This is a genomic window from Acetobacter sacchari, assembly GCF_017377715.1.
GTDB classification, from domain to species: Bacteria; Pseudomonadota; Alphaproteobacteria; order Acetobacterales; family Acetobacteraceae; genus Acetobacter; species Acetobacter sacchari.
This window is the reverse complement of record NZ_JAFVMF010000002.1, coordinates 57,672-115,342: the sequence shown is the minus strand read 5'-3', so window position 1 is coordinate 115,342 and position 57,671 is coordinate 57,672. Positions and strand designations below refer to the sequence as shown.

Below are 57,671 nucleotides of genomic sequence, written 5' to 3'. Positions count from 1 at the left end.
CGTGTTCATCGTCGTCGGCCTGGCCTTCAAGCTGTCGGCCGTGCCGTTCCATATGTGGACGCCTGACGTCTATCAGGGTTCGCCGACACCTGTGACGGCGTTCATGGCGGGCGCTCCGAAGTTCGCCGCGTTCGCATTGATCCTGCGGGTGATGATGGGGCCGTTCGGCGCGATGTCGCCGCGCTGGCAGCTTCTGATCGAAGTGATTTCGGCGTTGTCGATGCTGTTTGGCGCGCTGGCGGCGATCCCGCAGCGCGACATCAAGCGTCTGATGGCGTATTCGTCGATCGGTCATATGGGATACGCGATGATGGGCCTCGCGGCGGCGACCCCGGTGGGAACGCGCGGGACGCTGGTCTATCTGACGACGTATCTGGTGATGAATGTCGGCGTGTTCGGCGTCATCTCGGCCATGCGCCGTCGTGGACGTGAGGTGACGACGATCGCTGACCTCGCAGGACTCGGCCGTACCAACCCGGCGATGGCCATGGTGATGGCGATCTGCATGTTCAGCATGATCGGCGTGCCGCCGCTTGCCGGGTTCTTCGGTAAGTTCATGGTGTTCGGCGCAGCTTGGAACGCGGGCCTCTACGGGCTGGTCGCTGTCGGCGCGCTGTCTGCGGTGATCGGCGCCTTCTATTACCTGCGCGTGGTGAAGGTGGTGTATTTCGACGCTTCGGTCGCGCCGTTCGACAAACCTGCGCCGTCCATCGCGTTCGTGTCCGCCGCCATGGGGCTGGCGACGGTGCTTTTTCTTCTGGCGCTCGGACCGGTGAGTGAAGCGGCCGGAGCGGCGGCGAAAGCTCTTGTCGGCTGAGTTCGTCCGGGAGGACGTCTCCGGCTGGCGGCTCGAGCTGCATGACGAGCTGCCCTCGACGTCCGACGTCTGCATAGAGCGCGCGGATCTCGGAGAGGCGGAGGGGCTCGCGCTACTGGCGCGCCGCCAGACCAAAGGGCGTGGCACGCGGGGGCGCACGTGGGCCGATCCCGGCGACAGCCTTGCGCTCTCTGTGTTGATGAGGCCTGAAAGGAACGTGTCCTCGGTCAGCGCGCCATGGTCGTTCATCAGCGCGCTGGCGTACTACGACGCACTGGCCGACGGCGTGCTGACGCCGCGTCTGCGCGTCAAATGGCCGAACGACATCCTGCTGGATGGACACAAGCTGGCGGGCATTCTGGTCGAAGCCAGCGGCGGCGAAGGCGGATGGGTCGTGATCGGTTTCGGCGCCAATATCCGGCGCGCGCCGGAGGTGGAGGGCCGCACGCTGGCGTGCCTCGCGCAATACGATCCCGAGGCGGAAGCGGCGGTCGTGGGACGGCGTGTGCTGGCTGCGCTGACGCGCTGGCGCGCAGTGTGGGAGCGCGAGGGTTTCGCCCCGATCAGGCAGGCCTGGCTGGAGCGGGGGCCGCATCGGGGCGCGCCCCTTGTGGTCAGCGGGGGAAAAACCTATGTTGAAGGCGAATTCGAGGGGATCGGCGAAGGCGGGGAACTTCTTCTGCGCTGCGGTCCGGAGTTGAAGCGCATAGTCACCGGCGAAATTTTGTACGGCGATATAGCGTTAATAAAAATGGAAGCGCAAAATGCTTCTGGTCGTTGACGCTGGCAACACCAACGTCGTCTTCGCTGTGCATGACGGCGCAACGTGGCGCGGGAGCTGGCGCGTCTCGATGCAGCCGCAACGCACGTCGGACGAATACGCTGTTTGGTTGATGACCTTGCTGCAGGCTGCCGGGCTGTCAGTAAATGACGTCAGTCAGGCGGTGATCGGCACCGTTGTGCCAGCGGCGCTCTATCACCTGCGCCTGTTGTGCAGACAGTATTTTCAGACCGAGCCGCTGATCGCGTCTTCCCGTCTGGATTGGGGATTTCGTATTGCGCTCGATAATCCGGGAGAAGTCGGCGTCGACCGGCTCCTCAACGGATTGGCGGCGCACAGGATTTACGGCGGTCCATTGATCGTCATCGATTTCGGCACGGCGACGACATTCGACGTGGTGGATGTGGACGGGGCGTATTGCGGCGGTGTGATTGCGCCCGGAATTAATCTGTCGGTTGAAGCGCTGCACAAGGCGGCGGCCCGCCTGCCGCGCATCGGCGTCGGGCGCCCGGCGGGCGGGCTTGTCATCGGGCGGGATACGAACTCGGCTATGCGGTCGGGCGTTTTCTGGGGGTATATCGGGCTGGTCGAGGGGATCGTCGAGAGGATCAGGCAGGAATTCGGGGCGCCGATGAAGGTGCTCGCGACCGGCGGTCTGGCTCCGCTCTTCTCGGAGGGAACGAGTGTGTTTGAACACATCGATCCTGAACTCACCATCAACGGTCTTCGGTTTCTGGCCGGGAGGAATCCCGCGCCACATCTTACAAACGACAAAGATTTGATTACGGAAGGATAATATCTAAAAATGAACGAAAACAAGGACGGTCTGGCCTTTCTGCCTCTCGGCGGAACGGGTGAGATCGGCATGAATCTCAACCTGTACAGGTTGGGCGACAAGTGGCTTGCGGTTGACTGCGGCATTGGCTTCTCCGGCAACGACACGCCGGAAGCGGAAATTCTCACGCCCGACCCGACCTACATTATGGAGCGCCGGGACAAGCTCGTCGGTCTGGTGATCACCCACGCACATGAGGACCACCTCGGCGCGGTCGCTCATCTGTGGACGCGCCTCGGGTGCCCGATCTATGCGACGCCGTTCGCGACCGCCGTGCTGCGCCGCAAACTCGGCGAGGCGCGCCTGCTCCAGCAGGTGAAAATCCACACGATCAAATGCGCAGGCCGCTTCAACGTAGGTCCGTTCGACATCGAGTTCGTGCCGGTCGCTCACTCGGTGCCGGAAGCGCAGGCTCTGGCGCTGCGCACGCCGCATGGCCTGATCGTTCACACCGGCGATTGGAAGATTGATCCGACGCCGCTGGTCGGGCCGCCGACGGATCTGAAGCGCCTGAAGGAAATTGGCGACGAAGGCGTTCTCGCGCTGGTCTGCGACAGCACCAATGTGATGACGGACGGCGCATCGCGCTCGGAAGCCGAAGTGCGTGAAGGCATGACGGCGCTGATCCAGTCGCTCAAGGGCCGCGTCGCGGTGACGTGCTTCGCCTCCAACGTCGCGCGTGTCGAGACCATCGCCATGGCGGCGCAGGCTGCGGGCCGCAACGTCGTGCTGGTGGGGCGGTCACTGCGCAATCTCGACGTTGCTGCGCGTGAGTGCGGCTATCTCTCGGGCGTGCTGCCGTTCTTCTCGGAGCAGGAGGTCAACGACCTCGCGGACGACAACGTGGTGATGATCATTACGGGCAGTCAGGGCGAACCGCGCTCGGCGCTGTCTCGAATCGCTTCGGACGTGCATCCGAACGTCTCGCTCGGCGAGGGTGATACGGTCGTCTATTCCAGTCGCATGATTCCGGGCAACGAACGCGCCATCATGCAGGTACAGGACAATCTTACCCGCCGTGGCGTGACGGTCCTGACCGATCGCGACGCGATGGTGCATTGCTCGGGCCATGCGACGGGTGATGATGTGCGGACGATGTACGATCTGATCCGTCCGCAATACGCCGTGCCGACGCATGGCGAATGGCGTCACCTGACCGCTCATGCGGCGCTTGCACAAGAAAAGGGCATTTCGGCGATCCTGCTTGAGGACGGCGATATCCTTAATCTGTCGCCCGGCAAGGTCGAGGTCGTGGATACGGCGCCGACCGGTCGTCTGGCGGTCGACGGCAATCGCCTGCTGGCGATGGATGGCGATGTGCTTTCCGCTCGTCGCAAGATGCTCTTCAACGGCATCGTTCTGGGCAGCTTTGCGGTTGACGACGAGGGTTATGTGATCGGTGAACCGAAGGTCAGCGCGCCCGGTTTGCTCGATGCAGACGAACCGGAGAGCGTGCGCGTCAAGGAAGAATTTGCAAGCGCCATCGACGAAATTCCGGACGAACTGCGGATGGACGACAACTCCTTCCGTGAGGCCGCGAAGACCGCGTTGCGCCGCGCGCTTGGCCGCAAGATCCAGAAGCGTCCACTGGTCGACGTCCATGTGCTGAGGGTCTGAGGACTCTTGGCTCCGGCTACCCGTCCCGCATAGAAAAAGCGGCGGTCGGGTCGCCCCGGCCGCCGCTCATTCTTCAGCTTTAGTTATTTTTCTTATTCTTGTTAGGTATATATATCCGGGAATTTAGGTATGGGCAAGCGCTCGTGCGTTCACAAAAACGTTGCCGACGCTCCGTCATCCTGAGTTCCGTCGCCCGGATCGCTTGCATCCCCTGCATGAGTAGGAGATAGGCGTCGGTTAATCCGGTGATGAGCCGGTTTGATGCACTCCCGTGGGTCTGTTCCCGCCGGATTCTGGTTTCGCCCTTTCATCATTGAGAAAAGCCCCAATGCGCCTGTCACGCAGTTTTCTTCCCACACTTAAGGAAACGCCGTCCGACGCGCAGATCCCGTCGCATCGACTGATGCTGCGTGCCGGTCTGATCCGCCAGACGAGTTCTGGCATATACGCGTGGTTGCCGGCGGGTCTGCGCGTGCTGCGCAACATCAGTCAGATCGTGCGGGAAGAGCAGGACCGTATCGGTGCGCAGGAAGTGCTGATGCCGACGTTGCAATCCGCCGAATTGTGGAAGCGTTCCGGCCGTTACGACGCCTATGGCCCCGAAATGCTGCGGATTCAGGACCGGCACGAGCGCGATCTGCTTTACGGACCGACGAATGAGGAGATGATCACGGATCTGCTGGGGCAGTCGGTGAAGTCGTACCGCGAACTGCCGCAGATGCTCTATCACATCCAGTGGAAGTTCCGTGACGAGGTGCGTCCGCGCTTCGGCGTGATGCGCGGGCGCGAGTTCCTGATGAAGGACGCCTACAGCTTCGACGCGTCGTATGAAGCGGCCGTGGACACGTATCGCCGCATGATGCTGGCTTATCTGCGTACGTTCCAGCGGCTGGGCGTTCGCGCCGTGCCGATGGTGGCGGACACCGGGCCGATCGGCGGCGATCTCAGTCATGAATTCCTTATTCTTGCGCCCACAGGTGAAAGCGGCGTGTTCTACGACGGTGCGCTGGAGAGCAAGGACTGGCTGAGCGACCCGATCGACGTTGACGACAGCACGTCTCTGGCCGGCTTCTTCAACACCCTGACATCGTATTACGCCGCGACGGACGAGAAGCACGACGAGACCGCATGGGCCGCCGTGCCGGAAGAAAATCGTCGTGAAGGCCGTGGAATCGAAGTCGGCCATATTTTCTACTTCGGGACGAAATATACCAAGTCCATGGATATTTCGGTCACTGGCCCCGACGGTGCGTTGCTGTACCCGGAAATGGGTTCATACGGCATCGGCGTGTCGCGTCTGGTCGGCGCGATCATCGAGGCGAGCCACGACGACGGCGGCATAGTGTGGCCGGACAGCGTGGCGCCGTTCCGTGCGGCGATCCTGAACCTGAAGGTCGGGGACGCGGAATGCGACGCGTTGTGCGAACGCCTGTATGCCGCGGGTGACGAGCAGTTCCTGTATGACGACCGCACGGACCGTGCGGGCGCGAAGTTCGCCGACGCCGATCTGATGGGGCATCCGTGGCAGATGATCGTCGGCCCCCGCGGCGCCAAGACAGGCACGGTGGAGTTGAAGCGCCGCGCCACGGGCGAGCGTTTTGAACTGCCCGCCGAAGAGGCGCTGGCGAAAGTTCTCGGACGCTGATGTTCGGGCCCTTCGAGCGCGCGGTTGCGGGACGATATCTGCGCGCCCGCAAGGGCGAGCGCTTTGTGTCGGTGATCGCGATCTTCTCGCTCGTCGGCATCGGACTCGGCGTGGCGACGCTGATCATCGTGATGGCGGTGATGAACGGTTTCCGCGCCGATCTGATGGGGCGGATTCTTGGTCTGAACGGCGATCTCAGCCTGTATGGCGTGACGCGTTCGATCACGGATTACGACGACGTCGCAGCCGAAGTCCGCAGGGTTCCGGGCGTGACTGGAGCAACGCCGCTGCTCGAAGGACAGGTTTTGCTCAGCGCTGGTCCCTACAGTTCTGGCGGCGTCGTGCATGGCATGACGAAGCAGGGGCTGAGCGACCTCAAGGCGATCAGCTCGAATATCATCGCTGGCTCTCTCGACAAATTCGAAGGCGACGACGCGATCGCGGTGGGCGAAACTCTGGCCGAGCGAGCGGGGCTTGGGGTCGGATCGCAACTGACGCTGGTGTCGCCCAATGGCGCGGCGACGGCGTTCGGTACGGTGCCGCGTGTGCGGGCCTATCATGTCGTCGCGATCTTCGACGCGGGCGTGAACGATTATAACGCTGGCTACGTGTTCATGCCGATGTCGGCGGCGCAGATCTATTTTCAGAAACCAAAGGCAGTCACCCAGATTCAGGTGATGGTGCAGGACGCCGACAACGTGCGGCCGGTGACGCGTGCGATCCAGCAAACGCTGGCCGATCCGCGCATCCGCGTGATGGACTGGACGAACAGCAACAACGCGTTCTTCGGCGCCGTGCAGGTCGAGCAGAACGTGATGTTCCTGATCCTGACGCTGATTATTCTGGTCGCGGCGTTCAATGTGATTTCCTCCCTGATCATGATGGTCAAGGACAAGACGGTGGACATCGCGGTCCTGCGCACGATGGGCGCGACGCGCGGGGCGATCATGCGCATCTTTCTGATGTGCGGCGCCTCGGTCGGCGTGACGGGAACGGCGTTCGGAACGCTGCTCGGCGTCGTGTTCTGCGAAAATATAGAACGTATCAGGCAGGTTCTGCAGCGTATCACCGGAACCAACCTGTTTAATCCGGAAGTTTATTATCTGGAGCACCTGCCGGCGAAGCTGGTCTGGGGGCAGGTGATCGAAGTGATCGTGATGGCTCTCGCGCTGTCGTTGCTGGCGACGCTGTATCCATCATGGCGTGCGGCGAAAACCGACCCGGTGGAGGCGCTGCGTCATGGCTAAGTCTCCCGGTGATGTTGTGCTGCGCCTTCAGGGCGTGCAGCGATCCTATGTCAGTGGCGACGGTGAGCGTCTGAGCGTTCTCCGTGGCGTGGACTTCACTTTGCACGCGGGCGAGATCGTGGCGCTGGTCGCGCCGTCCGGCACGGGCAAGTCGACGTTGCTGCATGTCGCGGGCCTGCTCGATTCACCCGACGGGGGATCGGTCGAGATAGGAGGGCGGGACGCCACGCGCCTTTCGGATGGAGAGAGAACGGTCATCCGTTCGCACGAAGTGGGCTTCGTCTATCAGTTTCATCATTTGCTCGGCGAATTTACGGCGCGTGAGAACGTGATGTTGCCGCAGATGATCGCCAGGCGTGCGCGTGGCGCGGCGCGCCTGCGCGCCGACGCGTTGCTGGGCTCATTCGGGCTGGCGCATCGTCTGGATCACCTTCCGGGTAAATTGTCCGGCGGCGAGCAGCAGAGAGTGGCGATCGCCCGCTCTCTGGCCAATGAGCCCTCGTTGCTTCTGGCGGACGAACCGACGGGGAATCTCGATGTGCGCACGGCGGATGTGGTGTTCGAGGAGTTGCTGGGCGCCGTTCGACGGTCCGGGCTTGGCGCGCTGATCGCAACGCATAATGACGCTCTGGCCGCACGGATGGATCGCGTCGTGACGTTGCGTGACGGGGCTCTGGTCGCGCTTTAGAATCTTATCCGGTCAGACGGAATGGGCTGATCGGCTGAAGATGCTCGTCAAAACAACAAACCGGAGCCTTATCCGTGAACCTGTGTGACCGGATAAGGCTCCGGCCTGATCATTGAGCGGTTTTCCCGACGCGGGCAGGAAAAAGTCAGTTCTTGTGCATATGTCTGTGTGCATGGACACGGGTTTCCCGGCACATTCCGTTCGAACGAAAGCGTTTGGAGAGGTGACGTCGCGCGGTAAATAACGACCCTGAGGCGCGGCCGTTGATCGGATGTTCAGCGGCAATGCGTCCGGGGGCGGCCTTATGCGGGCGCATGTCTTCGTTGGAGCAATCAGCTATGCCTTTCATGCGAACCGATCTTTGGCGTTGTGCGGTTGTTCATGCGCCGATGGCCGATCTGGTTGCGGCGGGATCACTGGCTGGCCGGAAAATCACCTGGCTCAACGAAACGCGGTCATTCCGCTTTCTGGCGGATCCTTTTGGATACTGGCGTGACAGCGTGCTGCATGTTTTTGCCGAGGCGCTGGATTATCGTGACAAGCGCGGGCGTATAGACTGCCTGCGGTTTGACGCCGATTTCCGCCTTCTCGACCGCCAGATCGTGCTCAACGAACCGTGGCATCTGTCTTATCCAATCGTTTTCGAAGCCGACGGCGAGATTTGGATGCTGCCGGAAGCCTATCGCTCTGGCGCGTTGCGGCTGTATCGCGCGGCTCGGTTTCCGGACAAATGGGAGGTTGTCCCCGACTGGTCGTTTCCTGTGGCTGCGATCGACGCGTCCCCGGTCTGGCATGACGGACTCTGGTGGATGTTTTTCTCTCCGCCCGGCTCATCGGTTGAAAAACAGTCTTTGTTATGCGCTGCGTATGCCGAAAGATTTTCCGGTCCGTGGCGGCTTCATCCCGGAAATCCATTGCGTCGCGACCTGATGTCGGCGCGTCCCGGAGGCACGCCATTGGTCACGCCACAGGGCATCGTGCTGCCGACGCAGGACTGCACGCGAACATATGGCGGCGCCGTGTCACTGCTCGCTATCGACGAACTGACGCCTGAGCGTTTTTCAGCGTCGGTCGCAGGGCGTGTGACAATGCCGGACGCGTTCGCGCCGTGGGTGGACGGGCTGCACACGCTGTCGTCGGCGGGGCCGGTCACCCTGATCGACGCCAAAAGGGTCAGTCGTTCGCCCGCGCGCCTGCTTTTTGATGCACGTCGGTGGGCTGCTGGTCGCATTGGGCGAGTGAGTCGGTGAACCGGGCAGACCTTCCGACAGGGACCCTGTTTCGGACACTGCTCTGGAGACGTCCATAATTCCCTCGTTTGATCGACCATTTTTGGTGCGAGGAGAGGGTGGCGTGGAATTTTTTGTTGGATATCTGGGATTGATCGTGAGCGGGCCGCCGGAGACCGGCCTTGAGGCGAGTGGGGCGGGATATGCCCGGCGTCTGGTGGCCTTTGGCGCTTTGGGTGACGGTTCGCGAAGCGTTGCGACTTCCCTTTCGTATAGTTTCGGGGTCGCTGAAGCTGATTGGGGCGTTGTAACGGGCCTTGCGTTGTACCCTGACGCCCTTGCGTCATCGTCGCCTGTTGCTGTCTGGGAAACACGACCGCGGCATGTGCCGGCGGGAACGACATTTCTTGTTCCATCGGCGTCGCTGTCTCTGCTGATTCATGCGCGCGGCATATGCCCGGCGGGAGAAACGTTGGGACAGGCGTCTGACGGCGCGGCTGTCATCGCCGGGCAAACGGTGTCTATTCTCGATGGCGTTCTGGCTGCAGCGGCTGCGGAGGCGACGATGACCATGTCGCAACTGAGCAGTCTGCTTTCGCAACTTATGCGCGCGCTGCCGACGAGTGATCCTGGGGACGGCGCCTCACTGTGGAGTAACGCCAATCTTTTGGCCATTTCAGCAAAAAATTAAAATTGTTCTGTGATGTTTTTGTTGTGCGCTGAAATGAAGGCGTATGATGAAATTTCTAAATATAAAAGATAGTTTTATAAAATATTCTGAACACGCTCCCGTTTTTTCAACCGTGATTGATCCCGGGTGGTGTTCAGGGCGCTCATTGTATGAAAATGATTTCCTCCCCCGGAAATCATGTGAGAACGTCTGAATGTGACGTTCTTTCCATACGATGGCAGTAAAGTGTGGGGCATATTTGCATCATTTACTGAAAATTCATTACGGAAGGAATTTTCAGTAAATATTATCCTCTATTAAAAATACGCTGGACGCGCGCTACACGCCCATTGCGTGCCGCACGAACGCGCGTCGCAGGCGCGGCATTCTGTGCACTGCAGCGATCCCAAGATCGCGGCCCAGACGCAAGACCGGGTTGTTGTTGCTGAACAGGCGATCGAGTGCGTCTGTTGCAGCGAGCATCAGCATGTTTGCGGGCCGGCAACGCTTCTGGTACCGGGCCAGCAGCGCCGGGGAGCCCGGATCTTCGCCCTTTCGATGCGCTTCGATCAACAGTTCGGAAAGTGCGATCACGTCCCGGAAGCCAAGATTGAGGCCTTGTCCGGCGATCGGGTGAATGCCGTGCGCGGCGTCTCCCGCCAGTACAAGGCGCGTCGCCGTGTAGCGCTGCGCATATTGCGCTGCGAGCGGATACACCCAGCGCCGTCCGACCGGGGTCACGTCGCCCAGGCGGTCGCCAAGCCGACGTTTGAGTTCGCGGGTGAAGCTGGCTTCGGGGAGGGCGGAGAGACGACGGGCGGTCTCGTCCTTTTCACTCCAGACCACCGCAGAGAGATTCGGGTGTTCCGCCGTGCCGCTCATAGGCAGCTGCGCGAAGGGACCGCCGGGAAGAAAATGCTCGAGCGCGCTGTTATCGTGGGGAAGCTCATGGGCGATGGCGCAGACGATGCCGCTCTGGCCGTAGGGCAGGCGGGTGATCGGGATGCCAGCCTGTGACCGGGTGCGGCTGCCGCGCCCGTCGGCCGCGACGATCAGGCGGGCGTGGAGCACGCGTCCGTCTTTGGCGGCGACGGTCGCGCCTTCCGTCGTCCGCGTGATCGACACGTCGGCGGGGGCGAGAAGCGTGACGTTGGCGGATTCATTGAGCGTCGCGTTGAGTGCGACGCGCAGGGCGCGCGCTTCGGCCATCCAGCCAAAAGGCTGCGTCGCGTCCTCGCGCGAGAATTCGAGCGACAGCGGCGACGGAGGCTCGCCCGGGCGGCCATCGGTCACCAGAATCGATTCTATCGGGTTGGGCGTCTGCGGCAGGCGTTCCCAGACCCCGGCTTCCTCCAGAAGGCGTTTCGGCCCGGCGGCGATGGCGTAAGCCCGGCCGTCAAAATCGGGGTGCTCCATCGGCGGCAGGGGCGCGCGATCGACGATGCCAACGCTGATTCCTTCGCGCGCAAGGCGACATGCGAGGGTCGCCCCGACCGGTCCCGCGCCGATGACGCATACGTCCACATGCGCCGGACTTGTTGCGCAGGCGTAAACAGGAGAAGCTGTATCCGGGCTCGTCATGATCTTTCCTTTCCGGCGCGCGGCGTCAGGGCGTCGCGGAGGGGGGAATTATGGAGCCCGTGCTGGAAATCGGGCCTGCCATGCGCGCGGAACTCATGGCATGCTTCACGCCTTGATACTATCCCGTCGCCGGTCCCGGTTGCGGGGCGCGTCAGGTTCTTTGGTTTGAAGGTCTGGACGCACGGGGTGGAACATGAGGAGGAATCGGGGATGAAGCTCGTCACGGCTATTATCAAGCCATTCAAGCTCGACGACGTTCGCGACGCGCTTGCGCCACTGGGAATTCAGGGCCTTACCGTCTCCGAGGTAAAGGGTTTCGGCCGTCAGAAAGGCCAGACGGAGATTTACCGCGGCGCGGAATATCACGTCAGCTTTCTGCCGAAGATCAAGGTCGAGGTAGCGGTCTCTGATGCGCTGGTCGATCAGGTGGTGGAGGCGCTTCTGCAGTCCGCGCATACCGGCAAGATTGGCGACGGCAAGATTTTCGTAAGCGATCTGGCTCGGGTTATCCGTATTCGTACGCGCGAGAGCGGTGAGGACGCGCTGTAACAATCCACTTTCTGTCGTGCGGGCTACGAATGCGGTCCCCGATGGCCGGTTCGACGCCGTGCGATCTTCGCTCCTGCAAATTCGTATGAATTCATGACGACGGGGCGTTTCCGATCAAGACGATGATAAAGGTCCGCCGCGCAGTTCCGCAGGCGCCTCGGCGGCGCATTTTCGCAAAATTCGAAATCGGCAGGTCTCTGGAACCGGCGACTTGCGCATGCACGCAACTGGTGGGTCGGGTAGCGGCTGCGGCCCGCAGGCGGCGGCGATGACGTCCCGCGCGGCGCTTCCGATCTTGGGGCGCCCATGGCGCGCGCTGTTTCCCGTTCTAATGTTCGAAGCCACCGAGCGCTTCGGCTTTTATGGTTTGCAGGGCCTGCTGCTGCTATATCTGACGCGCTCGCTGAACATGCCGGAGAGCGACGCCAATCTGATCGCGGGAAGTTTCAGCGGGGTCGCGTACGCCAGTACGCTGCTGGGCGGCGCCCTCGGCGGGCGGCTGTTTGGCGCTCGTGCGGCGGCTCTGGTCGGCGCGGCCTTGCAGGGGTGCGCCCTGGCGGCCGCAAGCATGGCGACAGATAAGCGCTATTTTCTCTTCGTTCTTGCGGCCGTGGCGATGGCGAACGGGCTGACGCGGCCGAATGTGGCTACGCTTGTGCGCGCCCTTAAGTTGCCCGGAGAGCGCGCGGACGGCCTCTTCACGTTGTATGCCCTTGCGGTCAATCTTGGCGCCGCGTTGGCGTTTCTTGTCGCGCCCTGGCTCGCGCGTACGGAGGGATGGGCGGCAGCGTTCGGTCTGTGTGCGTCTTGCGTCATTGTCGGGATGGTCGTGCTGGGGATATTCGCGCCCCGAAGTGGCGCTGACCGCCAGCCTGACAGAGGTCAGCGCTGGAGAGGCGCCGTTGGGTTGGTCGTCGTCGCGGCCGCCGTCCTGTGCGTGTTTTGGCTGCTGAATGACCTGCGGCTTGGGCGGTACGCGTTTCAGGTCACTGCATGCGCGGTGCCAGTGTTTTGGGCGACGATATGGGCGCGCTGTGACGAGAGGGAGCGGAGGGGCGTCCTGATCGCGTTACTTCTGATCGCGCAGGCCATGTTCTACGCCCTGTTCGACGAGCAGACGACCTCGACTTTCATTCTGTTTGCGCTGCATGACGTCGGGAGCGATTTTCAGGTCGGGGGCGTTACGATCGCGCATTTGTCGGGCGCGCAGTTCGTTGCGGTCAACGCGGGGCTGACGATGGCGCTGGCGCCGTTGTTCGCGCGTCTGTATCAACGACTCGGCAAGATCGGTCGGGAGCCTCCGCTTCATACGAAATATCTGATCGGCTCTGCGTTCATCGTCCTGTCGTTCGGGCTGCTCTGGCTGTTGATCCGAAGTCAGGACGGGGCGCTGCTGTCTCCCTGGGGGCTGACCGCCGGTTATGCGTTGATCTCGGTCGCAGGCCTGCTGATGAACAGCCTCGGGCTTGCTGTCGTCTCTGAATATGTGCCTCTGCGTTTCAACGGGGTAGCGACGGCGCTGTTTTACATTGCGCTCGGAACGGCGATGTACACGGGCGGCGTGCTGTCCAATGCGTTCGCGTTGCACGATCTGGCCGCAGTTGCGTCGCAAGAGAGCGTAAGGGGCGTGTTCGCACGGTTGTTCCGCGATTTCACCCTTCTGGCGATCGCCGGGCTCTGCGTCCTTCTGGTCCTTCAGCCTGTGCTCAGGCGGATGCTGGGCAGTTACATACGCGGCTGAGTGTGGCTCTGTTCCGCCTTTGGCGCGGCGAGTTTTCCGACATGAAATTTTCATTTTCTCTAGAAAAAATATGAAAAGTTTTTACATTTAATAATATTTCTTCGCATAAATCGCAAAGAGACATTACGATATCAAAATATTATTTCGTGACCCGTAAATATTTCCATGTAGAAACAAATACCAGTCCATGCCACCGACGTCGGTTGGGTGATTCTGTTGTTTGTAAGCAACAGTTCGAATTCAGAATGACACGATATCGATATCTTCTCTTTTGTCGGGCGCGCTGTGTACCGTAAATCTCAACCATAACGACGCAGCGCCTAAGCCGCGCGATACTGGAGCCTCCGCCGAACATGACATCTCGACGCAGACTTTTCGCCGCCACTATTCTGGCCGTGCCGATGCTGGGAAGCACCGCGTCTGCCTTCGCCGACACGCGTCCAGCGTCGACGACCCATGCGAAAACCCACAGCAAGACGTCTGCGCACGGGGTCAAGGCGAAGGCCGCTTCGACGGCGGCAGCGAGCACGACCGCTCAGACGCGTGGCGTGACGCCGGCTGCGGCTCCGGCGAAGCGGGCGCATTTTACGAATGACGCCAACGAAGCCGTCATCGTAACCGGCACGCACAGCGCCAACCGTCACGCGCGCCAGAGCGTCAGCCCGGTGACGGTCCTGACGTCTGCGGTGCTGCAGCGCTCTGGTCAGATCAATCTCGGCGACGCCCTGACGCGTACGTATCCTCAGATCAATGTGCAGCCCATGGGCAGTGACGCTGCGGCGCTGGTGTCAGCCATCCATATGCGCGGCCTGAGTTCCAATCAGGTGCTGGTGCTGCTTGACGGGAAGCGTCGTCACACGACCGCTAACATCACGGCGGATTCAGGCCCGAACTTCGGTGCGACCGGCGTCGATCTCAGTATGCTGCCAGCCAACATGATCGATCATATCGAAGTGCTGGAAGACGGCGCGGCGGCGATGTATGGCTCGGACGCCATCGCGGGCGTGGTCAACATCATCACTAAGAAGACCGATCACGGCATCAACATGAGCGCCCAGACCGGCGCCAACGCCTATGCGGGGTCGGGCTGGCAGTATCAGCTCAACCTCGACGGCGGCATGAAGCTGGGCAAGGACGGCTATATCCATCTGTTCGGGCAGGTGTCGCACGCGGACCATTTCTACGTGAATGGCGTGCATGACCATCGATTGATCAATCAGCCGTCTTACGCGGGCGCGGCAAGCTATACTGGTCAGTCGATTCCGAGCGATTCCAACCATATCAGCAGCACGCCGGAAGAAACGCGCGAGAATTTCGGTCTGGACTGGGGCAAGCCGCTGAACGACGACGTCGAATTCTACGGCAACATCACCTACGCTCACCGCCACTCGGAAGCGTATGAGAACTATCGCGTGCCGAATGTAGGCGGCGGCGTCGCGGAGTCAGTCTATCCATACGGCTTCTCGCCTCTGGAGACGATCGAGGAGAACGACTACGCCGCGACGGTGGGCGCCAAGGGCGACAATTTCCTCGGCTTCGAGTGGGACGTTTCTTCGACGTACGGTGCCGATTACGACAAGGTCGGCAACAAGAACACGATCAATACCGGCGTTCTGGCTTCGACCTGTTCGACCGACGCGTCGAGTTCGTACTATTCCAGCGTTGGTTGCGGCACCAGCCCCACCACCGCGCGCGCCGAGAGCTACAACATGGCGCAGTGGACGAACAATCTCGATTTCCGGCGCCACTTCAATATCGGCCATGTCGTGCCCATGACGCTCGCTTTCGGCATGGAGCAGCGCATGGAATCTTACCAGATCTGGGCAGGTAACCCGTACTCCTACGTGCTTGGCGGCACGCAGGGTTATGCGGGCCTCGCGCCGCAGAACGCAGGTAAGTGGTATCGCGACATCTGGGCGTGGTACATGGACGGCGATTTCCACTTCACCAAGAAGTGGGAGATGGATTTCGCGGGCCGCTTCGAGCACTACACCGACGTCGGCGACACCGAGAACGGCAAAATTTCGACGCGCTATGATTTCACCAAGCGTATCGGCGTCCGCGCGACGATCAGCACCGGCTTCCGCGCCCCGACCCTGGCCGAAGAGCATTTCAGCGCCATGAACGTGTCGCCCACTGGCGCTTCGGGCCTGCTGGCTGCCAACTCCAGCGCTGCAAGAACGCTCGGCTCGCCTGGCCTGAAGCCTGAGCGTTCCACCAGTGAGAGCGGCGGCATCGTGCTGGAGCCGATCAATGGTCTGCATGTCGAAGCCGACGTCTATCAGATCAACATTCGTGACCGCATCGTGCAGGGCGGAACCGTCAACGGACAGACCGCCATCGACGCAATTCAGGACATGGGCTTCTCCCTGCCTGGAAACAGCTACAGCGCCAGCGGCGTCAGCGCGTATTACCTTGCGAACGGCGCCAGCACGCGTACGCAGGGTCTGGACATCAAGGCCGACTACACGTTCCATATGCAAAAGCACGGCAACCTGATGCTGAGCATGGCGCTCGACCTCAACCGCACGCGTCTGCATCACAACGGCATCGGCTCCACCGGTTCGCAGCTTCTGAACGCGCAGAACATCGGCTACATCACCACGGCTTATCCGCGCAGCAAGATCATCCTGAATGCGTTCTATACCGTTGGAAACTGGGATGTGAACGTTCGCCAGACCCGTTATGGTCAGACGACGAACATGCTGACCTATCAGGACTGGGCCTACCCGAAGACGCTCCAATACAGTGTCAATCAGTTCCAGAAGTTCGAAAACTCCCCTCACTGGCTGACGGATATCGAAGTTGGCTACCGCTTCAACAAGAACTGGCATCTGGCCGTCGGCGTGAACAATATCTTCAACGTCCGCCCGCGTCGCGTGTCGCAGATCGTCAACTACCTCGGTTCGCGCGCCTATGACACGGCGTCCATGCAGATCCCGATGACGGGTGGTTACTACTACGGCCGTGTGAACGCTTCCTTCTGAAGCGCTATTGCCCCTGCCACAGATTTGAAGCCGGTCAGCCGCAAGGTTGGCCGGTTTTTCTTTGTAGAAAGTAATGTTGGGGTTTTCCTGATTCTCCACGCCGTATGTTTCGGTGATGCGAACGGTATGTTGCTTGCCGGCAACAGTTTGGGTTCGGAATGACACGATATCGATATATTCTCTTTTGCTGGGTGCTCTCTTTACCGTAAGCCTGAGGCATCACGACGCAGCGCCAAGCTGCGCGACACTGGAGCCTCCGCCGAACATGACATCTCGACGCAGACTTTTCGCCGCCACTATCCTCGCAGTGCCGATGCTGGGAAGCACCGCGTCTGCCTTCGCCGACACGCGTCCCGCGTCGACGGCCCATGCGAAAACCCACAGCAAGACGTCTGCGCACGGGGTCAAGGCGAAGGCCGCGTCGACGGCAGCGGCGAGCACGACCGCTCAGACGCGTGGCGTGACGCCGGCTGCGGCTCCGGCGAAACGGGCGCATTTTACGAATGACGCCAACGAAGCCGTCATCGTGACTGGCACGCACAGCGCCAATCGCCATGCGCGTCAGAGCGTCAGCCCGGTGACAGTCCTGACTTCCGCTGTTCTTCAACGTTCGGGCATGATCAATCTCGGGGATGCGTTGGTGCGCACGTATCCTCAGATCAACGTGCCGACCATGGGCGCGGACGCTGCGGCGCTCGTGTCGGCGATCAACATGCGCGGCCTCAGCGCTAACGAAGTTCTGGTTCTGTTTGATGGCAAACGCCGTCACTCGACAGGCAACTTTACCGCGGATTCGGGGCCGAACTTCGGCGCGACCGGGGTCGATCTCAGCATGATTCCCGCCAACATGATCGACCACATCGAAGTGCTGGAAGACGGCGCGGCGGCGATGTACGGCTCTGACGCCATCGCGGGCGTCGTCAACATCATCACCAAGAAGACCGATCACGGCATCAACATGAGCGCCCAGACCGGCGCCAACGCCTATGCCGGGTCGGGCTGGCAGTATCAGCTCAACCTCGACGGCGGCATGAAGCTGGGCAAGGACGGCTACATCCATCTGTTCGGGCAGGTGTCGCACACGGACCATTTCTATGTGAACGGCGTGCATGACCACCGCCTGACTGGTAACCAGCCATCCTATGCAGACGCCGCCAGCTATACTGGCCAGTCGATTCCCAGCAATTCCAACCACATCATGAGCACGCCAGAAGAGACGCGCGAGAATTTTGGTCTGGACTGGGGCAAGCCGCTGAACGACGACGTCGAGTTTTACGGCAACATCACCTACGCTCACCGCCACTCGGAAGCGTATGAGAACTATCGCGTGCCGAACGTGGGCGGCGGCGTCGCGGAATCGATCTTTCCTTACGGCTTCTCGCCGCTGGAGACGATCGAAGAGAACGATTACTCGGCCACCGTCGGCGCCAAGGGCGACAATTTCCTCGGTTTCGAGTGGGACGTCTCTTCGACCTACGGTTCGGATTACGACAAGGTCGGCAACAAGAACACGGTCAACACGGGTATGTTGCAGTCGACCTGTTCTACCGACTCGAGCAGCGCTTACTACTCGAGCGCTGGCTGTGGGTACAGCCCCACCACCGCGCGGGCTGAGAGCTACGCGATGACGCAATGGACGAACAATCTGGACTTCCGCCGTCGCTTCAACATTGGTCATGTCGTGCCCATGACGCTCGCCTTCGGCATGGAGCAGCGCATGGACGCCTACCAGATATGGGCAGGCAATCCTGTTTCCTACGTGCTGGGCGGGACGCAGGGTTACGCCGGTCTCGCGCCGCAGAACTCGGGCAAGTGGTATCGCGACGTCTGGGCGTGGTACATGGACGGCGATTTCCACTTCACCAAGAAGTGGGAAATGGATTTCGCAGGCCGTTTCGAACACTACACCGACGTCGGCGACACCGAGACCGGCAAGATCTCGACGCGCTACGATTTCACCAAGCGCATCGGCGTCCGCGCGACGATCAGCACCGGCTTCCGCGCCCCGACCCTGGCCGAAGAGCACTTCAGCGCGATGAACGTCTCGCCCACTGGCGCTTCGGGCCTGCTGGCCGCAAGCTCTGCGTCAGCGAAAGCGCTTGGCTCGCCAGGCCTGAAGCCGGAGCGTTCGATCAGTGAGAGCGGCGGCATCGTCGTGGAGCCGATTACTGGCCTGCATGTCGAAGCCGACGTCTATCAGATCAACATGCGTGACCGCATCGTTCAGGGCGGAACCGTCAACGGACAGACCGCCATCGACGCGATCGAGTCCATGGGCTTCTCTCTGCCGGGCAACGCTTACAACGCCAACAGCGTCAGCGCGTATTATCTTGCGAACGGCGCCAGCACGCGCACGCAGGGTCTGGACATCAAGGCCGACTACACGTTCCATATGCAAAAGCACGGCAACCTGATGCTGAGCATGGCGCTCGACCTCAACCGCACGCGCTTGCACCACAACGGCATCGGCTCCACAGGTTCGCAGCTCCTGAACGCGCAGAACATCGGCTACATCACCACGGCTTATCCGCGCAGCAAGATCATTCTGAATGCGTTCTATACCGTTGGAAACTGGGATGTGAACGTTCGCCAGACCCGTTACGGTCAGACCACAAACCAGATGACTTACGAGGACTGGGCGCCGACCGCCCTGCAGTATTCCGTCGATCAGTTCCAGAAGTTCGAAAACTCTCCGCACTGGCTGACGGATATCGAAGTTGGCTACCGTTTCAACAAGAACTGGCATCTGGCCGTCGGCGTGAACAACATCTTCAACGTTCGTCCGCGTCGCGTGTCGCAGATCGTCAACTATCTCGGCGCCATGCCTTACGATCAGTTCTCGATGCAGATCCCGATGACGGGCGGCTACTACTATGGCCGCGTGAACGCTTCCTTCTGAAGCGCCATCGTTCCTGCCGCAGATTTGAAACCGGTCAGCCGTAAGGTGGGCCGGTTTTTTCTTGCTCGCACGATGGGCGATTTCGCAGTGTGGGAAGGCGTTCTACTTCGCGTCTTTAGATTGTCTCCTGGAATTTGTTATTGTTTTTTCGGGCATTCAGGGGTGGTAGTTTCTGGAGGTTGTGTGTTGCGGTTCATGCGTTGATTAGGGGGGCAGTTAATTCCGATGATGGCCGAGACGAGTTGCATTGGTGCCATGGATGTTGATTTCAGCTTGTCGTATCGTGTTGCAATGTCCCTGAATTGCTTCGGTCTGGCGAAGAACCGTTCGATGGTGTTTCTGTTTTTGTAAAACCGAGAAAATTGATTTTTTGTGGGCGACGCCGGTTCATTCTTGAGGGAGTAACCGGTGTGATCTCGAGCTTTTCTATGAGTGGATCAGCGTCATAAGCCTTATCGGCAATAAAGGTTGCCGGATTGACTTCATCGAGGGGAGATTCTGCTTCAGTGATGTCCGTCGTTTGTACTGGCGTCAGGAAAGCGCTACAGCCAATCTCGCAGCATCGACAATAATAGCGGGTATCTTCGTCGCCAGGGTGCCCCGGGACCGCCCGATGGTGATCTGCGCCCCTCTTTTGCGGGCGCCTGCACTGTGCTGGTGAGCGCGGACAATCGTGCTGTCGATCATCATGTAATCATTGTCGTGGTTGGCGATCAGATGCCGGAAAATCCGTTCGATCACACCGCCTTCTTACCAGCGGCGTAAGCGTCGGTGGACATTTTTCCTGTCACCAAAGCGGACCGGCAGATCGCGCAAGGGAATGCCTGCGCGGTAACGATACAGCACCGCATCGGCAAACAGATGGTGATGCGCAGCCGTCTCGCCAACATGACTTTCACGATCTGGAAGAAGATCCTTTATCCGCTCCCATTGACTGTCGCCCAGGCCGTACCAACGCATTCACAGTTCTCTCCATTCCAAAAACAGAGAGAAAACATCGCAGATTAAGTGGAATTACAAGCTTCATGGCGCGGCGTCCTAACTGACGACGCGCCCTGGACCGACCAGCTGCAGCGAGCTTTCGACAAAACCGGTCGCCTGCCGCAGGGCAAAGCCAAACAGAATTTCAGCGTCGGACGAGACTGGATCGCGACTTCACTGTCCTCTGCCGTCATCCGCGCCGGCCCGTCGGTAGGCCTTCCCAGATCATCGAAGGATCAAACCACACAGTCAGAGACCAGCGATTCTTCAGAGCCGTATTATAGGATCGCCAGTTCATCGTCCGGTAATGGGTAGGAGGTGGCTTGCTCATGCCGTCCAGCGATCAGAGCAAATTCACCCCCGAGAATCCCGTCTCCACAAATTCTGCAACAAAGGCGCATCAAATGACAGCTGCGATCAGCGCCTCATCGTGCCGGGGCTCCAGGACATAAGGCCCTGCAGCCAGAATACGCACAGATAGAATATCACCCTGCCCCGTACGCGATGCGAGTCGAATCAGGGCGTTGCCATTGGTCCATCGACGCGGAGAAGTCTCTACGACCTCCCAGCCCGAGAGATCGTCATTGAAGAGATGCTCGTCCAGAGAATACGAACTGGCGCCTGTCGATACGGAGATCTCACCGACCAGAACGCCAAGCTCACGACGGTCATCTACAAAGGGGCCGATGACGTCGGAGGGTTTGCTGGTTCGGGATACAAGACGAACAGATTTCGTGTCAGACGGGAGTTTGAACGATATCACTCCGTCCACTTCGCCGCTTTTGCGAACCATCTGACCTCTGTCGGTTACAAGATGCAGATCTGCGTCCCCTGTCAGCACTCGATCGTACCTGACCTTGTCGTGCTGGAATTTAACCGCGCGCTCCTCGATCCTTCGGAATATCGGCTCAACCACGTGACGACGAACTTCTAGCGGCGCCGCTCCATCATTCGCCCACGAGCGCGGTTTTCCGCCGAGACGGGCGACAGGGCCATGCTGGCGGAAGGTCTGGCGATTACCGGTGTCTAAATAGCTTTCCGTGGGCGCGCCGTCCGCGACAATGACAGAATGTTTTTCCGTCTCTACGTGATAATACTCATACTCTGTGATGGACCGATCATAAAAAACAGACCGGTCATTCACGAGCATGCGCGCGGGAACGAAGTTGCCGTCAAACAACAAGCCGTGTTCAGGCGTAATCAACATATCCTTGTAAGGTACTCCGTCTGCAATCGCATTTCGGAGAATACGTATCGGATAACCGGCCTGATCTACGGGACGTCCGACTTCGGCTATGACCTTCTTTGAACCCACCCAGACGACAGAGCGCAGGTCCTCGACGCCGCCCAACAGCGTTACGATCTCATCACCTATCTTAAGGTCCTCTACCGGGAGATCGCCCTTCGGCGTTCGGATCATTGATCCAGCTAAAAAACAGGTTTCATAAATCAGATTGCCAGATGAGTCGGATACGAGTGAGTAGCCGACGCTTTGCACGCCGTTGATATACAGCGTGATGGTCTTGCCGGACGTTGTGGTCAGAACCACATGATTTGCGTCGCTGTATGACACGGCTGTTATGTCGGACGCCTTGACGCCCGCAACGACGATCCCGTCGGATGCACCAGAGCCCTGTCCGTCAAACCCCTGAATTTGGGTCGTCGCTGCGCCGCCGTTTGCAAGCCCGTTTATGGTGAGGCCGACATTTGTGCTGCCCGCGAGGTTAATGACGCCACCAGCGCTGGCTGTAATGCTTGCCGTCGCCCCGTTAGCCAATGTTGTTGTTCCAGAAAGCGTTCCCGCTGAGGTCACGTTCAGCACACCGCCAGACTGGATCGTATTGCCGGAGGCGTACCCGGAAGTGACGTTCTCGGTGACCCCGCTTGCAACAGTCGTTCCTACAGACGCCCCTCCAACGATATTCAAAGTCGCGCCGGCCATCAGCGTGTTACTGACCGAGGCTCCCGAATAAACGTTTTCAGTCGCACCGGACATCACCGATACATTCGTAAGCGTACCACCGCTGACCTGAAGCGTGGAGGCGCCCTGAAAGACAGTGTTGCTCATGGAGGCGCCGTTGTAGATTACCCCAGCGCCACCCGCGCTCACAACTGTGCCTGAGTCTACACCTGCTCCCCTTAGGACGAGACTGCCGCCGCTGCCGATATGGCTACTGATCGAGGCGCCGCTGCTGACGGTAACATTCGCGCCCACGCCAGATGCGACCGAGCCCGACGCTACGCCGCCTGAGCGGACATCAACGCCTGCGCCACTCCCAACGAGCTGTGCGGAAATGGCTGTGCCGCCATAAACCTGCAACACCGGATTCGCGCCAGAGACATAAGCACTGATCGCTGTCCCGCCCGCCTCGACCCGCAATATGGGAATCCCTGTGTCGCCGACCACGCTTACTGCGGCGGCTGTACCGCCCGACCGGACATCAAGGAGCGCTCCTTGGCCACTAACAACCCCACTGGAAACTATCCCGCCGTTTGCGACATAAACATTCGCCCCGCTCTGAACCGAAATTGCGGAGACGACGGCTGCACCAGTTACGCTGAGCACACCCCCTGACAGCACAGTAACGCCAGAGCTGTTGCCTGAACTCAGGGTGACGTTCTGCCCTGATGAGACAGTCCCCCCGCTCGTTACGGAGAGGCGCGATATCGCATCCATGTGTGTGTTGGATCCTGCCAGATGATGGATTTTTCACTTAACCCAGTTCCAAAAGAAACGTCCACCTATGTTGTCACATTAACTCTGACGGTTAAGTGAGGGGGTGGTAGTTTTGTGGCGTCAGCGCGGGATCTGTGAGCTACAAACGTCATCGCTTTCGGCTGATAGAGTAAGTGTCGCTCCACCGTGGAATTGTCGTCTCATATGAGATGCTGCGCTGGTGCAGCCTGAAGTTCGGGCGGCGTTTGCGCGCAGGCTGTGCCGTGGTCGTTGTCATTGTCATGCAGATAGCCCTATCGCCTCGGGAGCCTCCACTCTTCGCCGGCATCTCCACCGCCTGACCGCGTTCGCCCAATGTAATGCCGAAAACACGCTCTCCGCATGAAACGCCTGAATTGTCGCCACCCTTCAAACTACCGCAGTTAACGTGACAGCGCTGCTTCAGGCGATGCAGAACCGGTGGGGCAATTGCTACATAGGCGCCGCAATTGCGCTGAATCCGTGTCTTGTGAAAACTATCCGTTACTTCGTTGATTATGCGATCTAATGTGATCTGCGCCAACTGAAGGAGCGCAATTTCAGAGAGTTGTGCGGATAGGTAAGATCTCTCATCTGCAACACAGTGCTTCGTAAGTATTGGTCTGGTTTGGCCGCGGTGATTTCGGCGCGCATGGCGAAGGTCTTTAAACCGACGGAATTTTTCAGACCTGAGCGGCGGCGAGCGCTGTCGAGTCGAAGACGACGTCAAAGACGTCGTTCTCTCGACCGCTGGATATGCCGAGCCAACTTGTCCAGCCCAGACGCGCCTCACCGATGCGCGCGTCGGGCACCTCATTGCTCTTAACCGAGAGAGTCACTGCGGCTTCAGCCTGATCGTCCAGATACGCGGCGACGACGCCGAGCGATTCCTGCAATCTCTTCTTGTCAGGCAAAAGAGACTCGAAGTCCGTATAGGACAGCGGGCCGATCACGATGTTAATGCGCGTGTTAACGTCCCAGGTCTGTTGCCCTATGGCCGCGTCGACGCCCAGTTGCGAGAACTGTCCATCTCGCCCGGGAGCGGGAAGGGCGCTCTGCTGATCCGGGTCGAGCGTGCGCCAGACGCCGGAGAACTGCTCTATCTGGACATTGGTCGCCAGCCATTCTCGCAGAAGCGACGCCAAACGTTCGCTGGATCGCGGCCATGACGCGAACGTTCCTGAAAAATACAGCAATTGCAAAGGCGAGATCGCAAGCCTCTGGCGATCGTGGTCGGATTCGTATCCCGTTAGCGCGAACAGCGCTCTGGCGAAAGCGGCTTTCTCCGGGCGGAGCCGGGGATCTTCGTGCTGTCGGTGTGGATGATATTTGGCGCCAGCTTCGGCGAACTGGGCCATGCCGCGCTGCGCCAGAACCTCCATGAACGCCGACAACGCAGGAGACCGTTTGCGATGTTCCTCGTCGACCAGCGCGGTGTAGGGGCGGGGCATCGTTCCGCCATGGCCGGTAAGACCGGAGAACGCGGTCGTGACGTCGTGTCGCCCATCCCCGCGCGCCTTGACGGAGAGAACGTCGCTGGCGGGCGTGGCGAGGCCGGGGGGAGTCTTGAACTGGACGGCGTCGGGGACGTCGCGAGAGGCGTGCGCCCGCCGGACGATTTCTACGGCGGCGTCAAAGGAAAAGCGTGTGGGCTCTTCGATAACCTGAGCAAGCAGCGAGTCGGCGAGGGTTCGGACGCTGATCGGCGTCTGGTCGTCGCGACGCTCGGCGTCTGGCGTGACGGTGGGTGTTGGAACCGTATCAGCCGAAGCGTGAGCGATGTCGGGCGTTCCGTCGTTCACAGCAGGGTCCTGTATCCGGCCCGCGCAGGGAAGCGGGCGATCGGGTCCGGACGCCCGGTGAGCCGCACGGTGGTGCGCACGAAGGTGTTGACGGTGACATGTAGCGCTAGAAACCGCTCAATCACGCTCGCCAGCAGGAACAGCCCGTCTTCGGCCCAGCGGGAGGCTTCGAAAGTCAGGGTGACGTCAAGCCCGCGGCAAAAGCTGCCGAGTTTGCCGCCGGGCGGGCGAGCGATCGCGTCTCGCGCGTCGACCGCGACGAGGCTGGAGATCGCGACGGCGGTCTGTTCGCTGCGACGCATGTCGTAAAGGCTGAGAATTTCGCGGAGGGAGGCCGCCGCCTGAGGGCCGCCGACCAGAGAGAGTCGCCCGAGCGTCAGATGCGAGATCAGGCGCCAGTTGTTGCGCAGGCGCAAATCCGCGCGCCAGCTCTGGGTCGGTGGGAGCAGGCAGTCGATGGCAGTAACACTGCCAAGCCCTTCTGTCGGTTGCAGCGATTGGCTGGAGCCCCCGAATGGCAGGCGCGAAGGGAGCGCGCCGTTGGTCAGCAGCGCGTCGATGGACAGAAGGCGGTCCGCATTTTCCGGCGCGTCGAGTTGCAAGTCTATCGGCGCCAGTCGTGTTTCCGTGCCCTGTGCGACGAATTCCGACGCGCGACGGATCAGCGTGTAGACGCCCGCGGAATCGCCTGTGTCGTGCGCGAGCTCCTGATAAAGCGGGCGCCAGGGACGCGTCGAACCGTCAGGTTCAATCTCGCGCACGCTTTGGACTTGCCAGATCTCGTAAGCCTCCGGGTGCGCGAGGTCGGCGTCAATGGGATAGTCGGTCTGGGTGTGTGTCAGACGCAGCGGTTCGCATTGGCCCGGGAAAAGATTGACGATCGGCGCGCAGCCCAGCTTGAGCGCGTCCGGGCGGAGGTTTCGCTGCAACTCTGGAAATGATCGGTCGAAATAAATGAAAAGATCGATCTTGTTCTTGTCGGAGACCACCGTGCGGGCGTCGAGGCCGTCGATGTCGATGAAGAGGAATTTTTCGGGCAGCGCGAAATATTCCGTCAGAAGACGGAAGCCTACGAACGAGCGTTCAGGCCACGGCAGCAGTGCCTCTTCGGGCGAAAAACCAGCGGGTTGCAATTGCGAGGGCGTGAGCAGCGTGGGTCGGACATCATTTGGTCCGTCCGCCAGCGCCATGCCAATGGTATGCTGGCACAGCAGTTCATAGAGCTGTATGGCTTGCGCAGGGGCGCCGTGGATGAAAAATCTTAGGCGAGACGGCGCAATTTCGTCGAATTGCGCTTGCGGGTCCGTCAGGGAGAGCGTCACCCGGAGGCAACTCGTCGCCAGATGGGAGGCAGGATGCGCAGGCGCGTCGATCGGCGTGCCCATCAAGCGTGCGTCATGCGCGCGTATTGGCCAGACCTCGATCGGCATGGTCGTGCGAAAGCGGCAGCGCACATCGTCGAGGGCGCCGGTCTGCAATTCGGAACCCGCCGCCACCGGAAGGGGCGTTTTCGCATCCGGCATGCAGAAGAACTGCGCCACCGACGACGACGGAACCGGCGCGAGATAATGCGGATACAAAATGTTCAGCAGGGCGTCCGTTAGTTCCGGATATTCATCGTCCAGACGCTGCTGCGTTCTGGCGGAGAGGAACGCTACGCCCTCCAGCAACCGCTCCACATGCGGATCGTCGACAGTGTCGCGCGTCAACCGCAGCCGCTGCGCGATCTTCGGATGGTCGTCGGCGAATTGCGCGGCGAGGTCGCGGATCGCTTCAAGTTCGCGTTGATAGGCGCTGGTGAGGTCGTTCGGCATCGATCAGACTTCGCGTTGCTGGGTCAACGTCACGTTCTCGCGTGAGGGGGAGATCGCCGTATCATAACGCACGTATTCAGGTTCCGGGTCCACAAGCAGGTAGGCTTCCACCATCAAGGGTATCACCGCGCTCAGCGGCGCATTATCCGGCAGCAGCGACACCCGGACGTTGATCAGCCGGGGCTCGAAGCGGCGTATGGTCGCCTCGATTTCGCGGCGTATGGCGTCGCGTTCCTCCTGATTGGACATGACGTTCGCCGTGACGTCGATCATCCCGTAACCCATTGGAGAGGCAGCAAGGCTGAAGCCCGTTTTCGGTAACAGCGTCCACGGGCGTCGCGCGTTGAGCAAAAGCTCCAGGTCCCGTTGCACAGAACGTTGAAGCGCAGCCATGCTCTCCCCCGTTCCTAGCGGGCGCTCGGTTTCTCGTTCCGGATGCTCATCCAGAAGGCGGTCTAGTACCGATAACGTGACGCGTGACGCTTTGGGACGCGGCGATCTCATGAGAATTCGAGTGTTCCCAACTCCATGACGTCGAGAGATTCTTCTCCGATCAAGAACATACGGCGGCCAATGCCGCGCACAGGTTCGCTCTCCGTCCAGTCGGTCGACCGACCAAGGCGAAGGGCGTCGTCATCGGACGCTGTGGTCAGAGGGTACGTTGCGGGAATATAGACATCGCCCTCCGGGCCGTTACGCACCATTGCGGTGCAGCGACGCCAGTAGAGGTCGCGCGGGCGGACGGGGTCGTGAAAATGCAGGCTGATCAGAGATTCGTTCGGAATCCAGAAATATTTCCCGGTTGAAGTCAGCAACTCGGTCGTTCCACCGATGATGTCGTCGGCGTCGCGGAAATCGTCGAACGCGGTCGTGTCGGCGCCGACGATGCGTTCACCCGTCGGATGTGGGCGAGCATTCTCGGCGGCTTTTACAGCGCCTTGTGCGCTGGCGTCGTCGCCGGATCGCAGCGCCGTCAGCGCGCGCAAGGACTCCTGCTGAACCACCGTCGGTTCCTGCAAAAACTCCGGCAAGGCGCCATCGGCGAAGACGGCGCGGCGCTGGGTTTCGGCGCGAAGCAGTTGACGAAATTCAGCGGCGATAAGAGCGGCTTTCGGTTCGATGGATTCGATGGCCGTCAACATGGTCTCCGCGCGTTGCAGATCACCGCTGAACAGGGCGAGTTCAGCAAGCAGGAGACGTGGCCCGGCTGCAGCCGGGCTGGCCTTGACGGCGGCGACGGCGGCGGTCAGAGCGCCAGACAGATCTCCGCGCTGAAACAGGGCGTCGACGGTTTCTGTGGTCATGCGGGTTTGTCCTTCTTGGTGGTGAGGGCGACGCCGCCTGGCGTCCCGCCGTCGGGCGCCAGACTGGTCACCAGACGAAACGTCGTTGAGACGTCGTCAAGTTGATAATGGGGTTGCAGGTGAATGACGCAGTGGTACTCGCCGGGGCGACTTGTCGCCTCCGAGACCTGAACGGCGCTTGCGAGAAGTGGAAAACGCGCGCGGCTTTCGCGGGAGGCCAATGTGCTCATATTGCAGTAATGGTTGAGCCATTTTTGCAATTCCCGCTCGATTTCAGGGGGAGACGTATGGCGCCCAACCATGTCGCGGCCAAGCATCTTGATGTGGTGCGCAAAACGACAGACGCATAATAGCGCATTGGTTTCCGCCGAAAGACGCCGGTTGGCGGCCGCTGGCGTGGGAAGGTCGGAACCCGGAGGCGTATATTGCAGGCTGGAGACCGAGGCGAACGCGACTTCGCCGTAGGGAAGTGTGTTGAGCGCCATAAAGCCTGACAACGCCAGCGCACGTTCCTGCTGGTCGGTGAATGAGAGTTCGGTGGAAGCGCGTGAAAGCTGCGTCGCCGCTCCGAATACGAATGGGTCGCGTGGGGCGTCGAGCACCACGCCGCCGCTGTTTGCTCCAGGCGTCACGCCGCGGATGTCGGCGGGCCAGCGAAACTCCGTCTGGGCGCGGACAACGTTACGGGCGAGCGCGTAACCGGCCGAGAACCAGCTACGCTCGCGTTCCGTTGGAGCGTATTCCACATGCTGTCCGCGAGTGGTTGCGCGCGTCCACGGCGCTCGGGCAAGGATGCGCGGCAGGGTGACACATATGAAGCGGGAATCTTCCGACTGCGTGACGGAGTTCCAGCGTCGATGTTCTTCGTTCGAGACTACGACCGCGATTTCTCGCGCGAGGGTCAACTCGGAGAACTGGTCGACGTCGAACAGGCGCGGAGATGCGGCGGCGACGACCGGCACGAATGCGGCGGCGGCGATTGCAGCGAGCCGCTTGAGCATCATGACGTCGTCGGTGGGCGCGTCGCCTGCAAGACCGCGAGGGCCTGCCCGGTGCGCCAGTTCGTAGTCGAACACGATCAGGCCGTAAGGTTGGCCGCCGGGATGGCCGAACTCGCTTTCGTAGATCAGTTTGAACAGGGAGGACTGGTCGAACTCCAGCGCCCTTTCCAGATCCCGGGAGATTTCGCGTCGTCTGGCCGAAAAGACGCGCGCGATGACACGAGCGTGCGGCTCTATGGAGGACACCAGCCACAGTAGTCCGCGCCAGGAACCTTCCAGACGTTGAAAGGCTGGGTGATGCAAAATGGCGTCCGTCTGACGGCGAAGCGCCGTGTCGATTGCGGCGACGTCGCGATCAATGCGGCCCCGGAGCAGCTCCTTGATTTGGTCGCGATCCATGTCCCGTAGCGTCGATACGGGAGGCAGGGCGTCGCCGAACCACAGCGCCAGCGCCTGCGAGTCGTCGCGAAGAAAGTCTTCGAACGCGGAAAAATCGAAATCCCGCCGCGTATGCGCCCCGCCGAGAAGCGCTTCCCGAAGAGAGGGGGCCACGGTCGGCTCTGTGGAGCAGGCCGTGGCCCCCGTGCGGGGAGACTCAGTGAGGGCGGGTGCGCTCATTCAGCTTGTGTCAGGTCCGCTCGGGAATGCGGGCGACAAGACGCATGCTGGTGGTCAGTTCCTCAAGCTGCAGCCAGGGGCGGAGATACGCCACGGCGTTGTAGGCGCCCGGACGTCCGGGAATCTCCTGAACCGCGACGCGGCCGTCACGCAACGGATACTTCGCCTTGCTTTCTGCCCCGACGACATCAGAAGCGTTGACGTAGCGCTGTATCCACTTATTCAGCCATTTTTCACAATCTTCGACTTCCATGAACGAGCCGATCTTGTCGCGCGCCATGACCTTCAGATAATGCGCGAAACGGCTGGTCGCCATGATGTAGGGCAAACGGGCCGAGATTGCCGCGTTCGCGGTCGCTGCGGGAAGATCATAGGTTTTTGGCTTCTGCGTGGTCTGGGCGCCGAAGAAAACCGCGTAGTCTTCGTTTTTGTAGTGACAGAGCGGCAGAAAGCCGAGGTTTGACAGCTCGTTCTCGCGGCGGTCGGTAATGCCGATTTCTGTCGGGCACTTGGCGTCCATGTCGCCATCGTCCGACTGAAAAATGTGCTGCGGCAGGTCGTCAACCAGGCCGCCGTTCTCCTTGCCTCGAATGGTCGTGCAGAATCCTGTCCGCGCGAATGCCTCGGTCAGGCGCGTGCCCATGACGTAGGCCGCGTTCATCCAGCAATATTCGTTGTGTGGCAACGCCAGAGGCTTGCCGTCGGCTGCGCGAGGCGCTTCCTCGTAATCGAACTCATCTATGGCTTTTACGCCGTCGCCATACGGAAGGCGGCTGAGAACACGCGGCATCACGAGTGAGACGAAACGGCTGTCTTCACTGTCACGGAAACCGCGCCATTTCAGATACTCGACCGTATCGAAAATTTTGGCGAGATCACGGGGCCTCGACAGTTCGGTCCAGTCGTCGAAGCCGAACATTCCAGCGCCAGCGGCAGAGATAAACGGCGCAAACGCCGCTGCAGCGACATGGCTGACTTCGCGCAGCGTCTCGACGTCTTCAGGTGCGTTGGACCATTCATAATCACCGATCAACGCGCCATAAGGCTCACCGCCTGGAGTGCCAAACTCGTTCTCGTAAATCTTGCGGAACAGCATGGACTGGTCGAATTCCACCACGCGGGTAAGATCGCGGTGCAATTCCCGCTTTGTGGCGTTCACCACGCGGATTTTCAGGTTGTTGCTGGTTTCGCTATTTTTGACCAGATAGTGCAGGCCACGCCAGCTGCCTTCAAGCTTGAGAAACCGCGGATCGTGAATGATCGCATTGAGCTGCGTCGACATCGCTTCGTCGAGCGCCTGCACGGCGCGTTCGATCGTGCGGGTCAGGTTGCGGTCGAAGGAAATGACGCCTTTTCCGGCCTCTTCGACCAATGTGCGGACGAGGTCCGCTGCACGGTCCGGCTCGGTCTGGCGGGTGGCGGCGACAACCTGCGAAAGAAGGCTGGATGACGCTTCTGTGGTGCTGGCGGGGGCGGATTGGGGCGAGGCGTTTGTCTCAGACATTGATCAATCCTCCGTCTTCTTTGCAAGTTCGGCGCTAAGGGCGTTGAGTTCGTTCTGGTCCTTAAGGATGCGCTCGAGCAGCAGTTCCAGCTCTTCCGAACGATCAGCCTTGCTCATAAGGTCGCGAAGCCTGTTGCGTGTTTCCAGAAGGGCTTTCAGCGCGGGAACCTGATCGACAACACGGCCGGGTTCGAAATCCTCGATGCTATTGAACGCCAGATCGACGGCCATTTCCTTGTCGCCGCCAGCGAGCGTATTGGCCACTTTCAGCTTCAGACCGGGCGCCATGCGTTGCATGATCTCGTCGAAATTGTCGCGATCAATCTGGGTGAAGCGCCGTTCGGCGAACGGACGGAGCGGTTTGGTCGGGTCTCCCGAGAAATCTCCGACCACGCCGACCACGAAGGGCAGTTCCCTGATGACCTCAGCGCCTTCTGTCTCCACTTGATAGGTGATGTGGACGCGAGGGCGACGGACGCGGGCCAATTTGTCGTGAATACTTCCGCTCACTCGACTGCTCCATTCATTTGCGGCGGCCTGATGTCTGGTCGCCGACGTTATTAAAACTCAGCCCTCAGGGGTCTGGATGCCCAGGCGCGTCATGATGTCGGCTCGTGACGCGCCGTCGGCGACAATTTCAAGCAACAACTCTGGCAGCGTCATCCGCGCGCGGCGGACGGCGTCTTCAAGAGTGTAACTAAATGGCGAGTTGGGCTCTCGCTCCCGGAACAAGGCGGCGATCCTCAGCGCCTCGTCAAGAAGATCCTCCCGCGTCAAGGGTTTGGGGTGTGCGGACGCGGTCGGGTTGTCCGACAAGGCGGCGATTTCCTCGTCGTCGGTCACTGGCGCTGCTTCCTCCTCTGCCTCCACGCTTTCAAGCTGAAGTTCGCCGGGGGGAACATAACGCGCCGCTATCTGGACCAGTTCATCGAGGATACGGGCGACGCGCGTCATTGATGGCGTCTCGGGGAGTGTATCGGTCGTCTGGTGAATTGTCTCCAACGACGACTGAAACTCGCTCCACGCGATTCTGGTGAAAGCGGCTTCCCGCCCCATGGTGGCGAGTTGAGGTCGCCCAGGACCTCTTGCGATCGCTTCGAGGGCCTCCAGAGTCGGCAAATTGCCGCTCTTTGCCTTGGCGCCCATAACCGAAATTTCACGGGCTCGCTCATATTGCCAGAATGTCAGCGGCTCGCCGTTGGAAAGCGTAAAAAGTTCGATTTTACGCAGTGGCTGGATCAGTGAGCCGTCTTTTTCGCTGCCGCTCAATCCGCTAACGGCAAAGGTGCGGACCTCCGGGTCGTCCGCCTCGAGGCTTGGATATAAGCCACTGTTCCAGAATGACGTGACCAGCGCGGTCATGATCCGCGCCCCGAGCGCCAGACCGACAAGGCCAAGCTGGCGCGTGAGCGCTTCGGTCATCCAGCAACCGACCTCAAGGTCCTTGCTCAGGCCGGTCAACGCTTCCTCCGCAAGTTCCGCGACAGTCGCCCAGGACGGTCCCGCGCCTATTCCGGCTGAAGGATCGTCATCCAGCGTGCGTTCCTGAGCGCGCGCCTCGGAGCGAGCGTCGCGGAGGCGGGAATAGAGCGACTGGGGAGCCAGATTTTCGCGTAAGTCCACGCCGCAGGGCGCGTCGTCGCCCAAAGGCGCCGCTACACGCTCCAGAAGCTGCTCCTGGGTGGAATCGAGCATGCCGACGTGTCGAACCTTTCGCGTGTGGCGCTCGCTTCCGAGCTTTGGTTTCGAACTGGGTCTGGTCAGTTCTTGGCGTCGGTCGTTCTGGCGAACGCTTAACTTGTCCGCCTGAGGACTATGAGCAACGGACACGGGCGCGGCAATAAGAAACGCGTGCATAAAAAGCTACAAATGAAACCTTTAGCAGGTGGACGCGCTTCCGGATTAGTTGGAAAGATCGGCGGCAGGATAAGCGGCGTCTTGCTTGCTAAGAGATACAGTTGTGGGGGTTGGCGTGACGGTAGCGATCGATTTGCAGAAGTTGATCGGCCGATTCGATGAACTCTGCCGCAGGACGCTGGAAGCGGCCGCGGGCGCAGCGATGTCCCGCAGCCACTTTAATGTCGAGATCGAGCACTGGTTGCTTCAGCTTCTGCGAAGTGAAGGATCGGATGTCGATTTCATAATCAGGCGCTCGGATATCGATCCGGGGCGCCTTGAGGCCGGTCTCAATCATGCGCTGGATCGGCTTTCCACGGGAAACGGTCGCGGACCTGCCTTGTCACCGGATCTGGTGGCGGTGGTGAAGGACGCCTGGCTTGTAGCTTCGATCGACATGGGCATGGGCGCGTTGCGGTCCGGTTATCTTCTCTGTGCGTGCCTCGCTGACGAAACCATCGCCCGTCGCCTGCATGTGGCCTGTCCGGATTTGCGGACGCTGTTGCCTGAAGTAATCAAGCGGGATTTTGCGCGTCTGACCGACGGCAGCGTCGAGCGGGCTTCCCACGCGCCCGGCGGCGACAATCTGGAAAGTGATCAGGGTGGCCGGGAAGGCCGCGCGTCGGCGACCCCGTCTCTGGACAAGTTCACGACCGACCTTGTGGCGCGCGCCCGAGCCGGGCGGATTGATCCGATTTTGGGGCGTGATGCGGAAATTCGGCAGGTCGTCGATATTCTGACCCGTCGTCGGCAGAACAATCCGATTCTCACTGGCGAGGCCGGGGTCGGCAAGACTGCGGTGGTCGAGGGGTTGGCGCTACGGATCGCGGAGGGCGACATTCCCGAGGCGCTGGCCGATGTGTCCGTCCGTACGCTTGATCTTGGACTTTTGCAGGCGGGCGCAGGCGTCAAGGGCGAGTTCGAGAACCGTCTGCGCGCCGTCATAGACGAGGTTCAGGGAAGCGCGACGCCGGTCATCCTGTTCATTGATGAGGCGCACACGTTGATCGGCGCCGGCGGTCAGGCGGGTCAGGGCGATGCGGCGAATTTGCTCAAACCGCCGTTGGCGCGTGGAGAGTTGCGGGTGATCGCGGCGACCACCTGGGCCGAGTACAAGAAATATATCGAAAAAGATGCTGCTCTGGTGCGGCGTTTTCAGGTCGTCAAGGTCGAGGAGCCCAGCGTTCCGGTTGCGACCGATATGCTGCGCGGTCTCGTGCCGGTGCTGGAGAAGCACCACAAGGTTCGTATTCTGGATGAGGCGACCGCCGCTGCAGTGTCGCTGTCCGCGCGTTATATCCCGGATCGCCAGCTGCCAGACAAGGCTGTCAGCCTGATTGACACCGCCTGCGCACGTGTGGCGATGAGCCAGAGCACGACCCCGGCCTTGATCGAGGGGCGCAGACGTCGCCTTGCTGCGATCGAGGCCGAGCGACGGATGCTGGAGCGTGAGGGCTTGTCGGGAAATCCGCACTCGGGTCGGCTTGAGGTTTTGGCTGGCGAAGAGGCGCAACTGAACGACGAGCTGGCCCAGACGGAGGCGCGTTGGGAAAGGGAGCGCGAGCTTGCTCTCAAGCTCGCCGAGGCGCGTGAGAAAGCCGAAAGCGGCGTTGATGGAGCGAGCGCCGAACAGATGCGCGAGGATGCTCTTCGTGCTGCGGAGGAGTTGCGGGCCATTCAGGGCGAACATCCGATGGTGTTCCCCATGGTCGACGCGCAGGCTGTTGCTGAAATTGTTGAGAACTGGACGGGGATTCCGGCTGGTCGGATGCGCTCGGACGAGGTCGAGGCGATCCTGCATCTTGAGGAGCGGCTGCAGGAACGTGTCGTCGGGCAGGATCACGCGTTGCATGCGGTCGCCGAGGCGATCCGCGTTTCGCGCGCCGGCCTCACTGATCCGCGCAAACCTGTCGGCGTGTTCCTGATGGTCGGCACGTCCGGCGTAGGTAAAACGGAGACGGCGACGGCTCTTGCTGATCTGCTGTATGGCGGGTCGCAAAGCCTGACGACGATCAACATGACTGAGTTCAAGGAAGAACATAAGGTCAGCCTGCTGATGGGCAGCCCGCCTGGCTATGTCGGGTATGGCGAGGGTGGCGTGTTGACGGAGGCCGTGCGGCGGCGCCCGCATTCGGTGTTGCTGCTCGATGAACTGGAAAAGGCGCATCCTGGCGTGCAGGACGTGTTTTTCCAGGTGTTCGACAAAGGCGCGATGAAGGACGGGGAGGGGCGGGACATCGATTTCCGCAACACCATCATCATCATGACGACGAACGCCGGAACCGGTTTGATAGACACGCTATTCTCGGATCCTGATACTGCGCCGGACGCCGCTGGGCTCGCGGAGGCGCTGCGCGAGGAAATGCTCAAGCACTTCAAGGCGGCGTTCCTCGGTCGAGTGACGATGGTTCCGTATCTGCCGCTCGGCCCCGATACGCTGACGAAAATCGTGACGTTGCAGCTTGGCAAGGTCGTGCGCCGGGTGGCGCAGGTCCATGGCGTGGCGCTTACGATTTCGGAGGCTGTGCGCGAAGAATTGTTGCGTCAGTCTGGGGTCTCGGCCAGTGGCGCGCGTGCGATCGAGCAGACAATCGCTGGGCGCATTCTGCCGACGCTGTCGCGTCTTCTGCTCGTCCGCGCGCGCGATGACGTTGCGTCTCGTGCGACGCTTGACTGGCGAGGCGGGGAGTATGTCGCGGAGCTTGACGTTTCCAGGTAGTCTTGATTTTTCAGTAAATTAATTTGACGCGTACGCGATTTTGGCTGGGTCGGCGAACTGAACGCCATGGGGGCGGTGAAAAATTCGAAGAATACAGTTGCGACGCCCCCTAGATTCTACCAGTTTCCTGTATTTTTTTGGTTGTAATTTTACATCGGTAACCTGAATTGGGGCGACGTGGTCTCAATTCTGTTGCTAAGTGTAAAGGACCGCAGGAGACGGCAACCGCGCGGCGAGGCGAGCATTTGCAAGGAGTGTAGAAAGTCATGGGTATTTATCTGAATTTCAACAGTGTTCAGGGCGATGTCACTGAGAAAGAGCACACCGGTTGGATTGAGGTTCTTGATGCGCAGTGGAGCACGTCGCGAAGCATCCGCAGTGCCGTAGGCGCCAGCACGAACCGTGAATCGTCCTCTGCCTACGTGAGCGAATTCACCATTACCAAGTATGTTGATAAGTCCAGCCACGAATTGACGACTTCCGCCATGACGGGTGCGGCGGTGACGAATGTAGAAGTCGACTTCACTCGTACGAACCAGGAAGGTGAGTTGACTTTCCGTAAAATTGTCATGACGGACGTGATTATTTCCAGTTTGGTGAATTCTGGTCACAATCAGGATCGTCCGACGGAGACTCTGTCGTTCAACTTTACGCAGATTGCCGTTACGGATACCACTGAAGACGATGCGGGTACGCCGGTAAACAACAAGACTGTCACGTTCGATCTTGGTCTGTCGAAAGTGACCTGAAGTCTGTAAAAGGGGGGCTGGGGGCTGTCTGCGCATATTGACGTTGCTGACATGTTCTCAGGTTTACTCCTTTGTTGTTATTTTAGTGAGGTATGAGCATGGGGGGGGCGTTCCCTAGTCTTCTGTTGATGAAGTCGCCTGTGGGCGACGACACTCAACCGTTTGAGGAAGGGACGCTCCACGCGGTTGGCCTTCGTGCTCACGAGCGTCTTTCTGCTCCTTACGTCATGTCGATCGAGGCTGTCTGCACAGAGCAGGGCCTCGACGCTGATACGTTTCTGGGGCAGTCGGTGTCGATCACCGTTCGTCGCAAGAATGGAATCGACCGATTTTTTCACGGCGTCGTCAGGCAGTTCGTGGCGCTCGGCATAGAGCAGCGCGGACGCTGGCATTACCGTATTGAGGCCGTACCCTCGCTCTGGTTTCTAAGCCAGAGCGTCGATTGCCGCATCTTTCAGAAAAAGACGGCGGTCCAGATTCTGCGTCAGGTTTTCAGCGATCATGGCGTCACCAAGGTCAAGTTTCAGGTGACTGGCGCGCAGACGCCTCGCGAATACACGACGCAATTCAATGAAGACGACCTGACTTTCTGTCATCGCATCATGCAGGAAAGCGGCCTCTTCTATTACTTCGAACATACGAAGGACCAGCACACCCTGATTGTGACGGATTCCAATCAGGGGTTCCAGAAGATGGAGCAGCCCGATCACCGCGTGATCGAGTTGGGCGACAACGTCGACATTTTCAACGACTGGCGCACCAGCGCCGCTACCGGCTTTGGCGTCGTAAAGACGCAGGATTACGACCCGACGCAGCCGACGACGCCGGTTTCCGGGCGTGGCGTGGCGCAGTTGGCGGGGCCGGACTCCGGCAAGCGCGACGTTTATCGCTGGCCATCAATGACCACCGAGCACAGCATTGCGGGTGATCGCGCGCGGTTCGCCACTGAGGCGTCCGACGTTCGTTCGACATTGTGCGGCGGCCGTGGTTACGATCCGAACCTCTGCCCCGGTTTCCGCTTTATGTTGCTGGGCGATCCGACGGATAACGGCGCGGATAACGAATATGTCGTGGAGGAAGTCTTCCACAGCGCCCAGGACGACACGTGGGTGGGTGGAACTGCTCCGGCGGATTACGTAGCGCAGTTTTCCGCGTTTCTGGTCAAGACGCCGTGGCGTGAGCCGCTGGTTTGTCATCGGCCGGTGATGACTGGCATCTATTCGGCGATCGTGCTGGGCGATGGTGGGGAGGAAATCCACGCGGATCGTCTTGGGCGCATCAAGGTGCGACCGCTGTTTGATCACCGTAAGGAGACGGTGGCGAGCATGGCGATCTGGGCGCGCGTACTCCACCCTTGGTCCGGCAATAAGTGGGGGTGGCAACATCTGCCGCGCGTGGGTACCGAGGTCGGTATTTCGTTCATGAGCGGCGACTGCGACAACCCCGTTGTCATGGGATGTTTCTATCACGAGCAAAATCCACCCGTTTTCGATATCCCATCCGAAAAGACGAAGATGGGTTTTCGCAGCCGCTCGACGCATGGGGGCGGGACACAGGATTACAACGAACTCTCGTTCGACGATCGTCTCGGGCAGGAAGTGTTCTTCATGCACGCGCAGAAGGACCACCTCATGGAGGTCGAGCGCAACCAGAGCGACAGCATAGGGGGCGAACGCGACACCGTCGTGCATGACGACGATTCGCTCACCAGTCGGACCGGCAACATAAGCGCCACGGCGGAGATGGGCAGCATTCTCATGCAGGCCGAAACCAGCATCAAGCTGCAATGCGGAGAGTCGATTATTACCATGACTCCGGCGGGCATCACTGTCGAAGCGCCCGAAATCACGATAAACGGAACGGCGACTGTGACGATTTCAGGTGGTATGGTGTTGATTCAGCCGTAATCGGGTGAGTGTTCTTAAATAGCCGCATGGTGCGGCGAACGTTCCTGACGCCCTGAAGCGCCAACCTCTGGGTCGGCGCGTTCTGGAAGAGGGAGTAGCCCGGCTGACGGCAAGCGACGTGTATCAGGCGATTCGTTCTTCACACGGAGCAATGGGAGGAGATCGCACATGAAAAGCCTGATTCTCGCGGTGCATCGCGTCCCGACCGGTGTGAGCCTTCAGGATTTCAACGTTCAGGGCGACAGGGTCACGCTCGGGCGCGGCGCCGGGTGCGACTGGGTGCTGGTGGATCCTCAACGCCTGTTGTCCAAACGTCATTGCGAGATCGTGCGTCAGCAAGCACGCTGGATGGTGACCGATCTCAGCAGCAACGGCATGACAGTCAATGGTCGGTTGTTACCGCCGGGCGTGCCGTGCGAACTCCGTGACGGAGACCGTATAGGTTTTGGCAGTTACGAAATCGACGCGAAGCTGGTCGAGGCAGCGAACCCCTCAGGTGACGAGGCGACGCTCGGGGGCAAGGCCGCGGGCGGACGGTACCCGCCGAAGCCGATGACTCAGAACCGCGAGACCACGTTCGAAAGTGTGTTTGAGCAGGAGACCGGGCCGGGCGCTTTCTTCGACCTGACAGGCTCAGGCATCCGATCAGACAAGCCGCGGACGCTGTCGATCGTTAATCCTTTCGATATCGCCTTGGGTGAGATTGAAACGCCGCCCGTGTCCCGGACGAAAGGCGATTCTTTCACTCCAAGCGATGCGGTGTCGGATCTGGAGGCTTCGTTTACGCCGCCTAGACCGACCTCGCTGCTGCTGCCTGATGATTGGGAAGTCCCGCTGAGCGAAGGGCCTCCGGCAATAGAGAGGCAATCGTCTGCTCCGCCGGAGCCCGAGGCGCGGTCGCCGCATCCGGCGCTCGATCCTACTTTGCCGTCCGGGCCACTTCCGACAGCCGCCCCCTCGGCGGCGTCGCCGTTCGAGACGCCGCTTCAGCATCACGCGCCTGCGTCGCATCCGCCGTCGCCCCATGCGCCGCAGCAGCTATCGGGGTATGCGCCTTCCCCACAATCTGGCGAGAATGAGAGTGTGGTCGCCGCTTTTTTTCGTGGAGCCGGAATTGACGGCGCATCGGTCGAACAACCTGCGCAGTTGATGGAAGAAATGGGACGGGCGTTTCGCGCGATGGTGACGGGTCTTCGGCGGGCGATGATCGCGCGGGCCGAGATCAAGGGCGAATTCCGCATCGACCGGACCATGATCCAGCCGCACGGTAATAACCCGCTGAAATTCGCAATCGACGATGACGACGCGATTGCGGCGTTGCTCGGGGTCGGTCGCCGCACCGGCGTCAGTCCGTCAGGCGCGATCGCCGACACGATGGACGACATTCGCAAGCACGAAATCGCCGTTACGCGAGCGATGGAGGCCGCCGCCGAGGAGTTGCTGCGCAGCAACGGACCCGAAGCCGTGCTCGGGCGTCTGGCCTACGAACCCGGCAAGCCGTTGTCGCTTCTTCGGCGGGCGAAAGCCTGGAACGCCTACGTGCAATCCCACGGGGAGGTCGCGCGTTCACTCGAGGAAAATATGGACGGGGTGTTCGGGCGGGCTTTCGGCAGGGCTTATGAGGCGGCCTTGCGCGACATTGGAGCCTCCGACCAGCGGGTTCTGCGAGACGCGAAGGATAAAAGATCGTGAGTTGGGCCAATCGCGTTGTGTGGCAGGAGGGCATGTTCCTCCGCGCGCAGCATTTTCAGCAGCAGGACCGCTGGAGCAGCCAGGCTCTTGGTCGGGGTCTGACGATGCTGCGGCCCTACTCCTGGGGGTTCACCGAACTCGTCATCGCGCGGGATCTGCTTTCATCAGGCCGTTTCGGCCTCGCCTCCGCTGCGGGGCTTTTTGAGGACGGCACCCAGTTCTTCGCGCCGGATGAGTCCGAATTGCCTCAGCCTCTCCTTGCGCCGGACTCGGCGCGTGACGTGCTGGTGCATCTTGCGGTTCCCATTGCGGGTCCCGGCCGGGCGGAGTTTGGGGACGCAGGTCGGCCCGTACGGTTTCAGGCCCGGGAAATGGATATCGACGACACCCATTCCGGAGCCACTGCGCAGGCGACGATCCAGATCGGGCGTCTGGCGCCGCGTCTGATGCTCGATACGGATGACCGGGCCGGTTTTCTCTGCCTGCCCGTCGCGCGCATCGTCGAGGTGACGGCCGATCGGCGTGTCATTCTGGATCCGAACTGGATTCCGCCGGTCATCTCCTGTCACGTGTCGTCAGTGCTCGCGAACCTGCTCGTCGAACTCGTGGGGGTGCTGCATCAGCGGCGCGAAGCGATCGCCGCGCGTCTGACGGCGATAGGCGCGAAAAGCAACAGCGAGGTCACTGACTTCATGTTGCTGCAACGCATCAACGGCTGGCAGTCGCTGCTATCCCATCTGGCGGATACCGGGCGCATTCATCCCGAAGAGCTGTATCGAAAATTCCTGGAAATGGCCGGGGAATTGGCGACGTTCACAGAGTCGTCCCGCCGTCCGGAGAGTTTCGAGACATATCGCCACGACGACCTGCAGCGTAGTTTCGCCCCGGTGACCGCCGCCATCCGTCGCTCGCTGTCGAGCGTGCTGGAGCAGACGGCGGTGCAAATTCCTTTGCGCGAGCATCGGCATGGCGTCAGGGTCGGGACGATCACCGACCGTACGATCCTTGTCGGCGGCTCCATCGTGCTCGTGGCTCGCGCCGACGTGCCAAGCGAGACACTCCGTCGGGATTTCCCGAAAACCGCGAAGATCGGCGCCGTCGAGCATATTCGCGAACTGGTCAACGTCGCGTTGCCGGGCATCGAACTGCGTCTGCTGCCGGTGGCGCCGCGGCAGATGCCGTATATTCCCGGCGCGCAGTATTTCGAACTTGAGCGTCATTCGCCTCACTGGGAGGCGATGAAGCACTCAGGCGGCTTCGCCATTCACGTTTCCAACGATTTCCCGAATCTGATGCTTGAACTCTGGGCCATCCGCGCATGAGTGAATACGCAAATCCCTTCGCCGAGCCCGAGGACGACGATCGCACGGTCATCATGCCTCGCTCCGCCATATCAGCCCTTGCGCAACGCGCGAACGCGCCGGCGCAGACGGCGGCGTCCATGCCGGAAGCCGATTTCGCGTCTCTCGCAGGCACCGGCGAATCGCCGGTCATCTCCTTCGCAGGTCCGCTGCTTTCGCTGATCGCGCGGCTGCGCAATACGCTGACCGTTCCTGATCCCGGCACCCTGCGGGAACGCACGGTCGGTGAAATCCGGAGCTACGAGGCCGCGTTGCGCGAGGAGCGGATCGATCCTGATATGATCCGGATCGCTCATTACGTGCTTTGCGCCAGCCTGGACGATGTCGTGCAATGCACGCCCTGGGGCAGCCGTGGGCCGTGGGCCGATCTGTCGCTTACCTCGGCATTCCACCGTGATGTTAAAGGCGGTGAGCGGTTCTTTCAGATACTTCGAAAGCTTCTCGGCAGCCCCAACGCGTTTCTGCCGTTGCTGGAGTTGATGTATCTTTGCATGTCGCTGGGCATGCAGGGTCAATACCGCCTTTCGCCACGTGGTCCCGCCGAGCTGGATCAGGCGCGGGAGGAGACCTACGCGACGATCATGCGCCTGAAGGGCTCGGCGCCCCGAGACTTGTCTCCGCACTGGATGGGGCTCGCTCGTCCGTTCCGCGCGCCGCGGTTCGAGACGCCGCTATGGCTGGCCGGGATTGTCGGCGTCGGGTTGCTCAGCGTTGTCTACGCCTTCGCGTCCTTTGGAATAGGCAGTTCTTCCGACGACCTGCTTTCGGCCGCCGCGCATCTGCCGCCAGCGACGATGGCGACGATCACCCGCGCCGGGCCGGAGACTCCGCCTCCGCCGACGCCTCAGCGTCCGGGTCTGCGCTCCCGCCTTATCGCGGCGCTGCAGGGTGACATCCAACAGGGGCATCTGTCGGTCGAGGGAACGGAGTCAGTTCCGATTGTTCGCCTGCAAAGTCAGGGAATGTTCGCATCCGGGCAGGCGACGGTTCTGCCGCAATATGTCGCTGTGCTGCGGCGCATCGGCGACGCGATTGGGCGCAACGAAGGTAAGACGCGGGTCGAAGGCTACACCGACACCCAACCGATCCATTCGCTTGTCTTCCCTTCCAACTATGATCTCGCTCTGGCGCGCGCGCGGGCTGCGGCGGAAATTCTCTCGCCGTATATCGGCGGAGATCGCGTTACGGCGATTGGCATGGGCGATCAGTCTCCGATAGGCGACAACAGCAACGAACAAGGACGACGGGCGAACCGTCGCGTCGAGATCACGGTGGACGGAACTTCCGGTCAATGAGTCAGGTTTTGTCGTTGCTGCGGATGCTGTTTCGCAACCGCTGGTCCACCGCCTTCGGCATAGCCGTGATGATCGGCACGATGCTGTGGTTCTATCTGCCTTTCGTGCCATTTTTCGCACCGACATTGCGTCGTGCGATAGCTGTCGCGGTCGCTTGCCTGATCGTTGCAGCGGTTACGTATGTGCTTCATCGCCGCCGCCGTACAGAGGAAAGCAAGGTCCGGGACGCGCTGATCGACAAGAAGGAAGGGCAGCAGGACGAGCAGGCGGCGAACGATGAAGTCCGGGCCCTGCGAAAGAAACTTCAGGAGGCGATCGTCGCACTGCGTCGGCGCGGCGTGCGCCGCCTCTACGAACTACCATGGTATATCCTGATCGGACCGCCGGGATCCGGCAAAACCACATCGCTGCGTCACTCGGGCCTGCATTTCCCGCTTGAAAAGGATGGGGACGAGGCGCTTCGCGGCGTTGGCGGCACGCGCCTGTGCGACTGGTGGTTCGCCGAGGAGGCGGTGCTGATCGACACCGCTGGCCGCTATACCACGCAGGATTCTGACCGCGCCGTCGATCGTGCGGGCTGGCTCGGCTTTCTTGACGCCTTGCGCAAGGCGCGTCCGCGTCAGCCGGTCAACGGGTTGCTGGTGATGATTTCGCTGGTCGAGATCATCGAGGCGACGCCTGAGACGCTTGAGGCCCATGCGCGCCAGATTCGGCTTCGAATCAACGAGGTGACCGAACGGCTAGGCATGAGGATTCCGGTCTATCTCATGTTTAACAAGGCGGATCGCCTCGCGGGCTTCGACGCGTTTTTCGATGATCTCGACAGCAAATCCCGCGAGCAGGTCTGGGGCATGACCTTCCGACTGGAGCAGGGGCAGGACGCGTTTCTCGAGGAGTTTCGATTGTTGCTCGGACGGCTGGAGGCGCGTTTGATTGAGCGTCTGCAGGCCGAGCGCGGCGCCGACAGGCGCGCGTTGATCAGCGGCTTTCCGCTGCAAGTCGCAAGCCTTCTCGAGCCGCTGGCGTCGTTTCTGCAGATCGGTTTTAGCGGCAGTCGCGTCGATCAGGCCCCTTTGGTGCGCGGCGTCTATTTCACGTCAGCGACGCAGGTCGGCGCTCCGCTCGACCGGCTTGCAGGCGCGCTCGTCAAGTCGTTTGGGATCGACCAGAAACGTGTGGGTGCGCCCGAAGGTAACCGGGGCAGAGCCTACTTCCTCACCCGGCTTATTCGCGAAGTGGTGCTCGGTGAGGCGCTGCTCGTCTCGCAGGCGCCGGATCGCTACAGGCTCAGGCGAATGGTGCGGTCGTCGGCTCTCGCGGCGCTCGTCTTCTGCACGGTCGTCGGTCTTGTGCTGATCTGGCGCGCAGAAATGGAGGCGCGCGCCATGGTGCAGCAGCGTCTTGAGATATTTGCGGCTTATCGCGACGCGGTGACGCCGCTCGCGGGTAAGGCGGTGGATAGCGACGCGGATCTGGTGCAGGTCTGCGACGTGCTGGACAAAATTTCAGCGGCGCAGCAGCCGCAACCGGATCGTCTGGCCCGATTTTTTCATCTGGCGCCGCGCGGTGCGATCGACGACGCGGGCCGGTCGGCGTACGAGAACGCCTTGCGGCGGCAGTTTTATCCGCGGCTGGTCTGGCGGGTAGAGCACGAGATGCGCCAGCACATGCACGACCCTGGCGTGCTTTACGAAGCGACGCGTGTCTATCTGCTGCTCGGTGGCCTTGGTCCGCGGGAGCCGGGTATCGTCGAGGATTGGTTCCGCCAGGCATGGGGCGGACTTTTCCCGGGTTCCCTCAATGTCGCGTTACGTGAGCGGCTCGACCATCATCTGGACGCGCTTCTGGCGCTGCCGCCGCCAGCGGAGGCGCATCTCGACGGGGATCTTATCCGTCAGGCGCGCATCGCCTTCGGTCACGTGACTCCTGCGGAAAGAATCTACGGGCGTCTCCGCGCTGGTGCGCTGCCTGCCGATATTCACGCGTGGTCGCCCGCAGGCGTGCTGGGCGCTGTGGCTGATACTGTTTTCTCCCGGCGTAGCGGCGCGCCTATGACGGACGGCGTGCCCGCTTTCTATACCGGTCAGGGCTTCGCGGTCGCGGTCAGAAAGGACCTGCCATCTGCGGCCCGTGCGGTAGCGGATGAATCCTGGGTGGTCGGTCGCGATCCTGACGTGACTGTCAACGGATCGGCTGTTGGGGGATTGGAGTCCGAAGTTGCGCAGCTTTGGGTCGACGACGCGCGCAAGCATTGGGATCGCGTCCTGAACGATCTTTCGCTGCGGCTGACGGGGGACCGTTCACAGGTGGAGAGTAGCCTGTATATGCTGTCTTCGCCGCAATCGCCCTTGCGCGATATGGTGGCGTCCATTGCCGATGCGCAGACCGTACCGATGCCCAAGCCGCCCCAGAGTAAGGAGCAGGGCGCTGGTGCGGCGGCGATCCAGCAGGTTCCGCTTGATCCGATGGATGTTGTCGCCGCGTCATGGAATGACAGCAACAAGCCGCTTTTTTCACTGATTCATCCTGAGGGCTCGGGAGCCCCGGCGATCGAAACGCTTCTCAGGCTTATCGGGCAGCTCAGCGATGAATTGTCGCGGGGGGTCGCTTCGCCCGGCGCCCTGCCGATGACGGCGGGCGCGTCTTTGGACCCTGCGCAGCGGCTGCGTACAGAGGCGTCGCGCCAGCCCGAACCGGTCGCGACATGGTTGCAGCAGATCGCCGAATCCGGCGGCTCGGCGCTTGGTCAGGCGGCGCGGCAATCGGCGTCCGGGGCATTTAACGGAGCCGAGGGGCCGGGAAAGGCTTGCACCGCGCTGGTTAAAAACCACTTTCCGTTCGACGTGGAAGCTACGACGGACGCGCCGCTGGATGGTTTCGTGCGGGTATTCGCGCCGGGCGGTCTGCTCGATCAGTATTTTCAGACGTCTGTCGCTCCGTACACGGACCAGAGCGGCCCCACTTGGCGGCTCCATCCGACAGGCGGCGTCACGCCGCCGTTCACGGCGCAGCAACTGGCCGCTTTCCAGCGTGCCGCCGCGATCCGCAAGGCGTTTTTCCCGGCGGGAGGCGCGCCGTTCGTATCGTTCCCGATAAGTCTGAAAAGTTCGCCCGAATTTTCGCTCTCACTCGGTGCTGCGACGGTACATCCTGACGCTACGGCGCATCTGACTTGGCCTGGGTCCGACGGTCTCTCGCCGGCGACCATCACGCGCACGCGAAAGGACGGCGCGCAGACTTTGGCGCAGGCGCAGGGCCCGTGGGCGCCGTTCCGTCTTTTGCAGCAGGGCTTTCAGCAACCAGCCGAAGGCGGTCAGCGAGTGTTCCTGTTCCCGGACGGCGAGGAAGTGCACGTTACAGTTCCGTCGGATGGGGCCTTCGTTTTCGATCTTCTGCGCGGATTCTCCTGCCCGGCGGTTCCGTAATGATTACGCCTTATGTCGGATATTACGGAAAGCTGCCTTCCAGAGGCGATTTTTTGCGGGGCGGTCTGCCGGACGACATGAACGACCGGCTGCATGACTGGATTACCCGGCAGATCGCCGGATCTCGTGAGAGGCTGGGGGAAGCGTTCGAAGAAGTCTGGCACGCCGCGCCGTTCTGGCACTTTACGATCACGTCGGGGCAGCTGAGTCCGAATTGCGCCGTGACTGGCGTATGGGCCCCTAGCGTCGACAAGGTCGGTCGTTGCTTCCCGTTCGTTCTGGCGATCGTTCATGATCCGCGAGACGTGCTGTATCGCGCGCTGACGCCGTTCAGCGACGTCGTAAGGGATGCGATCGCTTCAGGGAAAGACCCCGATGTCGTCGATCAGGAGATAACTCGGCTTTGCGGTTACCCTTGGCCGTCGGCTCCGCCTGAGAGAGATATCTGGTGGCTGGAGACGCAGTCGGGACCGCCGATCACGCTGCGTTGCGCGCTTCCGGTCGATCAGGCGTTCGACTGGTTGCTCACGACCCCCGACAGAGGGCGGTGATCGTGAGCGTCGAGCGTTGGTGGTCGTATTACTGCGCGCTGGAAGCAGGGGCGTTTCCAGACGCGGTCTCGCCCGGAGCCGCAGGAGCGGTCGCGTCGGCGGGGGCGTCCTGAAGGTGTTCGACAGTCCGTTGTGCGAAAAGATCGAAAACCGAGGGTTCGGTCGTCTGACTGGTGTCCGGGGCGTTCTTGGGCTTCGTTTTCGGCGGCGTGACGGAGACGGAAACGTCGAAGGATTTTTCGATCGAGAGATCCGTGGCGTGCCCGTTCCTTACGGTCTCATGCGCGATGACGGCAGTCGCCGGTCCCGGCGTCCAGTGGCGCTTCCCGTTACGAAGACGGGTCGAAATCTGCGAATGACGCACGCTTTGCACTTCGGCCTCGAGCACGTGATCGACAGGCGAGGCGTCCGTCACAACGGAGGCGGCGACGCCGCTGGACACCAGCGCCGCGCTCAGCGGACCGGCAATGGCCGCGGCGTCGGCGTCGCTGGCGCCGGTAACGGCGACGCGCCAGGTCTGCGGGGTTTTTTCTTGGTGAGCCGACTTGCTCGCGTCATCCGCGCATCCGGCGAGAGACAGGGCCAGAAGCAGCGCTCCGGACCAGCAGCCGTTATGGACCAGATGATTGGAACGACTGGACGTTGTCATGATTGTATTGGCCTCAAGGACGATGAATACTCGGGAGAGATGACACAAGGAAATATTGCGGTCAATTGGCCGGTAATGAGTGCTCAGTTTCAAGAATTTTTCGTTATATCTGAATATTGGACGTGTGAGCGGATGGGCGGGCTGTGAAGCCCGTGCCATGAATTGAGAATGTCGACCCGGATTCCTTCAGGACTGATTGCGGCCAAGGGTGGTCGTGGCGCTTATCAGAGTGTGGCGGCCAGTCTGGCGGCTGCGCATTCAGCCGAACTCGCCGATGCTATTGACGACGCGCTTTGCGTGCTCGGGGCGTGCTGCTCCGCACGAAGCGTCGCTCTAACCTCTCCGGGACGCCCGATACGAAAAACATGGCTGGCGCCGGAAACACCGGCGCCAGCCGAGCTTGGAGAGGCTCTACGTGCGTTCGCGGCGGAGCGCGCGAAGGACGCGGTCGCGGAGCGTGCGCTGGTTCTGGATCCGGAAGCAAAGGGGGAAGGAGAACGCAAGCTTGCGCGGCTGGGGCTTCTTTACGTGCATCTGGTTCCCGTCCGCGGTCGACACGATGTAGCGGGTCTTTTGTTGCTGTGCCGGTCGTCGCGGCCATGGCGAGATCGTTTCGGGCCTGGCGGTCCGCATGCGCCGACCGAAGCGCGGCAGATCGCCGAACTGATCGGACTTGCGCTGGAGCGCAACCGACTTTCGGAAGAGCGGGGTGAGGTGAAGCGCCGCCTGCGGCAGTCGCAACGTCTCGAAATTGCCGGCGCCACGGCGGCTGGTATGGCGCATAATCTGAACAATGTGCTTGCGGCGATGTTGGGACATACGGAAACGGCGCTGGAGGCGTCGCGGGGGAGCGCGGCCGTCTACAACGCTGTGCTGTCGATCAAGAACGCCGGCGAGCGGGCTGGCGAGCTGATTGAGAATCTTCTCGGTGTCGGTCGACGGGACTTCGTCGAGAAAGTGGTTCAGCTTGGGTCACTGTGCGAGGAGACGATTCTCCTCGTGCGGCCGTCGATTCCAACCCGCATCCGTCTCGAACTTCGCGAACGTAGTGACGGAGCGGAAACGATAGGTCGGGTCGAGGAGATCCAGCAGGTCCTGTTCAATCTCATCCGAAATGCGGCGCAGGCGATTGCGAACGAGGGCGAAGTCGTATTGACGCTGGAGACGCGCAGCGGCGACCCTTCGCTCGCCATGCAGATAGGGGCTTTGGCTCTGCGCGAATATGTCGTTCTGGAAGTTCGGGATTCAGGGATCGGGATAGACGCGGTCGCGCGCCTGGAAATTTTCCGACCATTCTATACGACGCGCCCCGCCGGCACCGGGCTCGGCCTCTCCACTGTGGCGGACATTGTCTCGGAGCATGGAGGAGCCCTGCGCGTGCTGGATGCGCCAGGCGGCGGTAGCGTGTTCGAGGTCTGGTTTCTGACGCATGACGAGGCTGCCCGGACCGTCTTCCTGCCAAGGGGAGAGGGGGAGCCGGTCCTCGTCGTCGCCGAACGTGCAGTCCGTGAAAGAATCGAGGATGTCGTTGCTGCGCTGGGTTACGAGCCTCTGGGCCTGTCGCACCCACGTGAGGCGCTGAGGGTCATCGAGGGGGATCCCGATAACTATCACGCCGTGTTCCTTTGCACCGACCTTATAGAGCTGGATGATTATTTTTTTCTTGCGGAACGCTTTCACTCCGTATGCCCGACACTGCCGCTGACTATACTGACGCCTGGCCGGACGCCGCCAACGTTGTTGGGCGGCGTGTCCGGGCGGCAGGTTTGGCTTGCCGGACTAGACAGCAGCACCTCAATTGCAGCGGCGTTGCGATTGATGTTCAGCTCGGGCGATGGATCGAGAGGGGCAGGGCGTGAGTGAGGTGTTTCATACGCGAGTGAACGGTTGTTTGCGTGATACTGAAAACCTATACTCAGGAGCTGGACGATTTTTGTCTCCGGCGGGCGTGGGCTTCGATTTATTTATTGCGTGGTTCGCACAGGTTTGACGGAGGCTTTTCGACTCATGATGTTTCGTCCCCTTTCGCGCCTCCCTCGCCGGGCGTCTTTTGCAGCGCTTCTGCTGGGTGCGGCTTTGGGAGGTTCCGCTTACGCCGAGCCCGTCTCCGCCACGCTGATCAACCTGCCTACTGTTGAAACTCTGCCGAAACTCAGCGGTTGCGCTGCAAAAATGCCACTGCTGCAGGCGAGTTTAAAAGCTGCCGGGGTGCCGACTCGCCTTCTTGAATCGCCCGACGCGAACGGGGTCCGCGCCGCGATGATGGCCGCATCCCTTGATGCGAGCCGCACGCCGCAACTGCTGGTGGTTTGTGGATACGGGGCCGTCCGCGGCGGCCGCCTGTTTCTGCTTCCGAGCGGCACGCCGATCGCTACCGAAGACCTGTCTCGCGGCGCGATGAGCGCCACGGCGTTTTCCAGAATCGTTCAGCCGAACGGCGGCGTCATTCTTGATCTACACCCGCTTTCGGCTGATCCGCCGCTAGGAAACGCCGTCGCCCAGTGGCGCTCCGATCCTGCGATCGGGGGGCGGAAGCTCGGGGGCGTTGACGAAGACGCCAACGGCGCCAGCGTCATAGATACCCTCATCACCACGGCGCTGCGCGGCGCCGACGCATTCTTCCCGGGCGTGTTCCTCCCGGCTGCGGCCTCCCCCCAGCCATACGCTGCGGGTAGTTCCGCGGCAGGTGGCGCTCTGGCCGGTGCGCCTGCCGCTGCGGCGGTTACTTCGCAGGGCGCGACAACGCCTTCGCAAGTTGCGCCATCGGGTGCTCCAGCCCCGGCTAAACCGGCGACGCCTGTCGTCGCGCCGCCTCCCGTAACGTCATCACCAGAGGCGGTCGCGGGCGCTACGAAGCCGGCGGTCATTACTCCGCCGCCAGCTCCAGCGCCTTCGCCAGTCCCTGTTGCAGCTGCTGAAGAAAAACCAGCGGCTGCAGCAGAAGGTTCTGCAGCAAGCGCGCCCTCGGTTGCAGCTGCTGCGCCGGTAGCCCCGCCGCCGAAACGCGTCGTGCCGCCGAAGACGGATCCGGCTGTGCGTAATGCGCAATTGGCGCTGCTCGCCAAGGGTTTCTATTCCGGTCAGGTGACCGGTTACGACAGCGCTGCGACGCACGCTGCGATCAAGCGGCTGCAAGCCGTGCTCGGGCACCCCGTGACAGGAAAGCTCTCGCCCGAAGAGTCCCAGCAACTGATGGGCGAGTGACATAATGACCCTGCGTCTCAAGGCTAACATCGCATTCGCCGCCATTGCGGCGGCAGGACTGGTCCTTTTGTGGTTTGTGCTCGGGTATAGCCTGAGCGGAGACCGCATCACGGAGGCCACGCGTGAAGCGCGTATATTGACGGCGCAGGCTGACGCGATCGCCCAATATACGGACAAGGAAGTCGCACCGCTTCTGAGTGGCGCAGATCGGGGCGGCGCGCTTTTTCTCCCGCCAGCGGCGTCGTTCTACGCTGTTGAAGCGAACGCGAAACTCCTCGAGAAGCTGGCGCCGGGCGTGCGTCTTCGCCGGGTCGTGCTTGACCCGACCAATGCGGACGACACTCCTGACGAGTGGGAGCGTGATGCGATCTCCGAATTGCGCGGCCCGCGCGACGGCCAGCAATTCACCGAGGTCACTCCGGACGGAAGCATTGCTCTCGTGACGCCTTTGAGGATGCGTCCCGGCGTATGTGCGACGTGTTATTCCTCGCTGGACGCCGCTCCGGCTGGCGTGCGCGACGCTTTTGGCGGAGCCAAGGGATTCAATCGGCAGGCTGGCGAAATCGTCGGCGCCACGATCGCCACCGTGTCGCTCCCGCCAACGTCATCTGCTTTCTATTGGACTTTCGGCGCTGTCGCCTGCATCATTCTCGCTCTGTGGGTCGCCGCGAACGTCGTTCTGGAGTTGCTTGTGCTTCGCCCGATCGCGCGGGTTTCGGCCATTGCTGAAAGCGTCTCTCTCGGTCGCGCGGGCGTCGTTGAGTTCGATGTTCCGAAGGCGGGCGAGTTGAGCATTCTGACTGCGTCGTTCAATCGCTTGCGGCGCAGCATGGAGAGCGCCATGGCTCTGCTCGAATCATGACTGCGGCCGCGACGACGACGCATATGCCGGAACGCATCGGGCGTTTCCGGCTACAGTCCATGCTGGGTCGCGGCGCCATGGGCGTCGTCTACAAGGGGCATGACGAGGAAATCGACCGTCCGGTCGCGATCAAGCTGATACGCGCCGATCTTCTCGATAGCGCGGAACGTGAAAGCTATTTCAAGCGCTTTCGTAATGAAGCGAAGATCGCCGGGCGATGCGTTCACGCGAACATCGTCGGTTTGTACGATTTCTCGCTTCACGAGAACAATCCTTATCTCGTCATGGAGTACGTCAACGGGGTTGGTCTGCAGCAGGCCATTCCACGCGGCTCGCAACGCCCTGTCGAAGAGGTGATGCCGATAGCGCTGCAGGTGCTCGACGCGCTGCAATACGCACACGAGCGCGGCATTGTTCATCGCGATATCAAGCCTGCGAACATTCTGCTGACGCCGCAGTCAAAGTTGAAAATCACCGATTTCGGAATTTCGCGCCTGACCAGCGCGGAGATGACGCTGACGCCGTTGTTGATCGGCACGCCGAGCTACATGTCGCCCGAGCAGTGCATGGGCTCCGCACTCGACGGCCGTTCGGATCTGTTTTCTTTAGGGTGTGTCGTCTACGAACTGCTCGCCGGGCAGAGGCCATTCACCGGTTCGAATTACACCGACACGATCCTGAGCATTATCAACAAGCCGCATGTGCCGCTGTCCTCCCTGCGAGACGATTTGCCGCAGGGCTTGAGCGAGGCGATAGACCGCGCGCTGGCCAAGCGTCCGGAAGACCGCTTCGCGGACGCTGACGCTTTCTCGCAGGCGTTGCATGATGCGAGCAACATCCGCTCTCCAAGCCCGCCGCCTCTAGCGCAGACACTGAAAAGCGTCGTTGCTGGGCATACGTCCGGCTTGGGGCATGATTCGGACGAAACTATCGTCGCGCCGCCTCTTGATCCGACATTGGGAACTTCTGGAGGGACTTCTGGCGCGTATAGCTCTGGCGACTACAGGCCGGCCGTCAGTGCGCCTGAGGAATACCAGCACTACACGCACCACGAGGCAGTCGAGCTTGCCGAAACACCAGCCTATGAAGCGGCTCCGGAATCCGGGCCGTCTGAGACGGTGTTCGAGAGCGAGGAAGGTGCATCCGACTGGTCTGCGGGGGGGGGGGATGCAGAGGCTCCGACGCAGGATTCGGAGACGCACACTCTTGTTGCGCAGGATGAGATAATCCATACGACCGGCGATATCGTGGACTACGCCTATGAGTCGGTTGTAGAGACGCCGACCGTTGTCGAGCCTGCCGTCGAGGAGGTCTCCGAATCTCCGACGCCAGTAGAGAGTTTTGATGAGGCCGGGTGGCAACGGTGCTGTGAGTGGACTGCCCGCTGCTTGACCTACGTGCTCGGTCCCATCGGACCCACTGTCGTCGCGCGCATGGCTGCGCGAAGCAACTCGCCGCTGACGCTGGTCAGTGAGTGCGCCGGATTTATCCGCCATCAAAATGAGCGGGACGAGTTTCTGCGTCTGATCGGGAAAGGACCGGCCGATGTGCGTCGGACGATCGGACAAGCGCCGACCGGCGGTCGGAGGGAGGCGTCATGACGATGCTTGTCCTGTCCATGACCAGCGCTCCTAAAGGGGTGCAGCTTGAAACCCGCTGTGTTTCCAGCGGATATTTCTCTATCGGTCGCGACGCGACGAACGATTGGGTGTTGGCTGACCCTCATCGTCAGCTTTCCCGGCGGCACTGCCTGTTCCAGCAGGACGAAGACGGCTGGTCGCTGTCGGATATGAGCCGCAACGGTGTCTCGTTCGATCAGGGGGGCGGCTCCTCCCCTGTCGGCGCTGCGCCGCTCAGGTTGGGTCGTGGAGATCGAATCAAGGCTGGCGGCTATGAGCTGGTCGTCGATCTGCAGGAGGACGAAAGCTCCTTCAGAATCATGCCATTGCCCGGTTTCGTCGCTGACGCCATCAAAGGGTTGCGGGCGAGCGCCACGGCCACTGCGGCCGCCATGCCGCCGCCGCGTGCGCCCAGGCGTGCCGGTGGCAAGGACGTGCAGGACGACACCGTGGAATTGCCGCGCATCACGGCTTCCCCGAGGCGGGGTCCAGCGCCTGAAGCTCCTGCCAGTCCGGACGCGTTGCTGGAGATACTTGGCCTTGACGGAACGAACGTCACCGACGTGCGGCGTTCGGTAATTCTGTACAGGCTGAGTGCGTCGATGGAGGCGTTTGTCAGGGGATTGCGGCGTCTGACCCGGTCCAGTCTGGATGGAATTGAGACGGATCGCCGTCGTCGCGCATTGTCGACATGGCGGAAATCGCCGCTGGCTGAAGACGCTGACGACGGGCAGGTTCTTCGCTGGATTGCGGGTTTGCGGAATGGACGGGCCGAAGCGCCGGAACTGGCGATAGCGGATGCGTTTGACGAAATGCAGTGCCATCTGGTGTGCGTTGACCGGGCCTATCGTCGCTGCGCGCGCGGTGTGATCGAGGTGCTCGATCCTGACTACCTGCCTGGTCAGGATACGGCCCAGGCCGCAGATATGCTGACGCCGTGGAGACGTCTGAGAGCTACGGCCTTGTTGCGCAAGCGTCATCGGCGGTTGCGTTCGAATTTCGACGCGCTGTTCGACGCCGAGTTCGCGCGCGCTTATCAGGAAGAGTGGGAGAGGATGACACCGCGGTGAGAAGGCGCGACCAGAGCTGCTTTTGCGGCGCGCGGGGGCTGCGCCCATGAATCCGATTGCTGAGTACAGCTACCACGCGACCGATCCGGGCGCGTTCAGGAGCGAGAATCAGGACGCGTTGATCAGTCGGCCCTCGCTTGGGGTTTACGCAGTCGCGGATGGCGCTGGCGGGCATCGGGACGGACGGTGGGCCGCCAACACCGTTATCGACGCGATTGCAGCCATTCCGGAAGGTTTGCCGCCGTCGCAGCGTCTTTCTGCAATTCGCCAGAGCATCGCGCACGCGCATGACACGTTGCGTCAGGCTGCCGGGGAATGCGAGGATCCTCGAGGCGCGGCGGCGACTACCGTCGCTGTGCTGTTGCTGGAAGGCGATTATTTCGTGGTGTTGTGGGTGGGGGATTCTCGCGTCTATCTCCTGCGTGACGGCGAACTGATCCAGCTCACGCACGATCATACGCTGGTCCAGCAGATGGTGGATTCGGGCGCCATCATGTCGCGCGAAGGACGTAATCACCCGCACGCTAACGTCATAACCCGCGCGGTCGGCAGTTCTGATCCGGAACTGGCCATCGACAAGCGTACTGGCACAGTGCTTCCCGGTGACCGCTTCCTGTTATGCAGCGACGGTCTTCTGAAAACCATGGACGACGACGAGATTTGTCACGCTCTGGGGCAGGATGGGGATGTCGCCGGGGCGATGGTGGCGACCGCGTTGCGCAGGCGAGCGCGGGACAATGTATCGGCCGTCGTGGTGGTGCGCCCGTGACCGTGGCGCCGCAGGTCTTCGAGGGGGCGGACGTCACCCCCGATAACGGGATAACTGCGGCGACCGTGATCCTGATCGACGACGACCATGAATTTCGCAAGGCCATAGGCGACTATCTGGAATCGAACGGCGTCAATATCGTCGCGATGGCGGGTGTCGCCGATATAGCTGCTCGGGAACTCGACCTTTCCCAGTGCGTGATCGTCCTCGATATGCAGCTTGGCGATGCCGATGGCCTCGACGTGATGCGTAGATTCCGCGACGTCACCGATGCGCCTATCATTCTTATGACAGGGCATCGCAAGGCCGAGATCGACAGAGTTGTCGGGTTGGAACTGGGGGCCGACGATTATCTGATCAAGCCCTTCAGCCCGCGTGAGTTGCTGGCTCGCATTCGGGTTGTTGGACGTCGGCATGACACATTGCGAATGGCGCGTGACGAGCATGCCGGGCGCAGCGCAGAGAAGCGCGTGGAGCCTGAGCCGCCGCGCGTCTATCGTTTCGGCGGATGGAGGCTGGATCGGCGTGGCCGCCAGATGACGGATCCGTCTGGCAACGTGGTCAGTCTGACCAAGGGAGATTTCAATCTTCTTGTCGCGTTCCTCGATGCGGCTGGAAAGACGTTGTCTCGTGAATATCTCCTGAACGCGACGCGGGTGCACGAAGACGTGTTCGACAGGAGCATAGACGTTCAGATTCTCCGGTTACGCCGTCGGTTCGACAATGGCGGCGGCGCCGCCGGGCACGACGGGCGCAGCATCATCCGAACAGAGCGGGGCGCCGGTTATGTTTTTACGATTCCGGTCGAGGCTGATTAAACTGTTTCTGCAAGCCGTATGATGATCGCAATGCTCTGTGACGTTCTCTCGCGGATGCAGTGATTCGTTCAGGCGATCCATTTCATGTAAAAAATCTTTGGCGGTGTGCTGCGGCAGAATCGCTGGTCATGGCGCGGCTTATTCAGTCGCTTTCGTTGCCCTCGCTGCAGTGCAACCTTGGCGTCGGCGGATTCCGGTCGGCGTCGCGCGACCTTTTCCCAAAGCGCGGCAAGCCGTTCGAATAAGGGCGATCTTTTATCGTGGGCTTGCGCGCGAAAGATTTTCAGGCGGCGGTAATTCGCGTGCGTCATGACGTTTTTGGGAGTATTGTTTCGAAACCGTTTTTATGTGACCAGGTGGTTCGACGCGTCTGGGCCAAATCGAACGGCGTTCGGCCGTGATTGTCTGGAAAGTCTGTATGCGGAACATTATTTTGAAAATCGTAACCGGAGTGACGGTGATGACGCTGATGACCGCCGTAGCGCGCGCCGAAGCTATGTCCGTTTTTCAAATACGGCCCCTGAAACCGCTCTCGACGCTGCTTCCCGCGGCGCTGCGAGCCACTCCACCTGCGCCGCGTGGCGACGAGCGGCAGCCGGACCTCGTAGAATTGACGACGCTCGATCCGGATTTTCACCTCGATATTCGATACGCGACGTCGCGCAATTTTCTGGGCGAACCGCTCTATTCGCAGGCGCGGGCTTTTCTCGAACGCCCGGCGGCGGAAGCGCTCGCTCGCGTGCTGAAAGCCCTCAAGGCGCAGGGGTATGGGCTGTTGATCTTCGACGGTTACAGACCATGGTATGTAACGAAACTGTTCTGGGACGCCACTCCTTCGGACAAGCACATGTTCGTCGCAGATCCGGCGCTGGGGTCGATGCACAATCGCGGCTGCGCCGTCGATCTTTCGCTGTATGATCTGAAAACCGGTCAGCCTGTTGAAATGCCCAGCGGATACGACGAGATGACGCGTCGCGCCTATGCTGATTACGCGGGCGGTACGGAGGCGCAAAACGCTGCGCGGGCGCTGTTGCGTGACGCCATGGCGCGAGAGGGCTTCACGCAACTTCCCGAGGAGTGGTGGCATTTCGACTACCGCGACTGGCGGCTCTATCCAGTGCAGAATATCCGTTTCGAGGATATCCCAGCTAAATAAATAACTTTTCCTCGGTTAAGGGGGCGATGGCGTCTCGTATGTCATCGTTTCCGCGTCTGACCCATCTTCGTAGTAATTGCGTCGTGTGCCTGTCGAGACAAAACCGGTATCAAGATAAAGGCGCTTGGCGGCGTCGTTGAGAATGGAGACTTCAAGAAAAATTTTGGCGACGCCGTTGTTTTGCGCATGCTCTTGCAGCGCCTGAACAAGCCCACGCGCAACGCCGCGCCGGCGGGAGGGACGACCAACGGCGATCGTGAGAATTTCGGCTTCGTCGACGATGCAGCGCGCCACGAGGAGGCCTGCAGGTTCTCCGCCAACTGACGCCAGCAGGCAGAGTGCGCCGCGCAGGCTGAGAAGCGTGATAAAATCAGACGCCGACCAATGCTCCCGCCCGCCGAAGCCGTCAGCATGCAGCATCGACAGGATTTCGGCGAATGGAGGCCCGACCTCCTGGACGATTGGGGGTTGGTTGGCCGGAGTCGTCAAACCGGCATAGACCTCAAGCCGCCTGCGGGTTTGCTGGCTTCAGGTTGGTCGACGTAGAGCGGAAGCGGCGCGCGAAATGGCGACGAATTCTGGAACTGTGCGACCGCAGCGCGTGCGATCTGCACACAATCCGCGCCGGTTTGCACGGCGAGTGACAGGGCATTGGCGTCGAATGCGCCGATTACGTCCGCTGCGGCGTCTCCCGCCAGAAGCCACCGGCCTTGCGGGGGCGCCCACCCGGCGCTCTCAACCGCTCGAGCTTCGCTGATCTGGTTATTGGCCTTGCACTGCTCAACGAACCAGCGGCCGCTCCGTGCGCCATACAGAGCAATCCAGCCGTCGAGACGTTCGGCGGCTACAGCGGCGTTCAGCACCTCAGACAGCGCCTCGCCTCTCGTGACGCCGATTACGGGTACGCCGACGCCCAACCCCAGA

At 61.1% G+C, this 57,671-nt stretch carries 42 protein-coding genes and 2 pseudogenes (2 of these 44 cut by a window edge); 29 read left to right on the top strand and 15 right to left on the bottom strand.

Annotation, left to right across the window (positions count from 1 at the left end; all coding sequences use genetic code 11):
- The 9 genes from nuoN to J2D73_RS02120 all read left to right on the top strand — a co-directional run.
- Nucleotides 1–817 carry the 3' portion of an NADH-quinone oxidoreductase subunit NuoN gene (gene nuoN / locus J2D73_RS02160; RefSeq protein ID WP_207878969.1) on the top strand. Its footprint begins 608 nt before the window's first position, so the window shows 817 of its 1,425 coding nt (coding positions 609–1,425); its start codon lies beyond the left edge, outside the window; its stop codon occupies nt 815–817.
- Nucleotides 807–1,598 carry a biotin--[acetyl-CoA-carboxylase] ligase gene (locus tag J2D73_RS02155; protein ID WP_207878968.1) on the top strand — a complete coding sequence of 264 codons (792 nt, stop codon included), beginning with the start codon at nt 807–809 and terminating at the stop codon, nt 1,596–1,598. The genes nuoN and J2D73_RS02155 overlap by 11 nt, the downstream gene beginning before the upstream one ends.
- Complete coding sequence (locus J2D73_RS02150; protein ID WP_207878966.1) at nt 1,582–2,394, top strand: type III pantothenate kinase; 813 nt, start codon at nt 1,582–1,584, stop codon at nt 2,392–2,394. The genes J2D73_RS02155 and J2D73_RS02150 overlap by 17 nt, the downstream gene beginning before the upstream one ends.
- Nucleotides 2,395–2,403: 9 nt before the next feature.
- Nucleotides 2,404–4,050: a ribonuclease J gene (locus tag J2D73_RS02145; RefSeq protein WP_026397459.1), complete on the top strand. Its 1,647-nt coding sequence runs from the start codon at nt 2,404–2,406 to the stop codon at nt 4,048–4,050.
- A 328-nt stretch (nt 4,051–4,378) separates the two neighbouring features.
- Nucleotides 4,379–5,695 (top strand): proline--tRNA ligase, encoded by a 1,317-nt coding sequence (proS, locus tag J2D73_RS02140; RefSeq protein WP_207878964.1) that lies wholly within the window; start codon nt 4,379–4,381, stop codon nt 5,693–5,695.
- On the top strand, nt 5,695–6,942 hold the full coding sequence (locus J2D73_RS02135; RefSeq protein ID WP_207878963.1) for a lipoprotein-releasing ABC transporter permease subunit: 1,248 nt from the start codon (nt 5,695–5,697) through the stop codon (nt 6,940–6,942). Before proS ends, J2D73_RS02135 begins: the two co-directional genes overlap by 1 nt.
- Entirely contained in the window at nt 6,935–7,630 is a 696-nt protein-coding gene (locus J2D73_RS02130) for an ABC transporter ATP-binding protein (RefSeq protein ID WP_207878960.1), read from the top strand. The genes J2D73_RS02135 and J2D73_RS02130 overlap by 8 nt, the downstream gene beginning before the upstream one ends.
- 338 nt (nt 7,631–7,968) lie before the next feature.
- Nucleotides 7,969–8,880 (top strand): glucosamine inositolphosphorylceramide transferase family protein, encoded by a 912-nt coding sequence (locus tag J2D73_RS02125; protein WP_207878959.1) that lies wholly within the window; start codon nt 7,969–7,971, stop codon nt 8,878–8,880.
- Nucleotides 8,881–8,983: 103 nt separating this feature from the next.
- Entirely contained in the window at nt 8,984–9,550 is a 567-nt protein-coding gene (locus tag J2D73_RS02120) for a hypothetical protein (RefSeq protein ID WP_207878958.1), read from the top strand.
- A 318-nt stretch (nt 9,551–9,868) separates the two neighbouring features.
- On the opposite strand, the gene J2D73_RS02115 is transcribed toward J2D73_RS02120, so the two are convergent.
- Nucleotides 9,869–11,110, bottom strand: a complete 1,242-nt coding sequence (locus J2D73_RS02115) for a UbiH/UbiF/VisC/COQ6 family ubiquinone biosynthesis hydroxylase (protein WP_207878957.1) — start codon at nt 11,108–11,110, stop codon at nt 9,869–9,871.
- Between the two features lie 210 nt (nt 11,111–11,320).
- Here J2D73_RS02115 and J2D73_RS02110 point away from each other — a divergent pair, with 210 nt between their 5' ends.
- The 4 genes from J2D73_RS02110 to J2D73_RS02095 all read left to right on the top strand — a co-directional run bounded on the left by J2D73_RS02110 (nt 11,321) and on the right by J2D73_RS02095 (nt 19,286).
- Complete coding sequence (locus J2D73_RS02110) at nt 11,321–11,659, top strand: P-II family nitrogen regulator (protein ID WP_026397452.1); 339 nt, start codon at nt 11,321–11,323, stop codon at nt 11,657–11,659.
- A 217-nt stretch (nt 11,660–11,876) separates the two neighbouring features.
- Nucleotides 11,877–13,400 carry an oligopeptide:H+ symporter gene (locus tag J2D73_RS02105; protein WP_207878956.1) on the top strand — a complete coding sequence of 508 codons (1,524 nt, stop codon included), beginning with the start codon at nt 11,877–11,879 and terminating at the stop codon, nt 13,398–13,400.
- Nucleotides 13,401–13,753: 353 nt separating this feature from the next.
- Complete coding sequence (locus tag J2D73_RS02100; protein WP_207878955.1) at nt 13,754–16,387, top strand: TonB-dependent receptor plug domain-containing protein; 2,634 nt, start codon at nt 13,754–13,756, stop codon at nt 16,385–16,387.
- A gap of 265 nt (nt 16,388–16,652) precedes the next feature.
- Entirely contained in the window at nt 16,653–19,286 is a 2,634-nt protein-coding gene (locus tag J2D73_RS02095) for a TonB-dependent receptor plug domain-containing protein (protein ID WP_207878954.1), read from the top strand.
- A 215-nt stretch (nt 19,287–19,501) separates the two neighbouring features.
- Here J2D73_RS02095 and J2D73_RS02090 read toward each other — a convergent pair.
- The 11 genes and pseudogenes from J2D73_RS02090 to tssA form a co-directional block, all read right to left on the bottom strand.
- Nucleotides 19,502–20,246 (bottom strand): annotated as a pseudogene (locus J2D73_RS02090) (IS5 family transposase); the annotation flags it as partial.
- A gap of 99 nt (nt 20,247–20,345) precedes the next feature.
- A pseudogene (locus tag J2D73_RS20630) lies at nt 20,346–20,598 on the bottom strand (transposase); the annotation flags it as partial.
- A gap of 69 nt (nt 20,599–20,667) precedes the next feature.
- A complete protein-coding gene (locus J2D73_RS02085; RefSeq protein WP_207878952.1) occupies nt 20,668–22,944 on the bottom strand; it encodes a Hint domain-containing protein in 2,277 nt (758 codons plus the stop codon).
- Between the two features lie 701 nt (nt 22,945–23,645).
- Nucleotides 23,646–24,764 (bottom strand): type VI secretion system baseplate subunit TssG, encoded by a 1,119-nt coding sequence (gene tssG / locus J2D73_RS02080; protein WP_207878950.1) that lies wholly within the window; start codon nt 24,762–24,764, stop codon nt 23,646–23,648.
- A complete protein-coding gene (gene tssF / locus J2D73_RS02075) occupies nt 24,761–26,578 on the bottom strand; it encodes a type VI secretion system baseplate subunit TssF (protein WP_207878943.1) in 1,818 nt (605 codons plus the stop codon). Before tssF ends, tssG begins: the two co-directional genes overlap by 4 nt.
- 3 nt (nt 26,579–26,581) lie before the next feature.
- Nucleotides 26,582–27,082 carry a type VI secretion system baseplate subunit TssE gene (gene tssE, locus J2D73_RS02070; RefSeq protein ID WP_207878941.1) on the bottom strand — a complete coding sequence of 167 codons (501 nt, stop codon included), beginning with the start codon at nt 27,080–27,082 and terminating at the stop codon, nt 26,582–26,584.
- Nucleotides 27,079–27,882 carry a type VI secretion system accessory protein TagJ gene (locus tag J2D73_RS02065; RefSeq protein WP_207878936.1) on the bottom strand — a complete coding sequence of 268 codons (804 nt, stop codon included), beginning with the start codon at nt 27,880–27,882 and terminating at the stop codon, nt 27,079–27,081. The genes tssE and J2D73_RS02065 overlap by 4 nt, the downstream gene beginning before the upstream one ends.
- Nucleotides 27,879–29,501, bottom strand: coding sequence for a type VI secretion system contractile sheath large subunit (gene tssC, locus J2D73_RS02060; protein ID WP_207878934.1), 1,623 nt, complete (start codon nt 29,499–29,501; stop codon nt 27,879–27,881). Before tssC (J2D73_RS02060) ends, J2D73_RS02065 begins: the two co-directional genes overlap by 4 nt.
- A 10-nt stretch (nt 29,502–29,511) precedes the next feature.
- On the bottom strand, nt 29,512–31,005 hold the full coding sequence (tssC, locus tag J2D73_RS02055; protein WP_207878930.1) for a type VI secretion system contractile sheath large subunit: 1,494 nt from the start codon (nt 31,003–31,005) through the stop codon (nt 29,512–29,514).
- 3 nt (nt 31,006–31,008) lie between these two features.
- Entirely contained in the window at nt 31,009–31,515 is a 507-nt protein-coding gene (tssB, locus tag J2D73_RS02050; protein ID WP_086643095.1) for a type VI secretion system contractile sheath small subunit, read from the bottom strand.
- Nucleotides 31,516–31,572: 57 nt separating this feature from the next.
- Nucleotides 31,573–32,700, bottom strand: a complete 1,128-nt coding sequence (tssA, locus tag J2D73_RS02045) for a type VI secretion system protein TssA (RefSeq protein ID WP_207878925.1) — start codon at nt 32,698–32,700, stop codon at nt 31,573–31,575.
- Nucleotides 32,701–32,977: 277 nt separating this feature from the next.
- Here tssA and tssH point away from each other — a divergent pair, with 277 nt between their 5' ends.
- From tssH to tagF, 8 genes are all read left to right on the top strand, one after another.
- Nucleotides 32,978–35,620 (top strand): type VI secretion system ATPase TssH, encoded by a 2,643-nt coding sequence (gene tssH, locus J2D73_RS02040; protein WP_341535003.1) that lies wholly within the window; start codon nt 32,978–32,980, stop codon nt 35,618–35,620.
- A 266-nt stretch (nt 35,621–35,886) separates the two neighbouring features.
- Complete coding sequence (locus J2D73_RS02035) at nt 35,887–36,369, top strand: Hcp family type VI secretion system effector (protein ID WP_207878923.1); 483 nt, start codon at nt 35,887–35,889, stop codon at nt 36,367–36,369.
- 98 nt (nt 36,370–36,467) lie between these two features.
- Nucleotides 36,468–38,276, top strand: coding sequence for a type VI secretion system Vgr family protein (locus J2D73_RS02030; protein ID WP_207878921.1), 1,809 nt, complete (start codon nt 36,468–36,470; stop codon nt 38,274–38,276).
- 168 nt (nt 38,277–38,444) lie between these two features.
- A complete protein-coding gene (gene tagH / locus J2D73_RS02025) occupies nt 38,445–39,968 on the top strand; it encodes a type VI secretion system-associated FHA domain protein TagH (RefSeq protein WP_207878919.1) in 1,524 nt (507 codons plus the stop codon).
- On the top strand, nt 39,965–41,290 hold the full coding sequence (tssK, locus tag J2D73_RS02020) for a type VI secretion system baseplate subunit TssK (RefSeq protein WP_207878917.1): 1,326 nt from the start codon (nt 39,965–39,967) through the stop codon (nt 41,288–41,290). The genes tagH and tssK overlap by 4 nt, the downstream gene beginning before the upstream one ends.
- Nucleotides 41,287–42,624, top strand: a complete 1,338-nt coding sequence (gene icmH, locus J2D73_RS02015; RefSeq protein ID WP_086643089.1) for a type IVB secretion system protein IcmH/DotU — start codon at nt 41,287–41,289, stop codon at nt 42,622–42,624. The genes tssK and icmH overlap by 4 nt, the downstream gene beginning before the upstream one ends.
- Nucleotides 42,621–46,049, top strand: a complete 3,429-nt coding sequence (gene tssM, locus J2D73_RS02010) for a type VI secretion system membrane subunit TssM (RefSeq protein WP_207878915.1) — start codon at nt 42,621–42,623, stop codon at nt 46,047–46,049. The genes icmH and tssM overlap by 4 nt, the downstream gene beginning before the upstream one ends.
- Nucleotides 46,049–46,600, top strand: a complete 552-nt coding sequence (gene tagF / locus J2D73_RS02005) for a type VI secretion system-associated protein TagF (RefSeq protein WP_207878910.1) — start codon at nt 46,049–46,051, stop codon at nt 46,598–46,600. Before tssM ends, tagF begins: the two co-directional genes overlap by 1 nt.
- A gap of 28 nt (nt 46,601–46,628) precedes the next feature.
- Here the strand turns inward: tagF and J2D73_RS02000 are convergent, their stop codons facing one another.
- The gene (locus tag J2D73_RS02000) at nt 46,629–47,249 is read right to left on the bottom strand and encodes a hypothetical protein (RefSeq protein ID WP_207878908.1); all 621 of its coding nucleotides are present in this window, start codon (nt 47,247–47,249) and stop codon (nt 46,629–46,631) included.
- 168 nt (nt 47,250–47,417) lie between these two features.
- On the opposite strand from J2D73_RS02000, the gene J2D73_RS01995 reads away from it, so the two are divergent.
- The 8 genes from J2D73_RS01995 to J2D73_RS01960 all read left to right on the top strand — a co-directional run bounded on the left by J2D73_RS01995 (nt 47,418) and on the right by J2D73_RS01960 (nt 56,747).
- A complete protein-coding gene (locus J2D73_RS01995; protein ID WP_207878906.1) occupies nt 47,418–49,112 on the top strand; it encodes an ATP-binding protein in 1,695 nt (564 codons plus the stop codon).
- A 144-nt stretch (nt 49,113–49,256) separates the two neighbouring features.
- Complete coding sequence (locus tag J2D73_RS01990; protein ID WP_207878904.1) at nt 49,257–50,453, top strand: peptidoglycan-binding domain-containing protein; 1,197 nt, start codon at nt 49,257–49,259, stop codon at nt 50,451–50,453.
- A gap of 4 nt (nt 50,454–50,457) precedes the next feature.
- Nucleotides 50,458–51,315 (top strand): c-type heme family protein, encoded by an 858-nt coding sequence (locus J2D73_RS01985; RefSeq protein ID WP_207878902.1) that lies wholly within the window; start codon nt 50,458–50,460, stop codon nt 51,313–51,315.
- Complete coding sequence (locus J2D73_RS01980) at nt 51,312–52,916, top strand: serine/threonine-protein kinase (protein WP_207878900.1); 1,605 nt, start codon at nt 51,312–51,314, stop codon at nt 52,914–52,916. The genes J2D73_RS01985 and J2D73_RS01980 overlap by 4 nt, the downstream gene beginning before the upstream one ends.
- Nucleotides 52,913–54,004: an FHA domain-containing protein gene (locus J2D73_RS01975; protein WP_207878898.1), complete on the top strand. Its 1,092-nt coding sequence runs from the start codon at nt 52,913–52,915 to the stop codon at nt 54,002–54,004. The genes J2D73_RS01980 and J2D73_RS01975 overlap by 4 nt, the downstream gene beginning before the upstream one ends.
- 46 nt (nt 54,005–54,050) lie before the next feature.
- Nucleotides 54,051–54,773 carry a PP2C family protein-serine/threonine phosphatase gene (locus tag J2D73_RS01970; protein ID WP_086643080.1) on the top strand — a complete coding sequence of 241 codons (723 nt, stop codon included), beginning with the start codon at nt 54,051–54,053 and terminating at the stop codon, nt 54,771–54,773.
- Nucleotides 54,770–55,591, top strand: a complete 822-nt coding sequence (locus tag J2D73_RS01965; protein WP_207878894.1) for a response regulator — start codon at nt 54,770–54,772, stop codon at nt 55,589–55,591. Before J2D73_RS01970 ends, J2D73_RS01965 begins: the two co-directional genes overlap by 4 nt.
- A 418-nt stretch (nt 55,592–56,009) precedes the next feature.
- The gene (locus J2D73_RS01960) at nt 56,010–56,747 is read left to right on the top strand and encodes a M15 family metallopeptidase (RefSeq protein WP_207878892.1); all 738 of its coding nucleotides are present in this window, start codon (nt 56,010–56,012) and stop codon (nt 56,745–56,747) included.
- 15 nt (nt 56,748–56,762) lie between these two features.
- Here J2D73_RS01960 and J2D73_RS01955 read toward each other — a convergent pair whose 3' ends face one another.
- Together J2D73_RS01955 and tsaB are read right to left on the bottom strand one after the other, a co-directional pair.
- Nucleotides 56,763–57,236 (bottom strand): GNAT family N-acetyltransferase, encoded by a 474-nt coding sequence (locus J2D73_RS01955; RefSeq protein WP_207878890.1) that lies wholly within the window; start codon nt 57,234–57,236, stop codon nt 56,763–56,765.
- Nucleotides 57,233–57,671, bottom strand: partial view of a tRNA (adenosine(37)-N6)-threonylcarbamoyltransferase complex dimerization subunit type 1 TsaB gene (gene tsaB / locus J2D73_RS01950; protein WP_207878888.1) — the 3' portion only. It continues 278 nt past the right edge of the window; only the last 439 of its 717 coding nucleotides appear in the window; its start codon lies beyond the right edge, outside the window — the gene reads right to left on this strand; the stop codon is at nt 57,233–57,235. The genes J2D73_RS01955 and tsaB overlap by 4 nt, the downstream gene beginning before the upstream one ends.

What these genes read in the sequence shown, in the direction of transcription:
- tssA (WP_207878925.1), bottom strand. Translation starts at nt 32,700, where the DNA reads ATGCTCGATTCCACCCAGGAGCAGCTTCTGGAGCGTGTAGCGGCGCCT.
- icmH (WP_086643089.1), top strand. Translation starts at nt 41,287, where the DNA reads ATGAGTGAATACGCAAATCCCTTCGCCGAGCCCGAGGACGACGATCGC.
- tssF (WP_207878943.1), bottom strand. Translation starts at nt 26,578, where the DNA reads ATGCCGAACGACCTCACCAGCGCCTATCAACGCGAACTTGAAGCGATC.
- J2D73_RS01960 (WP_207878892.1), top strand. Translation starts at nt 56,010, where the DNA reads ATGCGGAACATTATTTTGAAAATCGTAACCGGAGTGACGGTGATGACG.
- tssE (WP_207878941.1), bottom strand. Translation starts at nt 27,082, where the DNA reads ATGAGATCGCCGCGTCCCAAAGCGTCACGCGTCACGTTATCGGTACTA.
- J2D73_RS01970 (WP_086643080.1), top strand. Translation starts at nt 54,051, where the DNA reads ATGAATCCGATTGCTGAGTACAGCTACCACGCGACCGATCCGGGCGCG.
- J2D73_RS01980 (WP_207878900.1), top strand. Translation starts at nt 51,312, where the DNA reads ATGACTGCGGCCGCGACGACGACGCATATGCCGGAACGCATCGGGCGT.
- proS (WP_207878964.1), top strand. Translation starts at nt 4,379, where the DNA reads ATGCGCCTGTCACGCAGTTTTCTTCCCACACTTAAGGAAACGCCGTCC.
- J2D73_RS01995 (WP_207878906.1), top strand. Translation starts at nt 47,418, where the DNA reads ATGTCGACCCGGATTCCTTCAGGACTGATTGCGGCCAAGGGTGGTCGT.
- J2D73_RS02150 (WP_207878966.1), top strand. Translation starts at nt 1,582, where the DNA reads ATGCTTCTGGTCGTTGACGCTGGCAACACCAACGTCGTCTTCGCTGTG.
- J2D73_RS02130 (WP_207878960.1), top strand. Translation starts at nt 6,935, where the DNA reads ATGGCTAAGTCTCCCGGTGATGTTGTGCTGCGCCTTCAGGGCGTGCAG.
- tssC (WP_207878934.1), bottom strand. Translation starts at nt 29,501, where the DNA reads ATGAGCGCACCCGCCCTCACTGAGTCTCCCCGCACGGGGGCCACGGCC.
- tssM (WP_207878915.1), top strand. Translation starts at nt 42,621, where the DNA reads ATGAGTCAGGTTTTGTCGTTGCTGCGGATGCTGTTTCGCAACCGCTGG.
- J2D73_RS02095 (WP_207878954.1), top strand. Translation starts at nt 16,653, where the DNA reads ATGACATCTCGACGCAGACTTTTCGCCGCCACTATCCTCGCAGTGCCG.
- J2D73_RS01975 (WP_207878898.1), top strand. Translation starts at nt 52,913, where the DNA reads ATGACGATGCTTGTCCTGTCCATGACCAGCGCTCCTAAAGGGGTGCAG.
- J2D73_RS02035 (WP_207878923.1), top strand. Translation starts at nt 35,887, where the DNA reads ATGGGTATTTATCTGAATTTCAACAGTGTTCAGGGCGATGTCACTGAG.
- J2D73_RS02115 (WP_207878957.1), bottom strand. Translation starts at nt 11,110, where the DNA reads ATGACGAGCCCGGATACAGCTTCTCCTGTTTACGCCTGCGCAACAAGT.
- J2D73_RS02125 (WP_207878959.1), top strand. Translation starts at nt 7,969, where the DNA reads ATGCCTTTCATGCGAACCGATCTTTGGCGTTGTGCGGTTGTTCATGCG.
- tssC (WP_207878930.1), bottom strand. Translation starts at nt 31,005, where the DNA reads ATGTCTGAGACAAACGCCTCGCCCCAATCCGCCCCCGCCAGCACCACA.
- J2D73_RS02085 (WP_207878952.1), bottom strand. Translation starts at nt 22,944, where the DNA reads ATGGATGCGATATCGCGCCTCTCCGTAACGAGCGGGGGGACTGTCTCA.
- J2D73_RS02100 (WP_207878955.1), top strand. Translation starts at nt 13,754, where the DNA reads ATGACATCTCGACGCAGACTTTTCGCCGCCACTATTCTGGCCGTGCCG.
- tagF (WP_207878910.1), top strand. Translation starts at nt 46,049, where the DNA reads ATGATTACGCCTTATGTCGGATATTACGGAAAGCTGCCTTCCAGAGGC.
- J2D73_RS02135 (WP_207878963.1), top strand. Translation starts at nt 5,695, where the DNA reads ATGTTCGGGCCCTTCGAGCGCGCGGTTGCGGGACGATATCTGCGCGCC.
- tagH (WP_207878919.1), top strand. Translation starts at nt 38,445, where the DNA reads ATGAAAAGCCTGATTCTCGCGGTGCATCGCGTCCCGACCGGTGTGAGC.
- J2D73_RS02000 (WP_207878908.1), bottom strand. Translation starts at nt 47,249, where the DNA reads ATGACAACGTCCAGTCGTTCCAATCATCTGGTCCATAACGGCTGCTGG.
- J2D73_RS02065 (WP_207878936.1), bottom strand. Translation starts at nt 27,882, where the DNA reads ATGACCACAGAAACCGTCGACGCCCTGTTTCAGCGCGGAGATCTGTCT.
- J2D73_RS01990 (WP_207878904.1), top strand. Translation starts at nt 49,257, where the DNA reads ATGATGTTTCGTCCCCTTTCGCGCCTCCCTCGCCGGGCGTCTTTTGCA.
- J2D73_RS02030 (WP_207878921.1), top strand. Translation starts at nt 36,468, where the DNA reads ATGGGGGGGGCGTTCCCTAGTCTTCTGTTGATGAAGTCGCCTGTGGGC.
- J2D73_RS02145 (WP_026397459.1), top strand. Translation starts at nt 2,404, where the DNA reads ATGAACGAAAACAAGGACGGTCTGGCCTTTCTGCCTCTCGGCGGAACG.
- J2D73_RS01985 (WP_207878902.1), top strand. Translation starts at nt 50,458, where the DNA reads ATGACCCTGCGTCTCAAGGCTAACATCGCATTCGCCGCCATTGCGGCG.
- J2D73_RS02105 (WP_207878956.1), top strand. Translation starts at nt 11,877, where the DNA reads ATGCACGCAACTGGTGGGTCGGGTAGCGGCTGCGGCCCGCAGGCGGCG.
- J2D73_RS02110 (WP_026397452.1), top strand. Translation starts at nt 11,321, where the DNA reads ATGAAGCTCGTCACGGCTATTATCAAGCCATTCAAGCTCGACGACGTT.